A 56,253-nucleotide genomic window follows, 5' to 3' on the forward strand; every position below is an offset into this window, starting at 1 on the left:
GCTCATTGCCTCCGGGGAGATAGAGGGTGGATCCCGTGGCGTCCTTGCGGATCAGCCGTTGCCCCTGGGTGTCGTAGACGTAGCTGCTGGTCTCCCCCGGGACCGCCCGGCTCGGCGGAAGCACCGGCTCGTCGTGCGTCAGATCCGGCAGCCACCGCAGCCACTTCGGGAAGTACCAGTTGCGCTCTCCCAGCAGCGCCATGATCGCTGGGAGCAGCACCCCACGGATGATCGTGGCGTCGATCAGTACTGCCGCCGCGAGGCCGACACCCATCTGCTTCATCGACTGCATCGACAGCGTCCCGAAGATCGCGAACACCGCGACCATGATGACCGCCGCGCTCGTCACCACGCCCGCCGTCGTCACCACACCGTGCGTGATCGCCTCCTGCGTCCCGCGCCCCGCCATCTTCGCCTCGCGGATCCGCGACACCACGAACACGTGGTAGTCCATCGAGAGCCCGAACAGGATCACGAACAGGAACAGCGGCAGCCAGGCGATGATCGCGCCCACGCCCTCGGCGCCGACCAGCGATGCGCCCCAGCCGTGCTGGAAGACCGCGGTGAGGATGCCGTACGCGGCGCCCACCGACAGCAGGTTGAGCACGATCGACGTGATCGCGATCGTCAGCGAGCGGAACGAGAGCAGCATCAGGACGAACGCGAACACCACCACGAAGGCGAAGACCGGGGTCACCGCGCCCGTGAGCTGGTCGTTGAAGTCCTTCGACCCCGCGACCTGGCCGCTGATCGGAGCCTGCAGACCGTCGACCTTGCCGAGCGTGGCGGGCCTGACCTCCTTGCGGAGGATGTCCAGGCTCTTGCCCGCCTTGTCCTGGTCGGAGCCGCCCACCAGCGGTACGTAGACGAAGGCGAGGTTCTGCGCGTCGTGCATCACGACCTCGACCGGGCCGCGGGAGGCACCCGAACTCACCGCACGCTCACGGAAGTCGGCGATTGCCTGCTTCACCGGGGCCGCGTTGATGTCGTCCGCCTTGACGACGACCTCCGCCGGATCCGTACCGCCCGGGAACGCCTCGTTGACCCGCTGGTATGTCGCCACGATCGGCAGCGAGTCGCCGAACTCCTGGTCCAGCGTGAAGTTCTGGGTCTTCATGCCGAGCGCGGGCAGCGCGATCGCGACCAGCGCGCCCGCCGCCACCACCAGCGAGACTATGGGCCGCTTCAGTACGCCGCCGAGGACGCGGCTCCACACGCGGCTTCCGCCGTCCGGGCCGTTCACGCCGCGCTTCAGGCGGTTGAGGAAGGGGATGCGTCCCTTGTCGACCCGCTCGCCGAGCAGCGAGAGCACCGCCGGAAGCACCGTCACCGAGCCGACCATCGCCACGGCCACCACGATCAGCGAGGCGAGGCCCATGGACTGGAACTCACCGATCCCGGTGAAGAGCATGCCCGCCATCGCCACACACACCGTCACACCCGAGACGATGACGGCCCGTCCGCTGGTCGCGGCCGCGATCTGCATGGCCGAGTGCGCGTCGCGCCCCTTCGCCCGTTCCTCGCGCTCACGCCGCAGATAGAACAGGCAGTAGTCGACGCCGACCGCCAGACCGACCAGCAGCATCACGGAGTTTGCCGAGTCACCCATGGGCTGGAAGTGGCTGACGACGCCCATCAGACCCATCGTCGCCATGATCGCCGTGATGGCCAGAGCTACCGGCAGCAGGGCCGCCACCACCGCGCCGAAGGCGATCAGCAGAATGCCGAGCGCGACCGGTACCGCCGAGAGCTCCGCCTGCTGGAAGTCGTCACCGAAGGCCTCGTCGAAGGTCTTGTGCATACTGGCGCCGCCGATCTCCTCGATCCGCAGCTCCTTGTGGTCGTCCTGGACCTTGGCAACGGCCTTCAGAACCGGTTCGATCCGGTCGCCCGCCGTCTCGGGGTCCCCGCGCACGTCGAACTGGACGAGCGCGCTGCGACCGTCCTTGGAAATGGTCTTGGTGTCGTACGGAGACGTCACGTTGGTGACTGCACCCGTGCCGCCGACCGCCTTGACGACCACGTCGACGGCCTTGTGGAACTCCGCGTCGGTCGCCCTGGACGTTCCGTTGCGGGCCTGGACGAGCACGGACTCGCCGGCGGGTTCCTCGATGCCCGCGTCCTCCGTGATCTGCGCGGCCTGTGTGGTCTCGCCCTTCAGCTGATCGGTCTCCTTGAGCTCAACCAGACCCGCGGCCGAACCGGCCACCATGGCGAGCAGGACGAAAAGTACCCAGATCCCCACGGCGGCCCAGCGGTGCCGAGCGCTCCAGCCGCCGGCCCGCGCGGCGATTCCGCGCGGACCCCCTCCTGCGTTCCCCATGACAGCCCTGCCCCCTCAAGCGTGACGTCGGCGCGGCGCCGTCGTCTCCGCTTCGAAACTAAGGGCGGAATCAAGCCTTCTCCTCCTGCCCGCCGGTGACCCCGCACGCCGGTTCTCTCCTCCTTTCGGACCGGTCGCGTCCCCGACAAGGAGGATGGAAGCCCCTTACATGTAAAGGGGTTGGGGGTGAAGTCCCACTTGTGCGGCGCTGGCCGATTCCTTATTACGGAACCTTGTTGTCTGAGTCACAGCTGTATGAAGGTCTTGATCTGGGCGCGTCAATCGGTCAGGGTTTCGAGTCGGCCCCCGGAATTTTTCCGTCCGCGGGCCAATCCCCCCACAAAAACTGAATGACGAGGAGTCCCCTCTTCATGGCAACTCACAAGCGCGCGAGCAGGATCAAGCTCACCGCGGCCATAACTGCCGTGGCTGCCGCAGCCGGAGTGACCGTACTCGGCACGTCCTTCGCGGGAGCCGCAACTCCCGCCGAGGGCACCGTCTACGGTGCGAACGCCGAAGGCGCCGTCGCCGGCAGCTACATCGTGATGCTGGACCAGAAGGCCGACAAGCAGGACCTGGCCAAGGAGTACGGCGGCAAGCTGCAGCGCAACTACAGCTCCGCCATCAACGGCTTCTCCGCCAGCGGCCTTTCGGAGACCGAGGCCAAGCGCCTCGCCGCCGACCCGGCCGTCGCCAAGGTCGTCCAGAACAAGAAGTTCTCGATCAACGAGACCCAGGACAACCCGCCGTCCTGGGGCCTGGACCGTATCGACCAGGCCGACACCGCCGGCGACAAGAAGTACACCTACCCGGACAGCGCCGGCGAGGGTGTGACGGCGTACGTCATCGACACCGGAGTCCGCATCTCCCACAAGGACTTCGGCGGCCGCGCCGCGCACGGCTTCGACGCCGTCGACAACGACGACTCCGCCGACGACGGCAACGGCCACGGCACGCATGTCGCGGGCACCATCGCCGGCTCCACGTACGGTGTCGCCAAGAAGGCGAAGATCGTCGCCGTCCGTGTCCTCGACGACAACGGCTCCGGCACCACCGAGCAGGTCGTCGCGGGCATCGACTGGGTCACCAAGAACCACAAGGGCCCGTCCGTCGCCAACATGAGCCTCGGCGGCGGCGCCGACGAGGCGCTCGACGAGGCTGTCCGCAAGGCGATCGCCTCCGGCGTCACCTTCGCGGTCGCGGCCGGCAACGAGTCCACCGACGCGAGCCAGGGCTCCCCGGCGCGCGTCAAGGAGGCCATCACCGTGGCGTCCTCCACCGAGGACGACAAGCAGTCGGACTTCTCCAACTTCGGTGAGATCGTGGACATCTACGCCCCCGGCTCGGAGATCACCTCGGCCTGGAACGACAGCGACGAGGGCACCAAGACCATCTCCGGCACCTCCATGGCGACGCCGCACGTCGTCGGCGCCGCGGCGGTCTACCTCGGCGCCCACCAGGACGCCACGCCGGAGCAGGTGGCCAAGGCGCTGACCGACGGCGCCACGCCCGACAAGATCAGCAACCCCAGCGCGGGCACGCCCAACAAGCTGCTGAAGGTCGCCGAGTAACCGACGGACTACGTCGCTGAGCCGGCGGTCGCCGTGCCCTCCCCCACGGGGCGCGGCGGCCGCCTTAGGGTGTGTGCCCATGACCACGAGGTATGCGGCACTCCTGCGCGGGATCAATGTGGGCGGGCACAAGAAGGTCCCGATGGCCGAACTCCGTGAACTGCTCACGGAACTGGGCCACACAGACGTCACCACGTACCTGCAGAGCGGCAACGCCGTCTTCAGCAGCGCATCGGCCGACGAGAAGGCGATCGGCACGGCTCTGGAGCGCGCCATCGAAAAGCGCTTCGGCTTCGGCGTCGACTGTCTGGTGCGCAGCGCCCCGTATCTGAAGGCCGTGGCCGACGACTGTCCCTTTCCGGCCGACGAGCTGGAGGGCAAGCAGCTGCACGTCACCTACTTCTCTGAGCCGGTCGGACCCGAGCGGCTCGCCTCGATCGACACGGCGGCGTATCTGCCGGAGGAGTTCCGGCTCGGCGACCGGGCGCTGTACCTGTACGCGCCGAACGGCCTCGGCCGCTCCAAACTCGCCGAAGCGCTCGCGAAACCCAGGCTGTTCAAGGGCATCATCGCCACCAGCCGCAACTGGAACACGGTTCTCAAACTGGTGGAGCTGACCCGTGACTGACCCCACGGATGCCGTCAGCGCCGCCATGGAGGCGGAGTTCCGCCTCCTCGACCCGTCGGTCCGCCTCTCGCCGCAGCGCATGGCCGAACTGCTCCACCCGGACTACCGGGAGTTCGGCACCTCGGGCCGTATCTGGGACCGCGACTCGCTCATCGCGGCCATCGTCTCGCGGGACGCCCCCGCGCCACGGCCGATCACCACCTCACGGATACAGGGCACCCAGCTCGCCCCCGACCTGGTGCATCTGACCTTCGACACCGAGACGGGAGCGCATCGCGCGCACCGCAGCTCGCTGTGGCGGCTGACCGACGACGGCTGGCTGCTCTACTTCCACCAGGGCACGCGGTTCAGCGGCGAGGGAGGGCCGCCGGACCGGCTCCGGTGACCACGCCGAGATCAGGGCTCACTCGCCGCGCCTGTCGCATTTCTTCAAGCCCACGGGTATCCGCCACTCCTACGGTCGAGGGCATGGAGAACGAGTACACGTGCATGAAGGAATGCGCCGCCGAAGCCGCCCGTGTCGCACGCGGGGTCGCCGACGACCGGATGTCCGAGCCCTCCGGGTGCGGTGAGTGGGACGTGCGGACGCTGGTCAACCACTGGGTCCTCTACACCTCACACGGTCTGGAGCACCGTGCTACGCGCAAGCAGCTCCCGGACGAGCTCACCGGGCGGGACTTCGCATCCGACGCCGACTGGGCGGAGCAGTACGCCGCCCAGCTGGAGCGCGCGGTCGCCGCCTGGTCGGACCCCGCGGTGTGGGAGGGCGAGGTCGACCTCGGCTTCACCAAGATGCCCGCTGCCGAGATCGCCGGTCTGGTCACCAAGGAGATGGCCGTGCACGGCTGGGACGTGGCACGGTCCACCGGGCAGGAGTTCCGGATCTCCGACGCCTCGGCCCGGATGATCCTGGAGGTGGTCGACGCGCACGCCGAGGTCTACCGGCAGTACGACGGCTTCGCCGAGCCGGTGCCGGTTTCCGAGGACGCGTCCGCGTTCGAGCTGGCCCTGGCGCACAGCGGGCGCGACCCCCGGGCCTGACCGGTAAATGGCCCATGGAATACCCCGGTGATTGGACCAGAAGGCTGAGCCAATCCATCGGTAGCGTCTATGCCATGACGAGCAATGGCAACGACACGATGACCCGGGTCGACTTCTACTTCGACCCCGCCTGCCCCTTCGCCTGGATCACCTCGCGCTGGATGCTGGAGGTCGAGCGGGTGCGCCCGCTCGACCTCCGCTTTCATGTCATGAGCCTCTATCTGCACAACACCGGCAACGAACTCCCGGACTGGTACCGCGAGTTGGTCGACAAGTCGATCGGTCCGGTTCGGGTGGCCGCGGCCGCCGCGTGGGAGTACGGCGACAAGATCCTGCGCGACCTCTACACCGCCTTCGGTACCCGGATCCACGTGCAGGACAACAAGGACTTCGACCAGGTCGTCGCCGATTCCCTGGCCGAGCTGGGCCTGCCGCCGTCGCTCGCGAAGGCCGCGCACGACGATGCGTACGACGAGGCCGTGCGCCGAAGCCACGACGCGGGCAAGGACCCGGCTGCCGACGCCTACGTCGGCACGCCCACCATCCATGTCGACGGCACGGTCTGGTTCGGCCCGGTCCTGAACTCCATCCCGCGCGGCGAGGAGGCGGGCCGTCTCTTCGACAGCTTCCGGGTCATCGCGGGCTACCCGGACTTCTTCGAGCTGAAGCGCACCCGCACCGGCAGCCTGAACTTCGGCTGACCTGCCGCCACCTGGCCCTCAGGCAGTGATCGCGAGCGGCCGCTCGCTCCGCGCCTCGTCATAGCGCTCAAGGAGCAGTCGCGCCAACTCCGGCGCCGGACCGAGGACATCGGCCAGCACGTCCGCCTCCTGCGCGCCGGCGGCGATGCGGTCCGGGAGGCGGCCCGGCGCGATGACGTACGGAGCCACCGCGACCCGTCGTACGCCCTGCGCCCTGAGCTCGCGCACCGCATCCTCGGTGCGCGGAAGAGATGCGGAGGCGAACGCAGGCCGCACGGCGCACCAACCGGTGTGCCGCAGCTCCCGCGCTACATCTGCGATCACTGCGATCGCCTCCGGGTCTGTGGAGCCCGCCGAGGCCAGCACGAGGCCCGTCGAGCGCTTCTGGTCCGCGTCGAGCCCGGCCTCGTACAGCCGCCGCTCAAGAGCGGACAGCAGCAGCGGGGACGGGCCGAGCACGTCGGCCTGCTGGATGCGCAGAGCCGGCGGGGCCCCCCGCAGTACGGCCGGGATGTCGGCCTTCGCGTGGAAGGCGCGGGTCAGCAGCAGCGGGAGCGCGACCACATCCTCGACGCCTTCGGCCGCGAGCCGCTCAAGGACCTGTGGCACGGCAGGGGCGTTGAAGTCCAGGAAGCCCGTCTCCACGCGCAGCCCCGGCCGCAGCGCCCTGGCCCGCTCCACCAGGGCATGCACGGTCGCGGCGTGCCGCGGGTCGCGGCTGCCGTGGGCGATGACGAGGAGGACGGGGCTGTGCATGGGACGGCTCAGTTCTTGACGAGGAGACCGCGGCTGCGCAGCACCGACCGCTCCAGCGGGCTGAAGATCAGCAGGTCGATGGCGATACCGACGATCAGGATGAGCAGGATGGCGAGGAAGACGCCCGGCATGTCGGAGTTGTTGCGGCCGTTCTCGAGCAACTGCCCGAGTCCCAGGCCGAGATCGGGGGAGGAAGCGATGATCTCCGCAGCCATCAGCGAGCGCCAGGAGAAGGCCCAGCCCTGCTTCAGGCCGGCGAGATAGCCGGGCAGCGCGGCAGGCATCACGATGTGCCAGGTGCCCTTGAGCCCGGTCGCACCGAGGGTGCGGCCCGCCCGCAGATAGAGCGGTGACACCTGGTCGACGCCCGACACCAGGCCGTTGGCGATCGACGGCACGGCGCCGAGCAGGATCACCGCGTACATCATCGAGTTGTTGAGCCCGAGCCAGATGACGGCCGGCGGCACCCAGGCCACGGACGGCAGCGACTGCAGACCCGACAGGATCGGACCGATTGCGGCCCGGACGAACTTCACCCGGGCGACCAGCAGTCCCAGCGGCGTACCGATGGCGAGCGCCAGCAGGAAGCCGAGCAGACCGCGGGAGACGCTGGTCCAGACGACCTCGAGCAGCGTGCCCGCCAGCCACATGTCGGACACGCTGTCCCACACCGCGGACGGGGAGGGCAGGCTGCCCTCGTCGGTGACCTTGGCCGTGACCAGGGCCTGCCAGACGACGATCACCAGAGCGACGGCGGTCAGCGGCGGCAGGACCTTCTTGAGCAGCACCTCGCGTACGGGCGTGCGGCGGACCTGCACCGCGTCGAGTGCGTCCAGCCCGGCTTCGAGCCCGGCCAGATCGTCGGCCTTCGCGGCGGCCTTGGTCTCAGTGCTGGCCATGACGGCGGATCTCCCCACGCAGTTCCTCGGTGATCTCGACGGACAGCTCCGCCACGGCGGCGTCCTCGATACGGCGCGGCTGGTCGATGTTCACGGTCCACTCACGGGCGATCCGGCCCGGACGGGAGGACAGCAGCACCACACGCTCGGCCAGCCGCACCGCCTCCCGCACGTTGTGGGTGACGAAGAGGACCGAGACGTTCGTCTCGCGCCAGATCCGGGTCAGCTCGTCGTGCAGTACGTCCCGGGTGATGGCGTCGAGCGCCGCGAACGGCTCGTCCATCAGCAGCAGCTGGCTGTCCTGGGCGAGAGCCCGGGCCATCGCCACGCGCTGGCGCATACCGCCCGACAGCTCGTGCACCCGCTTGCCGTACGCGCCCTGGAGCCGTACGAGCTCAAGCAGCCGCTCCGCCTCCGAGCGCCGCTCGGTCTTGGCGACGCCGCGCAGGCGCAGCGCCAGTTCGATGTTCTTGCCCGCGGTCAGCCACGGGAACAGAGCGTGCTCCTGGAACATCAGGGCGGGCCGCCCGCCGGGGGTCGCGATGGACCCCGCGGTCGGACGGTCGAGCCCCGCCACCAGATTGAGCAGAGTCGACTTTCCGCACCCGGAGGCTCCCAGGAGGGTGACGAACTCGCCCGGAGCGACATCGAGGGTGATGTCGTCCAGGACGAGCTGCTGCCCGGAAGGTCCGGCGAAGGACTTCGAGACATGCTCGAGACGGGCGGCGTGTTCGACCGTCACGCGGTCATCGGCCTTGGCGATCGCTGTGGCCATGGTCGTCACCTCCTGGGAACTCGGTCGGATGCGGGGTTACTTGACGCCGAGCGAGGCGTCGACGGCCGCGGGCTTGCCCTCGGCCTTGAGGACCTTGTTGAGCAGCGACAGGTCGTAGATGCCGGCCAGGTCGGGCTTCTCCAGCAGGCCCGCCTTCACCGCGTGGTCCGCCTCGGTCTGGAGCGTCGCGGCCAGAGGGTCATCGGTGAACTGGATCGACTTCCACGCCGGGTCGAGCACCTCGGGCTTCAGCGCCTTGCCGGTGAGCGCCTCGAGCTTGGCGTTCGCGGACGCCTTCGCCTTGTCCGGGTTGGCGTTGATCCACGCGTTGGTCTTCACCGAACCGCGCAGCACGGCCTCGACGACGTCCGGGTGCTCCTTGAGGAACTTCTGCGACACGATGATGTTCGTGATCACGAACTTCTTGTCGGGCCACAGCGTCGACTCGTCGAGCAGCACCTTGCCGCCCTCGCTGACCAGCTTGGACGCCGTCGGCTCCGGCACCCAGGCACCGTCGATGGAGCCGGCCTTGTAGGCGTCCGGGGTCACCTTGTTCTCCGTACGGACGACGGAGACGTCGCCCTTGCCGCTCTGGGAGTCGACCTTCCAGCCCTTCTCGGCAATCCAGTTCAGGAACGCGACGTCCTGGGTGTTGCCGAGCTGCGGCGTGGCGATCTTCTTGCCCTTGACGTCGTCCAGGGTCTTGATCTTGGCCGGGTTCACCACGAGCTTCACACCGCCGGAGGCCGAACCGCCGATGATGCGCAGGCTCTTGCCCTTGGACTTGGTGTAGCCGTTGATGGACGGCGAGGGACCGATGAAGCCGATGTCGATGGAGCCCGCGTTCAGCGCCTCGATCTCGGAAGGCCCGGCGTTGAAGGTGGTCGACTTGAGCTTGGTCCCGCCCAGCTCCTTCTGGATCAGCCCCTCCTGCTCGCCGACCAGCGCGGTGGCGTGCGTGAGGTTCTGGAAGTAACCGAGCTTGACGGTGTCGGCGGAGAGCTTCTCGCCCTTGGCTGCGGGAGCGACGTTGTCGTCCTTCTTCGCCTCGGAACCGTAGCCGCAGGCGGTGAGCGCCACAGCGAGCACAGGGAGGGCGGCGGCAGCAACGAGACTGCGGCACAAGGTGGTACGGCTGGCAGGCACGGGAGGGTTTCCTCTCGGAGGCCCGGTTCTTACGTCACGTGGGACGCGGCCGGGAGTGTCGGCGTCTTCGTCGGTGCAGGCTGTGGGGGGTGCGGGCGCGCAGGCAGTGCGCGTACGTCATCGCGCACATCGCGCCACCCCGCCCGTGCCCGCGCCGAGCGTGCCGCTGCCGACGCGGCCGCCCTCCTTCGCGAACGTGGCGTAGAAGTCCGTTGTCATCAGAAGTCCCAGCCCTCGTCGTCGGTCTCGTCCTTGACCGGCTCGGGGCTGGCGAAGGACTCGCCGACCATACCCGCGGTGAGCGTGGTGCCGTCCGCGGGGTCGATCAGGATGAAGGAGCCGGTGCGGCGGGAGTCGGCGTACGAGTCGAGCGGCAGCGGCTCGGCGGTGCGGATCTTGACGCGGCCGATGTCGTTGGCGACCAGTTGCCCAGGGTGCGGGTGCAGGGACAGGTCGTCGAGGGTCAGCCGGGACGGGATGTCCTTGACGATCGCCTTGACCGTTCGGGTGCCGTGCTTGAGCAGCACCCGGTGGCCGACGGTGAGCGGCTGGTCGGCGACGTGGCAGACGGTCGCCTCGACGTCCTGGGTGGTCGCGGGCGCGTCCTTGCTCGGCACGATCAGGTCGCCGCGCGAGATGTCGATGTCGTCCTCCAGCAGGAGGGTGACGGACTGCGGGGTCCAGGCGATGTCCACAGCCTGGCCGAGCAGGTCGATCCTGGCGATCTTCGAGGTGCGGCCCGCGGGCAGCACGGTCACCTGCTCGCCGACGCGGAACGTGCCGGCCGCGATCTGGCCCGCGTAGCCCCGGTAGTCGGGGTGCTCCACGGTCTGCGGACGGATCACGTACTGCACGGGCAGCCGGGCGTGGCAGCCGGTCAGATCGTGGCTGACCGGGACCGTCTCCAGGTGCTCGAGGACGGTCGGGCCGCCGTACCAGTCCATGTTGGCGCTGGGCTCCACCACGTTGTCGCCCGCGAGCGCCGAGATCGGGATCGCGGTGATCTCGGGGACGCCGAGGGAAGCGGCATACGAGGTGAACTCCTCGGCGATCGCGGCGAAGACGGGCTCGGCGTACTCGACGAGGTCCATCTTGTTGACGGCGAGGACGACATGCGGGACGCGCAGCAGGGCGGCGACGGCGGCATGGCGGCGGGTCTGCTCGACGACACCGTTGCGGGCGTCGACCAGCACGACGGCCAGCTCGGCCGTGGACGCGCCGGTCACCATGTTCCGCGTGTACTGCACATGGCCCGGGGTGTCGGCGAGGATGAACCGCCTGCGTGCGGTGGCGAAGTAGCGGTAGGCGACGTCGATGGTGATGCCCTGCTCACGCTCGGCCCGCAGACCGTCCGTGAGCAGCGCCAGGTCCGGTGTCTCCTGGCCGCGCGAGCGGGAGGCCTGCTCGACGGCCTCCAGCTGGTCGGTCAGCACCGACTTGGAGTCGTGCAGCAGCCGCCCCACGAGGGTGGACTTGCCGTCGTCGACGGACCCGGCGGTGGCGAAACGCAGCAGGGTGGTGGCCGAGATCCCGGCGAGCTGTTCGGTCGTGGTCGTCATGGCTAGAAGTACCCTTCGCGCTTGCGGTCTTCCATCGCTGCCTCGGACATCTTGTCGTCGGCGCGGGTGGCGCCCCGCTCGGTGAGCCGGGATGCGGCGATCTCGGCGATCACGGCGTCGAGCGTGGTGGCGTCGGAGTCGACGGCGCCGGTGCAGGACATGTCGCCGACGGTGCGGTAGCGGATCAGCCGCGTCTCGACGTTCTCCGACTCCTTGGGGCCGCCCCACTCGCCGGCGGTCAGCCACATGCCGTTGCGGGCGAAGACCTCACGCTCGTGCGCGAAGTAGATGTCGGGCAGCTCGATCTTCTCGCGCTCGATGTACTGCCAGACGTCCAGTTCGGTCCAGTTGCTCAGGGGGAACACGCGGACGTGCTCGCCGGGCGCGTGGCGGCCGTTGTAGAGCTGCCACAGCTCGGGCCGCTGGCGGCGCGGGTCCCACTGCGAGAACTCGTCACGCAGCGAGAACACCCGCTCCTTGGCGCGCGCCTTCTCCTCGTCCCGGCGGCCGCCGCCGAACACCGCGTCGAAGCGATGCTCTTGGATGGCCTCGGTCAGCGGCACGGTCTGGAGCGGATTGCGCGTCCCGTCGGGACGCTCGCGCAGCTTCCCGGCGTCGATGTAGTCCTGTACGGATGCCACATGCAGCCGGAGGTTGTGCTGCGCCACCGTACGGTCGCGGTACTCCAGAACCTCGGGGAAGTTGTGCCCGGTGTCCACGTGCAGCAGCGTGAAGGGGATCGCCGCGGGGGCGAAGGCCTTCAGCGCCAGATGCAGCATGACGATGGAGTCCTTGCCGCCGGAGAAGAGGATCACCGGCCGCTCGAACTCGCCCGCAACCTCGCGGAAGATGTGCACCGCCTCGGACTCCAGCGCGTCCAGGTGCGACAAGGCGTACGGGCTGTCGGTGCCGTCGTGAACAGTGGCGGCCGTCGTCATGCCAGACCCCTCTCGGTGAGCAGCGCGTGAAGCGCCGCCGCGGACTCCTGCACGGTCTGCTGGTGCGACTCGATCCGCAGATCAGGGCTCTGCGGCTCCTCGTACGGGTCGTCCACACCGGTCAGCCCGCTGATCTCGCCCGCGGCCTGCTTGGCGTAAAGACCCTTCACATCGCGTACGGAGCAGACCTCGACCGGAGTCGCGACATGCACCTCGACGTACGGCGTGCCCTCTGTGGCGTGGCGCTTGCGCACAGCCTCGCGGCTGTCCTCGTACGGGGCGATCACCGGCACCAGCGCCTTGACGCCGTTGGACGCCAGCAGCTCGGCGACGAAGCCGATCCGCTGGACGTTGGTGTGCCGGTCCTCGCGGCTGAAGCCGAGGCCCGCGGAGAGGAACTCGCGGATCTCGTCGCCGTCGAGCACCTCGGTGCGGTGGCCGTCGGCGCGCAGCCGCTCCGCCAGCTCGAAGGCGATGGTGGTCTTGCCCGCGCTCGGCAGACCGGTGAGCCAGATGGTGGCCCCAGTCACGTGCTTGTCTCCCAGAATCGTCATCCGTGCAGCCCGCATTCGGTCTTGCCCCGCCCGGCCCAGCGGCCGGCCCGGGCGTCCTCGCCCTCCAGCACCCGGCGGGTGCAGGGTGCGCAGCCCACGGAGGCGTAACCGTCCATCAGCAGCGGGTTGGTGAGGACGCCGTGCTCGGCGACGTAGGCGTCCACGTCGTCCTGCGTCCAGCGGGCGATCGGCGAGACCTTGACCTTCTGCCGCTTCTCGTCCCAGCCGACGACCGGGGTGTTGGCCCGGGTCGGGGACTCGTCGCGGCGCAGGCCCGTCGCCCACGCCTCGTACGCGGTCAGTCGTTCTTCGAGGGGCTTGACCTTGCGCAGGGCGCAGCACAGGTCCGGGTTGCGGTCGTGGAGCTTCGGGCCGTACTCGGCGTCCTGCTCGGCCACCGACTGACGGGGCGTGAGCGTGATGACGTTGACGTCCATCACGGCCTCGACCGCGTCGCGGGTCCCGATGGTTTCGGGGAAGTGGTAGCCGGTGTCGAGGAAGACGACGTCGACGCCGGGGAGTACACGGGAGGCGAGATGGGCGACCACCGCGTCCTCCATCGACGAGGTGACGCAGAAGCGCGGACCGAAGGTGTCGGCCGCCCACTTCAGGATCTCCAGTGCGGAGGCGTCTTCGAGGTCCCGCCCGGCCTGCTCGGCGAGCTCCCGAAGATCCGTTGCCTGAGTCGTCGTCATATCTCCTGCCCTTCACCGTCGTTGCGCTGAAGCCCTCGGGTCAGCAGCCCGAGGAACTTCAACTGGAAGGCTCGGTTGCAGGCTGCGCATTCCCACGCGCCGTGACCCTGCTCGTTGGGACGCAGGTCCTCGTCGCCGCAGTAGGGGCAGTAGAAGGGTGCGGCACGCTCGCTCATGACAGTGCCTCCTCGGACGCACGCGCCGCCCAGGTGGCGAAGCGCTCGCCGTCCTCGCGCTCCGCCTGGAAGCGCTTGAGCACACGCTCGACGTAGTCGGGCAGCTCCGTGGAAGTGACCTTCAGGCCACGGACCTTGCGCCCGAAGCCCGCCTCCAGGCCCAGCGCGCCGCCCAGGTGCACCTGGAAGCCCTCGACCTGATTGCCGTCGGGGTCGAGCATGAGCTGGCCCTTGAGACCGATGTCCGCGACCTGGATACGGGCGCAGGCATTGGGGCAGCCGTTGATGTTGATGGTGATCGGCTCGTCGAACTCGGGGATGCGGCGCTCGAGTTCGTCGATGAGCGAGGCACCGCGCGCCTTGGTCTCGACGATGGCCAGCTTGCAGAACTCGATACCGGTGCAGGCCATGGTGCCGCGCCGGAAGGGGGAGGCGTTGACTTGCAGGTCCAGCGCCTCAAGGCCGGCGACGAGGGATTCGACCTGCGCTTCCTCGACGTCGAGCACGATCATCTTCTGCTCGGCGGTGGTACGCAGCCGGCCCGAGCCGTGCGCTTCCGCGACCTCGGCGATCTTCGTCAGGGTCGTACCGTCCACACGGCCGACGCGCGGGGCGAAGCCGACGTAGAAGCGGCCGTCCTTCTGCTTGTGCACACCGAGGTGGTCGCGCCAGGTTCCGGTCGGCTGCTCGGGCGCGGGGCCGTCGATCAGCTTCCGCTGCAGGTAATCGTCCTCCAGGACCTGGCGGAACTTCTCCGCGCCCCAGTCGGCGATCAGGAACTTCAGCCGGGCGCGGGTGCGCAGCCGGCGGTAGCCGTAGTCACGGAAGATGCCGATGACACCGCCGTACACGTCCGGGACCTCGTCCAGCGGGACCCAGGCACCCAGCCGGACACCGAGCTTGGGGTTGGTGGAGAGTCCTCCGCCGACCCACAGGTCGAAACCGGGACCGTGCTCGGGGTGGTTGACGCCCACAAAGGCGATGTCGTTGATCTCGTGCGCGACATCGAGCTGCGGGGAGCCGGAGATGGCGGACTTGAACTTGCGCGGCAGGTTGGAGAAGTCGGGGTTGCCGATGAAGCGGCGCTGGATCTCGTCGATGGCGGGGGAGCCGTCGATGATCTCGTTCTCGGCGATGCCCGCCACGGGCGAGCCGAGGATCACCCGGGGAGTGTCACCGCAGGCCTCGGTGGTCGACAGGCCGACCCCTTCGAGACGGCGCCAGATCTCCGGGACGTCCTCGATCCGGATCCAGTGGTACTGGACGTTCTGCCGGTCGGTGATGTCGGCGGTGCCGCGCGCGAACTCCTGCGAGATCTCGCCGATCACCCGCAGCTGCTCGGTGGTCAGCCGCCCGCCGTCGATACGGACGCGCAGCATGAAGTACTTGTCGTCCAGCTCCTCCGGCTCCAGGATCGCGGTCTTGCCGCCGTCGATCCCGGGCTTGCGCTGGGTGTAGAGCCCCCACCAGCGCATCCGTCCGCGCAGGTCGGCGCCGTCGATCGAGTCGAAGCCGCGGTGGGCGTAGATCGTCTCAATGCGTGTCCGCACATTGAGACCGTCGTCGTCCCTCTTGGTCTGCTCGTTGGCGTTCAGCGGCGTCATGTGGCCAACAGCCCACTGACCCTCACCACGGTGGCGCCCGGCCTTGCGGCGGGGCGTGGTGGGGGCGGGTTTTTCGGGGGTGGCGGCCATGGCGGTATGTCCTTCGAGACTGCAGGAGGGCGGCTCTGAGCTGCACACTCGCGCGGGGGCGCGACGATGCGCAGGGGGAGTGAAGAGTGCGGGATGCTCGGCTGTGCTGTTCTTTCAGCAGGCCGGACAGATGGCGCTGGACATGCGGCCGAGGTCGACGTGCCGCCGACTCACCAAGGCAATTCCAGTTCCAGACATGACGGAAGCGTGTCACGGCGGTCCAAGGGCAGTCCACCGTTATCCAGAATGTGGACAACACCGTCCCGCATCGCGAGACAGTGTGTTGCCCGTCACTCAGCCGTGGGCACCGGGCCAGGGGCCGGGAGCGGCCGTCTCGGTCTCCTGCTCGACCTTCGTGTCGAAGAGAGTGAAGCCCCGCCGCAGGTAATTGTCCATCGCATGCGGGCCGTCCTTGGAGCAGGTGTGCAGCCAGACACGCTTCGTCGGCGCGACGCCCGGCCGGCGCTCCGCAAGGTCCCAGGCCCTGGCCACTCCGTACGAGAGCAGATGGCCGCCGATCCGGCGTCCCCGGAAGGCCGGGATCAGCCCGAAGTAGGCGATCTCTACAGAGCCCCCCTCCTGCGCCTCCAGCTCCACATAACCGGCCGGGGTGCCCTTCTCGTACGCCACCCAGGTCTCGGTGCCCGGCCGCGCGAGCAGTTCCACCCACTGCGCGTACGTCATGCCGAGCCGGTCGTTCCAGTGGATGTCACCGCCGACGGCCGTATACAGGAAGCGGCTGAACTCGGGCGAAGGCACCTCGGCGCGGACGATCCGCAGATCTCCTTCCGGGGCGGGGGACGGCCGCAGATCCGCGGGCGAGGTCTGTTCCAGGGACCAGGTGGTCACAGTGATGCTCATGCGCGCCAGGGAATCACGCCGCCCTGAACAGGCCAAAAGCGGTGCCGGAGCGTGCCAGGACGGTCACTCCTCCCCGCGGCGTGCCCGGCGCACCGCCGGGGCCGTGGAGTACGGCAGCAGCTCGGCCGGCTCGGGCGGCCCGACCAGCTCCACCTCGACGTCCTCGGCGAAGCGGTACGGGCGGTGCGCCAGCACCTGTGCCAGATGCCGCCGCAGCCGCGACATCTCGGCCCGTACCGTCACCGTCCGCGTCGGATCCTCGAAGATGTCGTGCGCCAGCTGCGCGGCGCTGCGCCCGTCGGGGTGCAGCGCCAGTACGTACAGCAGCTCGGCATGGCGCGGGCTGAGCTCCTTGGCCCAGCTGCCCGCCTCGCCGGAGACGGTCACCGAAGGCCGCCGCGGTCTGCTGAGATCCAGTACGACCCGGGTCGGCGCCGCCGTGGACCGCTCCTCCACCCGCACCAGCCAGCCGCCGGGCAGCGGCTCGATCGTGCACATGCCCAGCGAGGGCAGCCAGACGCGGCTGCCGATGGACTTCGGCAGCGGCAGCCGCCCGGGCGGCTGCATCCCGGTGACCGCGGCGGGCCAGCCGTTCACATCGACGGCCAGCGCCCGGCCCGTCATCCGCGCGAGCAGCGGCGACGCCACGGTGCGCAGCCGGTCCAGCGTCGCGAAATGCCCGTTGCGCAGTTCGGCCTCGGCGAGCCGGGTGACCGAGGTGACCAGCGAGAGGGTCGCCGGATGCATCGTGGACAGCGGTCCGCTGACATCGACCACACCGATCAGCCTGCCGTCGCGCGGATCGGTGACCGGAGCGCCCGCGCAGGTCCAGGTGTCGTGGGAGGAGACGAAGTGCTCCGCGGAGTGCACCTGGACGGGCCGCCGGGAGACCAGGGGAGTGCCGACGCCGTTGGTGCCGACGAGGCCCTCGTTCCAGTCGGCGCCCAGGACGAAGCCGTGCGCGTCGCCCTTGCGCAGCACGGTCGACTTGCCCTCGCGCCAGAGCACCCGCCCCTCCGGGTCCGCGACGACCATGATGTGCTGCGCCGCCTCCGCGATCGAGACCAGACCGTCCCGCAGTACGGGCAGCACCTCCCGCAGCGGCGATGCCTGTCTGCGGCGTTCGATCTCCTCCAGCGGCAGGAGACCCGCTCTGCGGTCCCGGTCGGGATCGACGCCGCGGCGCAGCATCCGCTGCCACGACTCCTCGATGTCGGCCCGTGGGGCGACCCGGGAGCGGCGCCCGCTGAGCGCGGCGTCCCGTACCCCCTTCAGTAACCGGGCGGCGTCCGCGGTGTCCATGGCGGAGAGCCTGGCCAGATCGAGCGTTGTGTTCTGCACTGGGTCCTCCAGGGCGACGCCAGCGTCCGAGTGCGGGGGGCTGGCTCAATCCTGCCCCTCCCGGGGCGGCGCACGCGGCGTTACGGCGCACAAGGCTGCAACCCTTTGCAACCCTCGCGAACGGGCGTGCGCTTGTACGAAGGTGACGGTGCACCGGTTCGCCGGTGGTCGTGCGCTGCTCCGCACTGCGGGGCGCATGACGGAGCGCGGGGTGGTGCCGTGTCGGCGCAGCACCACCCCGACAGCCCTCATACAGGTCTCAGACCACGGCTCGCGCCCGCTCGACGACCGACCCCAGATCGAGTGTGTGCGGCAGCGTGCCGAAGGCAGTGCCCCAGTCCCCGCCGAGCCGTGACGCGCAGAACGCGTCCGCCACCTCCGGCGGCGCCCAGCGCACCAGCAGCGAGCCCTGAAGCACCAGCGCCATCCGCTCCACCAGTCGCCGCGCCCGTGCCTCGATGCCGTTGAGATCGGCCAGTTCGGTCAGCAGGGCCTTGATCGCCCCGTCGAGGCGGTGGTCGGCGCCCCGGGCCGTGCCGACCTCCTGCAGGAAGGCGTTCAGCGCCTGCGGCTCACGCTGGAGGGCGCGCAGGACGTCCAGCGCCTGGACGTTGCCCGAGCCCTCCCAGATCGAGTTGAGCGGCGACTCGCGCAGCAGCCGCGGCAGGCCCGACTCCTCGACATAGCCGTTGCCGCCCAGGCACTCCAGGGATTCGGCCACGGTCGGCGTACACCGCTTGGTCACCCAGTACTTGGCGGCGGGCACCGCGAGCCGCAGGAAGGCCCGCTCCTCCTCCGTATCGGCGTCGTACGCGGCGGCGAGCCGCAGCGCCAGCGTCGTTGCCGCCTCCGACTCCAGTGCCAGATCGGCCAGTACGTTGCGCATCAGCGGCTTGTCGATCAGCAGCCCGCCGAACGCGCTGCGGTACGCGCTGTGGTGGATCGCCTGAGCCACCGACTGCCGCATGAGCGCGGCCGATCCGACGACACAGTCCAGCCGGGTCGCCGCCACCATCTCGATGATGGTGCGCACCCCACGGCCCTCCTCGCCGACGCGGCGCGCCCAGGTCCCGTCGAACTCGACCTCGCTCGACGCATTGGACTTGTTGCCCAGCTTGTCCTTGAGGCGCTGGATCCGGAACACATTCCTGGTCCCGTCCTCCAGCACCCGCGGCACCAGGAAACAGGTCAAACCACCGGCCGCCTGGGCGAGTACCAGAAAACCGTCACACATCGGAGCGGAGCAGAACCACTTGTGACCGGTGAGCAGATACTCCCCGTCGCCGGCGATCGGCTCCGCCCGCGTCGTATTGGCCCGGACGTCGCTGCCGCCCTGCTTCTCCGTCATCCCCATGCCGAACAGGGATCCCGCCTTCAGCGAGGCCGGGCGCAGCCCCTCCTCGTACGCCTCGGAGGTCAGCCGCGGCTCCCACTCCGCCGCCAGCGCCGGGTCCGTCCGCAGCGCGGGCACCGAGGCATGCGTCATCGACACCGGGCAGCCGTGCCCGGCCTCCGCCTGCGTCCACACCAGGAACCCGGCCGCGCGCCGCACATGCCCGGCAGGGCGGCCCCAGGCGTTGGTCAGCCCCGACGAGACGGCCTTGCCGAGCAGCCGGTGCCAGGACGGATGGAACTCGACCTCGTCGATCCGGTTCCCGTACCGGTCGTGCGTCCGCAGTTTCGGCGGATTCTCATTGGCCTGCACCCCCCACTCCTGGGCCTGCGCGGATCCCGCGGTCCGGCCGAGGGCCGAGAGCTCCTCCCGTACACCGTCGAGGAGTTCGGGAGCGACATGCCGCTCCACGCCTTCCGTCAGGGCCGGGTCGGACGTGTAGACGTCGTACCCCACCAGGGGCGGAGGCTGGTTGGTCACTGTGTGGGTGCTAGCTGCCATGCCGATACGGTAAGGAGGTGCAGGCAGCAAATGAAACACCCGAGCGGCCATCGGGCCGACTCCACCGGGCCCGAGTCCTCTACCGCAACGTCTCGAAGCGGAAGATGGCATGGCTGCTGCTGAAAGACACGGTCAATTCGTGCATCGAGTACCGCATCCTCGGCCTCGCCGCCGAGGCGGCGTTCTTCACGCTGCTGTCCCTGCCGCCGCTGCTGCTCGGCATGATCGGTCTCCTGGGCTATGTCGACAACTGGACCAACACCACGACCGTCGCCTCGATCGAGTCGAACATCCTGGACGCCGTGGGCACGGTGCTGTCCGAGCGTGGCGTCAACGAGATCGCCAAGCCCCTGCTGGAGGACGTCACCCACGGCGGCCGGCCGGACATCATCTCCATCGGCTTCGCCATCGCCCTGTGGTCGGGATCGCGGGCGGTGAATGTCTTCATCGACACGATCACCGTGATGTACGGCCTCGACGGCCAGCGCGGCATCGTCGCGACCCGGCTGCTCGCCTTCCTGCTCTACATCGTGGCCCTGCTGATCGGCGCGGTCGTGCTGCCGCTGGCGGTCGTCGGACCGGACCGGGTGGTGGAGATCATCCCGTGGGGCACGGAAGTGGTCAGCATCCTGTACTGGCCGGTGGTCAGCCTGCTCTCGATCGCCTTCCTGACCACGCTCTATCACGTGTCCGTCCCCGTCCGTTCCCCCTGGATCGAGGACGTCCCCGGCGCGCTGGTGGCGCTCGGGATGTGGGTGCTCGGCAGCTTCCTGCTGCGCATCTACCTCACCAGCACGGTCGAGGGCCCCACGATCTACGGCTCGCTCGCCGCCCCCATTGCCGTCCTGCTGTGGATCGGCCTGACCGCCTTCGCGGTCCTGGTGGGCGCGGCGGTCAACGCCGCGATCGACCGCGTCTGGCCGTCGGTCGCCACGGCGGCCGCCCGCGCGGCCAATGAGCGCATGCGCGCGGCCAACGCGGTGGAGATCGTCGCACGGGCGAAGGCGGCGCATGTCCTGGAAGAGGACGATGAGGACTTCGACGATGACGGGTACGAGGGGGGCGGCGGGGACATGCCGTCGGAGTTCCCCGAGCGGTGGTCGCGTTTCCTGCCGCCCGACGATGTGAAGTCCCGGCTGCACACAGGGCGGGACAACGGGCGGGACAGCCGCGACAAGGAGAACAACGGCGGGTAGGTGTCCCGGGGCGAATCGGTGTCCGGCGGGCCGCCTGAGCCGTAGCCTCGACGGTGTGTACGAGGAATGGCCGTCAAGGCTCGACGGTGCCGTCGTCTGGACACGGACGCCGTCGGCCGGCGCCGTGCATCCCGTACTCCCGGACGGCTGTATGGACCTGCTCTGGGCCGCTGGCCGTCTCCTCGTCGCAGGGCCCGACACCCACGCCTTCACCCCCGATGACGAGGGGAGTGTCAGATACGCGGGGGTGCGCTTCGCGCCCGGGACCGCGCCCGCGTTTCTCGGCGTACCGGCCCATGAGCTGCGCGACCGGCGGGTCGAGCTCGCCGATCTGTGGGGCGGCGCGGAGGCCCGCCGCCTCGCCGAGCGCATCGACGATGCCGTGGACCCGGCGGCGGAGCTCGAGGCGGTGGCACTGGCGCGGGCGGTCGAGTCCGTGCCGCCCGACCCGCTGCTGAGCGAGGTCGTACGGCGCCTGGATTCTGGCGGCACCGTCGCGGGCGCGGCGGCCGCCGTGGGCCTCGGCGCACGTCAGCTGCACCGGCGCTCCCTGGACGCGTTCGGATACGGGCCCAAGACACTGGCCCGCGTACTGCGGCTGCAGCGGGCGCTCGCGCTCGTCCGGGAGGACGTGCCGTACGCCGAGGCGGCACTGCGCGCGGGCTGCGCCGACCAGGCGCATCTCGCCCGTGAGATGCGCGATCTGGCCGGGATCACCCTGGGCGCCTACGAGGCGTTGGCGAACAGCGAGACGGCGCAGCCGTCGGGGTCGAGGACGACCGCGTAACGCTGGCCCCACTCCGCGTCCCAGGGCTTCAGGTGTCCTTGGTGACCGGCCGCGGTCAGCTCGGCGTAGACCGAGTCCACCTCGGCAGGGCTGTCGCAGAGGAAGGCCAGCCCGAGACGTTCGCTGCCCTCGGGGCGCGTCCAGTCGGGTTCGAAGGAGCGGATGACGTCCTCGGTGTCCCACAGCATGCGCAGGCCGCCGCGCAGCGTCGCCTCGACGTGGGGAGCGGATTCGGCGTCGGCGGGGATGTCCAGGCCGAGCCGGCGGTAGAAGGCGAGAGAGGCGGCCATGTCGGCGACGACGAGGCCGATCGCATCGAGTCGTGGAGTCATGACCTCACCGTAGGCAGGGCTGCGGCCTGCGGTCTTGAACGAATCGGACGTCCGCGGATGCTCGGGGCCCTGTGTCCGGGCGTCACAGTTTCGTAAGGCGGGACGGGCATGGACCGCACTGCGGGCAGAGCACACTGGCCGTATGCACACCATTCTGGTCGTCGACGACGATCCGACCGTCGCCGAAGTCGTCACCGGCTATCTGGAGCGCGCGGGCTTCACCGTGGACCGGGCCGCCGACGGGCGGCAGGCGCTGCGGATCGCCGCCGACCGGCTGCCCGACCTGGTCGTCCTCGATCTGATGCTGCCGGGCATGGACGGCCTTGAGGTGTGCCGCAGGCTCCGCGCCGGGGCGTCGGCGGCAGTGCCCGTGATCATGCTGACCGCGCGCGGCGACGAGGATGACCGGATCCTCGGACTCGAAATCGGGGCGGACGACTATGTGACCAAGCCGTTCAGCCCGCGCGAGCTGGTGCTGAGGGTCGAGTCCGTACTGCGCAGGGGTGGCACTGCGGGCGATCGGCGGACCGGGCCCGAGCTGGCCGCAGCGGGCATCGTGCTGGACCCGGCGGCGCGGCGGGCCACCAAGGACGGGCTCGAACTGGGCCTGACCCTGCGGGAGTTCGATCTGCTGGCGCATCTGATGCGGCACCCGGGCGAGGCGATCGGCCGGGAGCGGCTGATGCACGACGTGTGGGGCTGGGAGTTCGGCGATCTGTCCACCGTCACGGTCCATGTACGGCGGCTGCGCGGCAAGATCGAGGACGATCCGGCCAGGCCCCGGCTGATCCAGACGGTGTGGGGCGTGGGCTACCGCTTCGACGTGCCGAAGGAAGACGTGCCGCGGGGAGACGTGCCGAAGGAACAGGACGCCCCGCTGCCGCGAGAAGAGGCCTGACCACCGTGAGCGACATGCTTCTCATCGCCCTCTTCGCCTTCCTCGGGGCCGCCGCCGTCGGCCTGCTCGGCGCGCTGGTCCTGCGCGTGCTGCGCCACCGCTCGGTCGCCGTCTCGCTCACCATCGTGGTCGCCGTCGCCGTCACCGCCATGCTCGCCGGGACGCTCGCCGTCGCCCAGGCGATGTTCCTGTCCGCGCACGACCTCACCGTCGTGACCACGGTCGTCGCGATGGCGGCGGTCGTCTCGCTCGCCACCGCGCTGCTGCTCGGCCGGTGGGTCGTCGCGCGCAGCCGCGAACTCGCCCTGGCGGCACGCTCGTTCGGCGACGGCGGCTCCTTCGCCGCCCCCGACGGCGCCTCCACCGCCGAACTCGCAGCACTCAGCCGCGAACTCGCCGCCACCAGCGACCGGCTCGCCGCATCCCGCGAGCGCGAACGCGCCCTGGAAACCTCCCGCCGGGAGCTCGTCGCCTGGATCTCGCACGATCTGCGCACCCCGCTCGCCGGGCTGCGCGCCATGTCCGAAGCCCTGGAGGACGGCGTCGTCGCCGACCCGGCCCGCTACCACCGCCAGATCCGTACCGAGGTCGACCGTCTCAACTCCATGGTCGGCGACCTCTTCGAGCTCTCCCGCATCCACGCGGGCACGCTGGCCCTCACCCCCACCCGGATGTCGGTCTACGACCTGGTGGGGGAGGCGCTCGCCGGTGCGGACCCGCTGGCCCGCGAGCACGGCGTACGCCTCGTCGGGGACATGGTCGAGCAGGTCCCGGTAGAGGTGGACGGCAAGGAGATGACCCGCGTCCTGGCGAACCTCCTGGTCAACGCCATCCGCCGGACCCCCGCCGACGGCACCGTCGCCGTCGCCGCCGAACGCCGCGAGGACTGGGTCGTCCTCTCCGTCACCGACGGCTGCGGCGGCATCCCGGAGGAGGACCTGCCCCGGGTCTTCGACACCGGCTGGCGCGGCACCCAGGCCCGTACGCCCCCGGCGGGCGCGGGTCTCGGCCTCGCCATCGTCCGCGGCATCGTCGAGGCGCACGCGGGCCGCGCCGACGTGCGCAATGTGACGGGCGGCTGCCGCTTCGAGGTGTCACTGCCCGCCGCGGCGGCACAGGGCAGCTGAAACAGCGTCAGTCCGTATGCGTGACCGCCGAGTCGGCCGGGCAGTGAACCGGCGATGGCCTTGGGGGAGGTATCGCGATCTGTAACCGGCAGAAGGCAGGGGTGCGGACGTATGGCGTCAGCAGCGAAGTGGCAATTCCAGGACGACCGCGGGAGGGTGGCCGCAGCCGCGGTGACGCCGACGAGGCCGGTGGCCTACATCCAGGCCGGAGCGACACTCTTCGACCACGGCATACGCCCGGTCGGCCTCTTCGGCTCCAACCACGACGGCGACAGCGCCGATCCGGCCAAGGCCGGGGCGCTGCCGCTCGCGGACATCGCCTATCTGGGCTCGGGAACAGCCGTCGAGGCGGACGCGGTTCTGCGTGCGGAACCCGATCTGGTGGTCGCGGTCGCCTACGGCACCGACCAGGTCTACGGCCTGGACCCGGACACGGCGAAATACATCGAGGAACGCGTGCCGGTCGTGGTCGTCGACGTGGGCCAGGGACGTTCACTGGGCGAGGTGCGTGACCGGTTCACGGCGCTCGCCCACTCGCTCGGGGCGGCGGCGGACGAATCGGGAGAAGCTGAACTGGGGCGCGCGGAGCGGCGGTTACGGACCCTCGCGGCCGGGGCCGCGCGGCTGCGCGTACTGGCCCTGTCGCCCGCCTCCCCGGACAGCGTGCATCTCGCCAGGCCACGGGCGTGGCCGGACCTGAGAGCGCTGGCCGACTGCGGCATCGGCCTGGTCGAGCCCGAGCGCGGGCCGGGCGCCAACTGGTCCACCGTCGACTGGACCGTGGCCGCCTCTACGCGGCCGGACATCGTGCTGACGGACGTACGGGCCAACGCCCTGCCCGTCGACCGGCTCGCCGGGATCGAGGAGTGGCAGTCCGCGGCGGGCGGCGCGGCGCGGCTGGTGCCGTGGAACCCTGAGATTCCGGGCAGCCACGTGGCGCACGCGCGGTTCTTCGATGCGGTTGCGGACGCGCTGGAGGCGTCTGCGGGATGACTGGCGGCAAGCCCCCAGACCCCCGGTTCGCCCTTCGGGCGTAGTCCTCAAACGCCGGACGGGCTTGATTTCCGCTGGTCGGCCTGAGAAGTCAGGCCGACCAGCGGGCCGTTCAAGCCCCGCCGGCGATTGAGGCGCGGGGTCTGGGGCGCAAGCCCCGGTCCGCTAGCTCGCGGCTGCTGCCGCCCGTGACGCCGTGCCCTTGTCCGCCGCCGCGGCGGGCGTCGGGGCGAGGAGCCGCTCGGCGAGATGGCCGAAGACCAGCCCGAAGACGGTCCAGACCGTGACCTGGATGGCGAGCGTTGCCAGCCGGAACTCCCAGACCACCGTGGCCGGGAAGTCCTTCGGTACCTCGTTGAACGAGGGCAGGAAAGCGAAGGCGAGCCCCGCGGCGACGACGAACGCGGCCGCGGCGGCGACGGTCGCGTTCCAGTTGCCCAGGCGAGGAGCCAGGCGCTTGCCGAGGATCACCGCGGCGATCGCGAGCAGAACGCTGAGCAGGATCATCAGGAAGTACACCGTCGTGCGCTTGCCGAGGGTGTCCGGGTCGCCGACGGCAGGCGGATTCGGCGGATACTTCAGATACGGCACGACGTACACGCTCAGCAGCGCGCCGAGTGCGACCAGCGCGGCCGTGGCGCGCGGGCCGAACCGGCCGATGCGCCCCAGCGCGAAACAGAACGCGAGGGCGGCGATACCGCCGATCGCGACGCCGAAGACCAGCACGCCGGTGGCGAGCCCGGCCGTGGACTGCATGGTGCGGCTGACGAGTTCCTCGCCGCCGTGCTCATGGCTGTGGCTCTCCTCGAACGCGATGGCGGCGTCGACAGGACCCTCGCCGAGCAGATAGGCGACGGCCAGCGCGAAGGCGCCCGCGATCAGGCCCGCGAGCATGCCGCGGACCAGCAGGGCTCTGACAGATATGGAGTTCATGAGTGTGTTCCCCTGGATTTCAGTGGCAGGGGAAGCCGAGCAGGTGGCGTCCGTCGTGGACCCACTCGTGCACGTTTTCACCGGAGATGAGCGAGGTGGCGCCCTGCTCGGCGCCGACGAAGTAGAGCAGGACGAGCATCAGTACGCCGAAGAAGAGCGCCCACGGAGCGATCGCCTTGAGCGAGATGGGGGTGATGGCCGGAGCGGCGGTGGCGGGCGCGGCAGAATGTGCCATGGCAGAACCTCCTGGGGGAACACGCGTCCCGATCGTGGTGCCTCAGACGAAGGTGCTGGGTCTGACTTCCCGCGCTCCCCACAGGGGAACGGGTTCACAGTGGCGCGACCGTGCCGGATTCTCACCGGACTTCCGTCACACCGTCGTCATGTCCACGCGACCGTACCGCTTGCTGGCCTGCGACGCTACGGCGCATGGGGCGTTCCGGGGCGCCCGAACACCCGTGGTGTGCTTGCGCCATGGGCTGCCGGCGGGAGAAGGGCGTACGAGATGACGGTACGGGTGATGTTGATCTCACCTGCGACGAGTGCGGCGCTACGGGAGGCCCGCTTCGACGACGACGTGCCGCTGGACGAGGCGGGAGCACGGCGTGCGCGCGCGGCCGCAGACGCGGGTGCGGCGCCGGGAGCGGACCGGGTGCTGACCGGGCCGTCCCTGCGCTGCCGGGAAACGGCCGCGGAGTTGGGGGTGGCTGCGGAGCCACTTCCGGAGCTCGGGGACTGGGACATGGGGCGATGGCGGGGGCGGCGGCTGGACGAAGTCGGCGTGAGCGAACCGGAGGCGGTGTCGGCCTGGTTGTCCGACCCGGCGGCCGTGCCGCACGGCGGCGAATCGCTGCGGGCGCTGTGCGCGCGGGTGGGGGGCTGGCTGGAGTCATTGCCGGGTGAGGCCGGGCGAGTGCTGGCGGTCGTCGAACCGGGGGTGGTCCGGGCGGCGGTCGTGCATGCGCTGGCGCTGCCGGCGGAGGTGTTCTGGAGGCTGGATGTCGCGCCGCTGACGCTGACGGAGCTGAGCGGGCGGGTGGGGCGCTGGAACCTGCGGTGCGGTCGGCCGCTGGGTCCGGGGTCGGGCTGAGGGTGCGCCTGCGGCGAGCGTAGCCCCCACCCCGTGTCGAACTGGGGGCAAGCCTCCAGACCCCCGTACGCGCTTCGCGCGTGTCCTCAAACGCCGGACGGGCTGGATGTGCGGCCCGGCCGCACATCCAGCCCTGTCGGGGTCCCCCCGGACGAAGTCTGGGGAGTTTGAGGCGCGGGGTCCGGGGCGGAGCCCCCCACGCGGCGGAGCCGCAAAATGTCACAGCGGGAAGGGGCGGGTGGGGAAAGAACCCCCCTCTCCACCCACCGCATCGTGAATGATGACCTCGGCATGCCGCAGCAGACCCACCCCCCGTCTCGCCGCGCGCCCCGCGCCCGGTGGGGCGCCCGCGGCGCGCGTGCCGCCGTGTTCGGCGTCGCGAGCGCGGCGCTCGCCGGGGCCGGTCACCACGTCGCCTCCGGCGAACCCGTCCCCTGGCTGCTGCTGCCGGCCGCCGCCTCCCTGGCCTTCCTCGGCGCCCTGCCCTGGGCCCACCGGCGGCGTTCCCTGGCCGCGGTGGCGTCCGCGACCTGCACCGCCCAGCTCGTCCTCCACCAGTTTCTGGCGCAGAGCCCCGACAGCCACGGCGCCCTGCACGGCACCGGCCACCCGATGCCCGGCGATCACGGCGTCCATCCGTCCGTGGCCGTGATGCTCGTCGCGCACACACTCGCCGCGCTCGCCGTGGCGGTGCTGATGCATCAGACGGACGACCAACTGGCCGCGATCCCACGCATATTGGGCCAGCTAGCCGCCACGGTCCGCGCCACCGTCGCGCGCTGGCTGGGCCGTTGGCGTACGCATCCCTGCCCCGGCCCGGACACCGCGGCCACCGCGGCAGGACCACGGCCGCCCCCAGGAGTGCCCGCGTACGCCGTCCTCGCGCATGTCGTCGTCCGCCGGGGGCCGCCAGGTCATGGGCAGTTGCCGACCCATACATGACCGATCGCGTGCTGCTTCACAGGAGTTGACCCCCATGACCAGAAGGACCTTCACCCTGCCCGCCGCCGCTGTCGCGGCCCTCGCCACGGTGCTCGCCGTGGCAGGACCGGCCGCGGCCCACGTCGAAGTGACCGCATCCGACCCGCGCGCCCTGGCGAAGAACGTCACCCTGACGTTCACCTCCGAGGCGGAGTCGGACACTTCGGGCATAGCCAAGCTCCAGGTCGTGCTGCCCAAGGGCATCGCGCCGGACGCTGTGAGCCTCAAGAAGGCGCCCCCCGGCTGGCAGCTGACGCCGTCCGAAGGCGGTTACACCGTCGGCGGCAAGGCGCTGGCCACCGGCACGGACGCGACGTACAGCATCACCGTCACGCAGCTGCCGGACGCCAAGTCGCTCGTCTTCAAGACCGTTGAGACGTACGGCGACGGCAAGGTGGACCGCTGGATCGAGCTTCCGGGCGGTGGCGCCGAGCCGGAGAACCCGGCCCCGGTCCTGGCCCTGAAGCCGGCGGCACCGGGCGCGACCGCGAGTACGGCCGCGCCGGCCCCGACCCCGACCCCGTCCGCGTCGCAGTCCACGACGGAGCCCAGCACGGCCACGACCGAGAAGGCGGCGGAGAAGGCCGAGAAGGACGACGACGGCGGCAACGGGACCACCATCGCGGTCGTCGTCGCCGTCGTGGTGATCGCCGCGGGCCTCGCCCTGTGGTGGTTCAAGCGCCGCCGCGGAACCGGCACCGCCTGACGCCGCAGCCGGACCGGGTGACGCCGGGCGAGCACCTCGCCCGTCCGGCGTCACGCCCCGTCCGGCGCCAGCGGCTGCTCCGTCCAGATGACCTTGCCGTCAGGGGTGTACCGCGTACCCCACCGGTCCGCGAACTGCGCCACCAGGAACAGCCCCCGGCCCCCTTCGTCCATGGTCGCCGCCTGCCGCAGATGCGGGGACGTACTGCTGTGGTCCGAGACCTCGCAGATGAGGGAGCGGTCACGGATCAGGCGTACGCGGATCGGGCCCGTTGCGTACCGGATCGCGTTGGTGACCAGCTCGCTGAGGATCAGCTCCGTCGTGAACGCCTCCTCATCCAGCTCCCACTCGGCCAGCTTGCGGGCCACCGCGGCCCGCACCCTCCGCACGGCCGCCGGATCGGGCGGCACGTCCCAGTCCGCCACCCGCCCGGAGTCCAGTACGCGGGTACGGCCCACGAGCAGTGCGATGTCGTCGCGCGGGCGTTCCGGCAGCAGAGCCTTGAGGACCGCCTCGCAGGTCTCCTCCGGGGTGCGGTCCGCGTTGTCCGCCAGCGTGTGGCGCAGCAGCGTCAGGCCCTCGTCGATGTCCCTGTCCCGGTCTTCGACCAGGCCGTCCGTGTACAGCACCAGGCGGCTGTCCTCGGGCAGTTGAAGCTCCAGCGTCTCGAAGGGCAGACCGCCGAGGCCGAGCGGCGGGCCGCCGGGCACATCGGCGAAGACCGCGGTGCCGTCCGGGTGGACGACCACCGGTTGGAGGTGGCCGGCCCGGGCCATCGCGCAGTGCCCGGTGACCGGGTCGTAGATCGCGTAGACGCATGTGGCTCCGGTGACTCCCGCGTCTGCGCCCTCCGAGCCGTCACCCGCCTCGTCCTGGTCGATCCGCGCGACGAGCTCGTCGAGATGCCACAGCAGCTCGTCGGGGGGCAGATCCAGGGTCGAGAAGTTGTGGACCGCCGTGCGCAGGCGCCCCATGGTGGCCGCGGCGTGCAGGCCGTGGCCGACGACATCGCCGACCACGAGCGCCACCCGGGCGCCCGGCAGCGGGATGATGTCGAACCAGTCGCCGCCGACTCCGCCGAGCCCGCCGAGTCCGGCCTGCGCGGGCCGGTAGCGGTAGGCGACGTCGATGGCGTTCTGCTCGGGCAGGACGCGTGGCAGCAGGCTGCGCTGCAGGGTCACCGCCATGGTGTGCTCACGGGTGTAGCGGCGGGCGTTGTCGACGCTCACCGCCGCCCGCGCGACCAGCTCCTCGGCGACGGAGAGGTCCTCCTCCTCGAACGACTCGGGCTTCTCGGAGCGCCAGAACATCGCCACGCCCAGGATGACTCCGCGGGCCCGCAGCGGCACCGCGATCATCGAGTGGATGCCGTGCTCGACCAGCTTGCGCGCCCGCTCCGGGTCCTGTTCCTGCCATCCCTCGTACGCGGACAGGTCCGCCTCCAGGACCGGCTCGCCCATGCGGATGCCGAAACCCAGCGGGGTCGACGGCACAAAACGGATCAGCCTGCCCAACGGGTAGAGCGCGGTGTCCTCGTGCAGACCGCTGAAGGCGGTACGGCGCATGTCCGTACCGGTGCCGGTGACCGGTGGTTCCTCGCCGCGCAGCACGGCCTCGACCAGATCGACGGTGGCATAGTCCGCGAACCGGGCCGCCGCGAACTCCGCCAGCTCCTCGCAGGTGCGCACCACATCCAGCGTGGTGCCGATCTCCGTGCCCGCGTCGTACAGCAGCTTCAGCCGCCCCCGTGCCACATCGGCCTTGCCCGTCAGGGCCTGGAGCTCGGTGGTGTCCCGCAGGGTCGCGACGCTGCCCGGCGGTCCGCCTGCCTGGTCGGTCGACCGCTGGTTCACGGCGAGCAGCCGGTCCCCGACCAGATGCAGTTCGTCGGTGGCCTTCCGCCCCGATGCCAGCAGCCGGGCGGTGAGCGGGTCGAGACCGAGCTCGGTGACGGGGGCGCCTTCGACATCCGGCGGGAGATCGAGCAGCCGCCGGGCCTCGTCATTGGCGAGCAGCAGCCTGCCGTCACCGCCGACGATGAGCACGCCCTCCCGTACGGCATGCAGAACCGCGTCGTGGTGCTCGTACATCCGGGTCATTTCCAGCGGACCGAGACCGTGCGTCTGGCGGCGCAGCCGCCTGCTCACCAGCGCCGTACCGCCCGTGGTGACGAGCAGCACCGCCCCGGTGGCGCCGAACAGCAGCGGGAACTGGTCCTCGACGACGCCGCTGACATGCTCGATGGTGATCCCGGCCGAGACCATCCCGACGACCTTGCCGTCACTGGCCGTGACCGGGACGACGGCCTGGACGAGAGGCCCGATGGTCCCGACGATCTTCTCGGTGGTGACCTCACCGGCGAGCGCGGGCTGCAGATTGCCGACGAACTTCTTTCCGATGCGGTCGGGCTTCGGGTGCGTGTAGCGGATTCCGTCGGTGTTCAGTACGACGATGAAGTCGACCCCGGAAAGCTTGCGGGCCGCTTCGGCGCGCGGCTGGAGCACGGCCGTCGGGTTCGGGCTCTCGAGCGCTTGCTGGATACCCGGCGCATTGGCGAAGGTCTCGGCCACGGCGACCGACCGGTTCCTCGCCTCGCGCTCGCTGTCGGTCCTTGACTGCAGGAAAAGCGCCGCTACGGCGGCCGCGACCAGCAACACCACGATCGCCACCTGCAGGAGAAAGACCTGACCTGCGACAGTTCGCATTCTCAGAACCGAGCGCGGGCGGCCGTAGTGTGCGGCCATGTCCTATTTCTACACCTCCCGCCTACGGTGAGCTATCTGCGCACCGTAGAGCTCGGAGGCCGCACGCGCGACGGGTTCGCGACAGATTCTGCGACGAAAACGACCGAGTCCCTTTCGTCGCGCGGGCGACGAAAGGGACTCGGCAGGATGTTCAGGGCCGGATGGTGACAGGCTCAGGACAGGCTCAGCACCATGGTCATGACCTCGTGCAGCACCGCTTCCGGATCGGCCACGGCCCCCTGGGACCGCCAGGCCACGAAGCCGTCCGGACGGATCAGCAGTGCGCCCTGCGACGTCGTGCTGTGCAGCTCGGCCCAGTCCGTGTCCCCCTCGGGGATCAGATCGGCGTCCGGGCCCCCGCCGATCGCGTACGCGTCCAGCCGTACGGACAGCCTCGCGGCGACCTTCCGCCCCGCCGCGCGCCACGGTGAGCCCTCGGCACTCAGCAGCACGAACGACCGCTCGTACAGGTCCAGCGTGGACTGCCGGCCACCGGGACCGCCGACCCACATGTGCGGAGACCGGGTGCCCGGGTCGCCCGTCAGCTGCATCCGCTCCGGTACGACGGGACGCTCGGGGTCGACACCGAGGACCGCGCCGCGCAGATAGCCGTAGCCCATGGCCACCCCGAGGATTCCGCCCTTCGGGCCGCCGGCCGGGGTGGGGGCGGGCGCATAGCCGGGGTGGCTGTGTTCGGCCGAGCGGGCCGAGGCGCGTTCGCTCGTGGCCCGCGCCACCGGCTGCCGCTCCGCGCCGTACGTCTCCAGCAGCCCGGGCCCCGCGGATCCTTCCAGCACCATCGCCAGCTTCCACGCCAGGTTGTGGGCGTCCTGGATACCGGTGTTGGAGCCGAACGCCCCGGTCGGGGACATCTCGTGGGCCGAGTCCCCGGCGAGGAAGACCCGCCCTGATCCGTACTGGTCGGCAACCCGTTCGGCCGCGTGCCACGGCGCCTTGCCGGTGATCTCGACGTCCAGGCCGGGCGCGCCGACCGCCCTGCGGATGTGCTCGGCGCAGCGCTCGTCGGTGAAGTCCTCGAGGGTCTCGCCCTCGTCGGGGTGCCAGGGCGCGTGGAAGACCCACTGCTCACCGTTGTCCACGGGCAGCAGGGCCCCGTCGGCTCCGGGCTTGGTCAGGTAGCAGACGATGAAGCGCCGGTCGCCCAGTACGTCGATGAGGTCCCGGGAGCGGAAGGTGATGCTCACGTTGTGGAACAGATCGCCGTTGCCGCTCTGGCCGATGTGCAGCGCCTCCCTGACCGGGCTGCGCGGCCCGTCCGCCGCCACCAGATAGTCCGCCCGAATGGTGGTGTGCTCGCCGGTCTCCCGGTTCTTCACGATCGCCGTGACACCTGACTCGTCCTGGTCGAAGGAGAGCAGCTCGGTGGAGAACCGCAGATCGGCGCCCTGCTCGCGGGAGCGCGCCATGAGCTGCGGCTCGATGTCGTTCTGGCTGCACAGACACCAGGTGGACGGGCTGAACCGGGCGAGCTTGCCACCCGGGTCGATCTCCTTGAACAGCCACTCCTGGTCGTCGCCGGTCAGCGACCCGGCCTGCAGGATCCCGTGATTGTCCGCGAGGACCGCAGCGGCCTCCCGGATCTGCTGCTCGACTCCCGCGACCCGGAACAGCTCCATCGTGCGGACGTTCATGCCGCGTCCGCGCGGATGCGTCGAGGTGCCCGAATGCTTCTCGACCAGGAGAGGTCTGATGCCGTGGCGGCCCAGAAACACCGAGGTGGACAGGCCCACCAGGGACCCGCCCACGATGAGAACCGGTACGCGTTCGACGTTTTGGCCGACGTTTTCATCCATCAGTAGCTCCTGCTCCTGCCGCCCTTTGGGATGGAACTTTCATTCCCTGTGCGGCGGCGGTTGCCCCGCCCATTCACCCGCTTGGTTCTCAGCTCTCGCGCCACTCGAAGTACCGGACCACGATCGTTTTCGGGAGCGCCCCCGACTCACGGGAGGCGGACCGTCCGTATCCGCAGGGCTGTTGACCCACGCGGTGACGCAAAGGAGTGTGAGAGATGACAACCCTGTCGGAACGGATATCTCAGTCCGCCTTCGACGGCTCCAGGCTTCGAGTCGTTCTGCTGCTTGACCTCCACGACGGCGCACAGAACCAGTTCCTCGAGGCGTACGAGCACCTGCGCAACCAGGTCGCGTCGGTCCCCGGCCACATCAGCGACCAGCTGTGCCAGTCGATCGAGAACCCCTCGCAGTGGCTCATCACCAGCGAATGGGAGAGCGCACCGCCCTTCCTGGCCTGGGTGAACAGCGAGGAGCACGTCGAGACCGTCCAGCCGCTGCACAGCTGCGTACGAGACACCCGCTCGCTGCGCTTCAGCGTCCTGCGCGAGACCGGAAAGACCGTCACCTCCGCACCCGAGGAGCTCAAGGGCCGCCTCCAGGCATCGCCCCGGCTCGGCGACGGAGTCGTACGCCACGCCCTCACCTTCACCGTGAAGCCGGGCAGCGAGAAGAAGGTCGCGAAGATCCTCTCCGGGTACACCTCACCCGCGGCCCGCGTCGACGACGGCACCCGGCTGCGCCGCACCTCGCTCTTCATGCACGGAAACCGTGTCGTACGGGCGATCGAGGTGCAGGGCGACCTCCTCGCCGCACTGCGCCATGTGGCCAAGCAGCCCGAGGTCCGGGAGGTGGAGGAGGCCATCAACCCGTATCTGGAGCAGGACCGGGACCTGAACGACCCCAACTCCGCGCGGGTGTTCTTCACCCGGGCCGCACTGCCCGCCGTCCACCATGTGGCGGCCGACGGACAGCGCTCGGCCGAGCTCACGCGGCACGCGCTGTACTACCCGGCCAAGGAGGGCTGCGGAATGGCGCTGGCCCGGCTGCTCGCCAAGCAGGACGAGGTGGCGGCCGACAGCCCCGACAGTCCCATCGCGAGCAGCACCATCTTCCAGCGCGACGACATCGTGGTCCGGCTCGTCGATGTGACCGGCAAGCTCGACGCGGACCCGGCACTCGCGCTCGGCATGAGCGGCCCGCGCAAGGCGGCCACGCTCGCCCGGCTGCTCGCCACCGGCGAGGACGGTGCGCCGGAGACCGACAAGGAAATGGCGCGCTTCCTCAAGAACGTCACCATGCAACTGATCACCGACCGCAACGCGCCGCCGGAGTCCTGACCCGTACGTCCGGCGCGTCGCGGCCCGGAGGGCCGGGCCGTCGGGGGCACCGCACCTGGAGGAACCAGACATGACCAACCACAGCCCACGCATCGTGGATCTCAGCGAGACCCAGCCCAACAGACGGCGCGGAGGCGACCTGCGCGCCATGCTCACCCCGACCGCGGTGGGCGCGACCAGCGGCTTCATGGGCCTTGCCATCGTGCAGCCCGGTGAGCGCATCGGTGAGCACTACCACCCGTACTCCGAGGAGTTCGTGTACGTGGTGAGCGGTCTCCTCGAGGTGGACCTGGACGGTGAGACGCACTCGATGCGGCCCGATCAGGGGCTCATGATCCCCCTCAACGTGCGCCACCGGTTCCGCAACGTGGGAAATGTCGAAGCCCGGATGGTCTTCCACCTCGGCCCCCTCGCCCCGCGCCCCGAGCTCGGGCACGTCGACACCGAGCCCACCGAGCACAGCGAAAGCGCCGAGCAGGGCAGGCCGCCGGAACGGACTGGGGTCGTTTCGTGAACCGGCGGGTGGCGGTGACCGGGGTCGGTATCGTCGCCCCCGGAGGAGTAGGCACCCGGCAGTTCTGGGACCTGCTCGCGAACGGCCGTACGGCGACGCGGGGCATCACGCTCTTCAACGCGGAGGGCTTCCGCTCGCGCATCGCCGCCGAGGTCGACTTCGACCCCGCGGCCCACGGTCTCGACCGGGACCAGGTGGCGCGCTCGGATCGGTACATCCAGTTCGCGCTGGTGGCCGCCCGGGAGGCGATATCCGACGCCGGGCTCGACCCGGAGAAGGAAGACCCATGGCGTGTCGGGGTCTCTCTGGGCACGGCCGTGGGCGGCACCACGCGCCTGGAGCACGACTATGTGGCGGTCAGCGAATCCGGCGCCCGCTGGGACGTTGACCACCGGCCGGCGGGACCGCATCTGCACCGCGCGTTCTCGCCGAGCACCCTCGCATCCGCGGTCGCCGAACAGGTCGGCGCCCACGGTCCGGTGCAGACCGTCTCGACGGGCTGCACCTCGGGCCTCGACGCGATCGGCTATGCCTTCGCCTCCATCCAGGAGGGCCGGGTCGATGTCTGCATAGCCGGCGCGTCGGACTCGCCCATCTCCCCGATCACGGTGGCCTGCTTCGACGCGATCAAGGCGACGTCGCCGAACAACGACGACCCGGCCCACGCCTCGCGGCCGTTCGACCTCAACCGGGACGGCTTCGTGATGGGCGAGGGCGGCGCCGTCCTCGTCCTCGAGGAACTGGAACACGCCCGGGCCCGCGGAGCGACCGTCTACTGCGAGATCGGGGGCTACGCCACCTTCGGCAACGCCTACCACATGACGGGACTGACCCCCGAGGGCCTGGAAATGGCCCGGGCCATCAACACCGCCCTCGACCACGCCAGGATCGACGGCTCGGCGATCGACTACGTCAACGCGCACGGCTCGGGCACCAAACAGAACGACCGTCACGAGACGGCCGCGGTCAAACGCTCCCTGGGCGACCACGCCTTCAAGACGCCCATGAGCTCCATCAAATCCATGGTGGGTCACTCGCTGGGCGCCATCGGCGCGATCGAACTCGTGGCCTGCGTCCTGGCCATCGCCCATCAAGTGGTGCCGCCGACCGCGAACTACGAGACCCCCGACCCCGAGTGCGACCTGGACTATGTGCCGCGCACCGCCCGCCCCCGGAAGCTGCGCAATGTGCTCTCGGTCGGCAGCGGGTTCGGCGGATTCCAGTCCGCGGTCGTCATGACCAGACCGAATGGGAGGCCGCGATGAGCCCCAGCCGGACCCGGCGGACGGTCGTCACAGGTATCGGAGCCATCGCCCCCAACGGGGCCGGCACCGAGGTCTTCTGGAAGTCGACCCTGGAGGGCCTCAGTGTGCTCGACAGGGTCACCCGAGAGGGGTGCGAGCACCTGCCGCTCCGGGTCGCGGGCGAGGTGCGCGCCTTCGACCCCGGTTCGCTGATCGAGGAGCGCTATCTCGTCCAGACGGACCGGTTCTCGCACTTCGCGATGGCCGCGGCCGATCTCGCCCTCGACGACGCACGGCTGGGCCGCGCCGACTACGAGGACTCGCCGTTCGCGGTGGGTGTGGTGACCGCCGCCGGGTCCGGCGGCGGTGAGTTCGGACAGCGCGAACTGCAGCGACTGTGGGGGCAGGGCTCCCGCTACGTCGGCCCGTACCAGTCCATCGCCTGGTTCTACGCGGCGAGCACCGGCCAGATCTCCATCCGGGCCGGATTCAAGGGCCCCTGCGGCGTCGTGGCCAGCGACGAAGCAGGCGGACTCGACGCGTTCGCGCATGCCGCGAGGGCCGTACGCAACGGAGCCGACGCCGTCGTGGTCGGCTCCGCGGAAGCGCCCCTGGCGCCGTACTCGGTCGTCTGCCAGCTCGGGTACCAGGACCTGAGCACCTGTGAGGACCCGGCGCGCGCCTACCGGCCCTTCACTCCGGACGCCTGCGGCTTCGTCCCCGCCGAGGGCGGCGCGATGCTCGTGGTCGAGGAGGAGACGGCTGCCCGCCGGCGCGGCGTCCGGCCGCGTGCTCTGGTGGCGGGCCACGCCGCGACCTTCACCGGTCCTTCCCGGTGGGAGCAGTCCCGCGAGGGGCTCGCCCATGCGATCCGCGGGGCGCTTGCGGAGGCCCACTGCGCACCCGAGGAGATCGACGTGGTCTTCGCGGACGCACTGGGCGTACCGGCGGCGGACCGTGCCGAGGCCCTGGCGATCGCCGACGCGCTGGGCGCACACGGCCGACGCGTACCGGTCACGGCGCCCAAGACGGGCATCGGGCGGGCCTACTGCGGAGGACCGGTGCTCGATACGGCCGCCGCCGTCCTGGCCATGGAACACGGCCTCCTTCCCCCCACGCCCAACGTCTTCGACGTCTGCCACGACCTCAACGTCGTGACCGGCAAGGCCCGTCCGGCACAGCTGCGGACGGCCCTGGTGCTCAGCCGCGGCCTCATGGGCTCGAACGCGGCCCTGGTGCTGCGCGGCGCCACCGACACACCCGAGTAAAGAAGGAGAGTCCCCATGTCCGACCGACTGACCATCGAAGAGCTGGCCGCCCTGATGAAGAAGGGCGCCGGTCTCACCGTGGACCCCGTCGACCTCGCGAACCGGCCCGAATCCGGCTTCGACGAGTTCGGCCTCGACTCCCTGGGCCTGCTCGGCATCGTCGGCGAGCTGGAGAACCGGCACGGCCGTCCCCTGCCCCCCGACGCGGACCGCTGCAAGACCCCGCGGGAGTTCCTCGACCTCGTCAACAACACCCTCATGACTGGAGCCTGACGTGCCCGGACACACCGAGAACGAGATCACCGTCGCCGCCCCCCTGGACCTCGTCTGGGACATGACCAACGACATCGAGAACTGGCCCAGCCTGTTCAGCGAGTACGCGTCGGTCGACGTCCTGGAGCGGGCGGGCAGCACCACGACCTTCCGTCTGACCATGCACCCCGACGACAACGGCACGGTCTGGAGCTGGGTCTCGGAGCGCACGACCGACCGCAAGGGCCGCAACGTCAACGCGCGCCGCGTCGAGACGGGGCCGTTCCAGCACATGAACATCCGCTGGGAGTACACGGAGGTCCCGGGCGGCACCCGGATGCACTGGACGCAGGACTTCGCGATGAAGCCGGACGCCCCGGTCGACGACGACTGGATGACCGACAACATCAACCGCAACTCCAAGATCCAGATGGAGCTCATCCGGGACAAGATCGAGCAGCGCGACCGCGAGAGCCGCGCCGCCGTCGCGAACTGAAGCCGGGCGACAAGGAACCCGGCCAGGAAAGGAACCCCCCGTGCACAACGCTCTGATCGTCGCCCGTATGGCGCCGGAGTCGGCTCCGGACATCGCCAAACTGTTCGCGTCCTCCGACGCCGGCGAACTGCCGCACCTCGTCGGGGTCACCCGGCGCAGCCTGTTCCAGTTCGGCGACGTGTATCTGCATCTGATCGAGTCGGACCGGCCCCCCGGCCCCGAGATCGCGAAGGTGACCGAGCACCCCGCGTTCAAGGACATCAGCGACCGGCTCCAGGCCTTCGTCAGCCCGTACGACCCGGAGACCTGGCGCAGCCCGAAGGACGCGATGGCCCGTCAGTTCTACACCTGGGAGCGTGACGCCACCGCCTGACATCCGACACGGCGAAACGCCCCGGGCCCGGCTCAGTTGGAGCCGGGCCCGAGGCGTACGCGATCAGCCGGGGACGACCGACTCGAAGGCGTGGAGATACGGGTTGACGGGACGGACTTCACCGATGAGCAGGCCCGCCCGGGTGATGCGGTCCACCAGGCTCGCCCTGGTGTGCTTGGCACCGCCGACGTTGAGCAGCAGCATCAGATCCATCGCGGTGGTGAACTTCATGGAGGGGGTGTCGTCGACGAGGTTCTCGATGACGACGACCCTGGCGCCGGGGCGGGCCGCCGCCACGACGTTCGCCAGGGTCCTGCGGGTGGACTCGTCGTCCCACTCCAGGATGTTCTTGATGATGTAGAGATCGGCCTCGACCGGGATGTCCTCACGGCAGTCGCCGGGCACGATACGGACCCGCTCGGCGAGCGAACCTCCCGTACGCAGCCGGGGATCCGCCTTCGCCACCACATCGGGCAGATCCAGCAGTGTGCCCCGCACGGCCGGGTGCTTCTCCAGCAGGCTGGCCAGTACATGCCCCTGGCCGCCGCCGATGTCCGCGACCACGTCCACGCCGGTGAGGTCGAGGAGCTCCGCGACCTCCAGCGCCGACTGCACGCTGGAGGTGGTCATGGCCCGGTTGAACACGTGCGCCGACTCGTGCGCGTCCTGGTGCAGATACTCGAAGAAGCCCTTGCCGTACAGCTCCTGGAAGACGTTCCCGCCCGAGCGCACCGCCTCGTCGAGACGCGGCCAGGCGTCCCAGGTCCACGGCTCCGTGCACCACAGGGAGATGTAGCGCAGGCTGTTCGGATCGTCCTCGCGCAGCATGCGGGACATCTCCGTATGGGCGAAGGCCCCGTCCTCGGTCTCGACGAAGACGCCGTAGCAGGACAGGGCGCGCAGCAGCCGGCGCAGCGGTTGCGGTTCGGTGTTCAGCTCGGCCGCGAGCTGCTCGGCCGTGGCGGGTTTCTCGCCGAGCGCGTCGGCTACCCCCAGCCGGGCCGCCGCGCGCACTGCGGCGGCGCAGGCCGCCCCGAAGACGAGCTCCCGCAGCCGCATGGCCGGCGGGGGTGCAGCCGGCTCGGGGCCGGCCCCGACCGTCGACGTGGGTCTCGGACTTACGGTGGTCATACCGTCTCGATTCTCCTGATGAAGGGGAACACCGGTCAGCACATTCCTGCGGGTTCGGAGGACTGGCACGCATTGCCGACGAACGTGTTGCCCTGGCCGCTGCCCCGATTGGCCAGGTCTGCGGGCTTGTTGCCCTTCACGCGGTTGTTCGTGATGACGTTGTCCGTGTTCTGGGCACCCACGAAGCTCTGGAACAGCACGATTCCGCCGGACAGTGGGGAGGCGCCGACATTGTCCGCGACGCGGTTGCCACGGATGACCGTCGCCTCGGCGCCGGTGAGGACGATTCCGGCGCCCTGGATGGCGGGCAGACGGTTGGTGGCCGGGCAGGATTTGTTGTTCTTGACGATCTTGTTAGCCCGCAGAGTCATCGCGCCGGCCGCGGGCTTCGACTCGTCGCCCACGACGAATACGCCCGCGCAGTTCGCGCTGATGGAATTGCTACGGACGGTGAGGTTCCGGACCCGTCTGACGGTGATTCCGATGCGGTTCCCGGTCAGCTGGTTGCCCGCGATCACCGTGCCCTTGGTGTCGGTGGCCCCGCCCTCACGGTCGACGGTGTTCGCGACAAAGATTCCGGCGTCGCCGTTGTCCCGGGCGATGTTGCGTGTGAACACCGCTCGGGTGGACTTCTGCTGGGCGATGCCCCAGGTCCCGTTCTTCTCGGCGATCACGTGCTGGACCGTCAGCCGGTCCGTGTCGGAGGCCCAGACGGCGTTCCTCTTGAAGCCCGTGACGGTGAGCCCGCGGATGGTCACGCGGTCGACGGTCTTCGCCGCCGTGCCCAGCACACAGATGCCGTTGCCGCCCGCCGCGCAGGCGTTGGCGGCCCGTGCGGTGGCCGGTCCCGGCATGATGACGGTCTTGCTCCCCGCCCCTCGCAGGGTCAGCTTCTCCTTGGTGACAAGGACGCTCTCGCGGTACGTGCCGGGTGAGACGAAGATGGTGTCTCCCGGCTTCGCGGCGTCCACCGCTTCCTGGATCGATTCGCCCGGATGCACCGTGTGCATGGCCGCGGCGGAGGACGGGGCGGCGGCGCCCAGTCCTGAGACCACGACGACTGCGATGCATGTGAGGCACATGAGGTGTCGTTTCGTCATGAGGCGAAGCTATGGGCGATCTTCGGGGCTCGCCACATGGAGTGAGCGTATGGACACATCCCGTACGCGAGTGGCCCAAGCGGGGCGTCCATGTAGGTGATACAGCGGGGATCCGCCGCGGTCGGCAGAGCCCAGGCCGTCTTACCGGGGAATCGCGCACCCTCTAGCGTGGGTCGCCGGGGCATCAGGAGGGGGCGGGGATGGATGACGCACGGGCCGAAGGACCGGGCGAGGGAGGGGAGTTGGCGGGGAGGACCGACCTTCCGGAGCCCAGTCTGCAGCTTGCGGCGGACGCCGGTGTCGTCCAGGCCGTGTACCTCCTGGGCCTGCGGCTTCGTCAGCAGGGCGCGCACCAGGAGGCCGACAGCCGCTTTCTGCGCACCACCCGTACGGACTCACCGGGCGAGCCGCATCTGCTGGGCATGCTCTTCTACCGGGACGGAGACCACGCCGAGGCCGAAGTGTGGTGGCAGCGGGCCGCCGAGGCCGGACACGCACGGGCCGCCTTCCTGCTCGGAAGCGTGCTGAAGGAACGCGGGGAATTCGCGACGGCGGAGATCTGGCTCCGCCGGGCCGCCGACAGTGGTGACGCCGAGGCGGCCGCCAACCTCGGCGTGGTGTTCCGCGACCAGGGCGAGCTGCGGGAGGCGGAGAGCTGGTTTCGGCGGTCCGCCGAGGCAGGCAGCAGTGTCGGCGAAGTCGTCCTGGGGCTGCTGCTCAAGCAGCGGGGGGAACTCGAAGAGGCCGAGAGTCTGTTCAGGCGCGCCGCCGAAGCGGGCAATGCCGACGCCGCGAACAATCTTGGCAACCTCCTCCACAACCGAGGGGAGGTGGGGGAGGCCGAGACCTGGTTCCGGCGGGGCGCCGAGGCCGGCAACCCCCTCGCGGCCGGCAACCTCGAAGCGCTGCGCCGTCAATACCGCTGGCGCCTGTGGTGGCACCGCCGCCGCTGGAAGAAAACAGGTTGACGCCTCGTACCGCCGCCCGGCTATCGTTTCCCTCGTTGCCGGCGGCGGTACGAAACCGCCGCGCAAGGCGCCGTATGAGAGCAGGAGGTGAGGACCGTGATGACTGTCGCTGCGCTGGGTGCTGCCCAGGTCCAGAAGATCATCATTCCCACCCCTGTGGTCTCCGGCTGACCTTCCTTCTCCTCCCGCGCCAGTGAGCGCGGTGCCGGGGCCACCCTTGCGAAGGGTTTCCCTTGTCTCTCCCGTCCTCTCAGACTTCTTCTTCTCAGGCTTCCTCGCACCCGCTGTCCGGCTACGGCTGGGACGAGGGCTGGGACGCCGAATTCGCTCCGTACGCCGAGCAGGGGCTGCTGCCCGGCCGGGTCGTACGGGTCGACCGCGGGCAGTGCGACGTCGTCACCGCCGACGGCCTTGTCCGCTCCGACACCGCGTTTGTGACCCCGCACGATCCGCTGCGGGTGATCTGCACCGGTGACTGGGCCGCTGTCGACCGGGACGGCGATCCCCGGTTCGTACGGGCGTATCTGCCGCGCCGTACCGCCTTCGTACGCTCCACCTCGTCCAACCGCTCCGAGGGGCAGATCCTCGCCGCCAACGTCGACCACGCGATCATCGCGGTCTCGCTCGCCGTCGAACTGGACCTCGGGCGGATCGAGCGCTTCCTCGCGCTCGCGTGGGAGAGCGGGGCGCAGCCACTCGTCGTGCTCACCAAGGCCGACCTCGTGCCGGACGTGACGGGGCTTTCGTATCTCGTCCAGGACGTGGAGACGACGGCGCCGGGAGTGCAGGTGCTGCCCGTCAGTTCGGCGACCGGTGAGGGTGTCGAAGTGCTCGCCGCGGTCGTGTCCGGCGGGACGAGCGTCCTGCTCGGCGTGTCCGGCGCGGGCAAGTCGACACTCGCGAACGCGCTGCTCGGCGAGGACGTCATGGATGTCCAGGCCATCCGCGACGTCGACGGCAAGGGCCGGCACACCACCACGACCCGTAACCTCCTCGCCCTGCCGGGCGGGGGCGTGCTGATCGACACCCCGGGGCTTCGGGGTGTCGGACTCTGGGACGCGGAGGTCGGCGTCGGGCAGGTCTTCGCGGAGATCGAGGACCTCGCCGAGCAGTGCCGCTTCCACGACTGCGCGCACGAGGCGGAACCGGGGTGCGCCGTGCTCGCCGCGATCGACGACGGCTCGCTGCCGGAGCGGCGGCTGGAGAGTTACCGCAAGCTGCTGCGGGAGAACAGGCGCATCGTGGCGAAGACGGACGCGAGGCTGCGGGCGGAGATCCGCCGGGACTGGAAGCAGAAGGGGGCGGAGGGGAGGGCGGCGATGGACGCGAAGCGAGGCCGCGTCCGCTGACTCGGGCTCGGCCCGGACCCCTTGCGGTGACGTCGGGGGGCGCCCCCGACCCCTGCGGTGGTCCGGGTTGCCTGCGGCGCTGTTCCCCTACCCGCCCCTTCCCGAACTGGGGGCAAGCCCCCAGGCCCCCGTCGCTGCGCGCGTCTCCTCAAACGCCGGACGGGCTGAAACTTCCGCCGGACCGGCGGAAATTCAGCCCCGCCGGCGGGGCTGGATGTGCGGCCGAGCCGCACATCCGGCCGCCGGGCGGAGCCTCAGCCTCCTACTCCAGGCCCCAGCTGTGGATCTTCTTCGGGTGGATCCGGATCAGCTCCTCGCTGAAGTGCGGCCCCAGCTCATGCGGCCCCGTCACCAACTCCGCCTCGCCCCGGATGTCCACCCCCCGCACCTTCCACGGGCGGTAGCTCACGATGTCGTCGACGACCAGCGCCACCTTCGGATTCGTCTGCAGGTTGCGCCACTTCTTCGTCGTCGCCAAGCGGTATCCACCGATGAGGATCGTTCCGTCGTCCTGCGGGAAATAACCGACCGGGTTCGCCTGCGGCTGGCCCTGCGGGTCGACGGTCGCCAGCCGTCCCAGCCGCTGGGACGAGAGATACGCGCGCTCGGCCGCGCTGAATTCGGTCATGCATGCAGCCTCACACGCGTACCTCGTCCCCCGCATCGGATACGGGACCTACTCGGGTCCTAGGACTTCCGTCCGGTTCAGGCAGGGAGCCCCCACGCCGGTGCGGGCCCGTTCGGCTTCACCGGGCGGATCCGCAGGTCAGGCCGGTCGCCCCGGGCCGTGATCAGTGCCGATTCGCCCTTGTGCAGCGGGATGTGGATCGCGCCGTCGCCCGCCGCCTCCCACCGCAGCCGCCGGCCCCGCCCGTCGCGGACCTCGATCTCGCCCTCGATGCCGTGCCGTACGACGCACGGCGCACCCGCCTCGCTGGTGAGCCGGATCCAGCGGGTCCTGTCCGCTTCCCGTACCGCACTGAGCAGAAACGCCCCCTGCGTACGGAAGTCGTGCACGACCACTTCCCGCCACGCGGCCGGGAGCGCCGGGAAGACGCGGATCAGGCCGCCCCACGACTGGCAGACCATGTCGTGCAGCGACTGCGCCGCCGAGAGCGGGGTCTCGATGACCGGGCCCGACTCCTTGTACATGGTGTTGGCCTGGATGAAGCGCGTCATCAGCTCGCCCAGGTACTTCAGGGCGTCCTCGCCCTTGCCGAGGAGCGCGGACATGGACGCCGCGCCGGTGAACGTATAGCCCTGCAGCGCCCCTTCGAAGCTGACCCAGTGGCTGAGCGACTTCTCGATGAGGGCGCGTTCCTCCGGCGTGCGGCCGGTGATCTCGTACAGCGGGTAGACCGCGAGCAGATGGGAGTAGTGGCGGTGGGACTTCGCGAAGGGGACCCCGGCGCCGACCATGTAGCCGTTCGCGTCCACCGGATACGGCACGAGCTTGGCCAGGACCTCCTGCCAGCGCGCTGCCTGAGGGTCGGAGATGCCCAGTTCGGCCGCCGCGTCGATGAGGGTGCGGCAGCCCCAGCGCAGCAGCATCAGGTCGTAATTGCAGTCCGGCGCGTCGACGCCGTACTCCGGTGAAAAGGTCGGCGGCAGATGCAGCTTCCCGTCCGGGCCGGGGGTGAGGAAGTGCAGGTAGTAGTTGACCGCCTTGCGCAGCAGCGGGAAGAGGAGATCCCTCAGCAGCGACTCGTCCATGGTGTTGCGGTAGGAGAGCCAGACGTTGTGCAGTGCCCAGGTGAGGTTGCCGACCTCGGGGGTGGGCGGGTTCTGGCCGGGGATGCCGACGCCGTAGCCATTGCCGGACGGGGTGGCGCCGCCGTTGACCAGGCGGGTGTCGGTGGTGCGGGGGATGCCCGCCGAGTCGCCCCGATAGGGGCCTGCGACCTCGGCCGTGAGCTGGTCCCGGAATTCGCCCAACGCCCGTGACACGGCGTCGAGTTCAAGATGGTTCGAGCCGTGGATGAGCCAGTACTCCAGCTGGACGTTGAGGTTCCACCAGGTGTTGGGCCAGGGCGTGGACTCCAACCAGGGGCCACAGGTCGCCATGACCGGGGCGTCCTTACGGGCCGCGGCCGCCGTCTTGTACAGCTGGATCCAGTAGAAGCGCTGCAGCCGGGCGTCGGGCAGCGACAGGAAGCTCTTGCGGTAGAAGCGTTCCCACCAGGTGCGATGGGGGAGGGCGAGTGCGTCGTACGGGACGGAGGACGCGCTGCGGACCGTACGCAGGGCACGCTCGCGGGCGGTGCTCTTCGGGAAGGAGTGGGCGACGGAGACGTACAGCGTCCGCACCGCCGCCTTTCCGGCCCGCTCCCGCCAGGCGGTGACGTGCTGGCCGCCCGAGAGCAACGGCTGTACGGCGGCGGTCAGTTCGCCGTGCTGCTCGACGGCGGCGGGCGGATTGCCGGTGTATCCGTCGGGCAGCGGCTTGAAGGCGGCGCGCGGGCTGATGGCATCGGCCGGGTGGAAGACCCAGCGGAAGTCCTGCTCGCCCTCGCTCGGGGTGATCTCCACGGCAAGCACGGATGTCGTGCTGTGGACGAAGGCGCGCAGGCGCAGGGTGCCGGCCGTGGTGGTGAGGGTGCCGGTCAGTTCGGCATCGCGCAGCCGCAGCCGCCAGTCGAGGCCGGTGATCGTGCCGACGGGCTCCAGGGTGAAGTGCCCGACGGGCAGCCGGGCGAGGCCGAAGAGCGAACCGAACTCGGGGCGGTGGTCCTGTACTTCGGAGTGTTGGACATTGAAGCGGACGGCGTTCTTGCCGCCCGGTTCGGCGTAGATGCCTGAGCCGAGGTAGCCATTGCCCAGATACGGGCCCTCGTACCAGGTCTTCGGCATCTTCTGCCAGACGAGATCGGCGTCGTCGAGGACCGCGCGCCAGCTGTCGTCGGGCGCGGCGAGCGTGATGGCCCCGGTCGCCCCGGTCGCCCCCGCGGACTCGACAGCGGCAGGTGCTGCCTGAGCGGGGACGGCGGTGGCACCTCCCACCACCAGCGCTCCGCCGATCGCCGTACCCGTGGCAAGGACGGTTCTTCTGGACGGATCCGGTGCAGTGGCCATGTCGCCTCCCGGCGGCTCGTACGCAGACATGTCAATTCATCCGAGCTATCCCTCGACGGAAGGTAGGCAAGCGATGGGAGGCAGTCAATACAGCGGGAGAGATCCGATGTGTATCTGTCCATATGGACAGCGTTCAGCGGGGACGACGTGGCGTGTCAGCCCCAGATCACCGCGCCCATCCACGCCCCCATGACCAGCAGACAGGCGAACAGCTCCACCAGCACACTCGTCCCCACGGCCCGCATCACCGCCCGGGTCGAGGCGGCCGCGGGCCCGTGCCCGCCCAGCCGCAGCCGTTCCGAGCCGTAGATCCCCCCGATGAATCCCACTATCGCGCCCACCACCGGGATGAGAAAGAAGCCGATCAGCGCCCCGACGCCCGCGGACACCACCATCCGGCGGGTGATCCCCAGCCCGCGCACCCGGCGCGGCGGCAGCTGCCACACCAGCACCTGGTCGATCAGCAGCACGACCGTCGAGCTCACCAGCACCACCCAGGCGAGTCCGGTCTTGTCGCGCAACGACCACCACAGGATCGCGGACCACACCAGCCACCGCCCCGGTACACCGGGAATGAGTACTCCGAGCAGGCCCAGCAGCATCACCAGGCCCACCAGCAGCAGCTGCCCTACGCCCATCTGCCAAGGGTGCAGGATCCCGGTCATCCCCGCAGGTCGCGAGCCACCCAGCCCTTCGCGTACGCGTGCCAGCCGAGCTGCAGCCGGGTCGTCACACCCGTCAGCTCCATCAGCCCCTTCACCCGGCGCTGCACGGTCCGCAGTCCCAGGTCCAGCTGTTTGGCGACGCTCGCGTCCGTCATCCCGGCGAGCAGCAGCGAAAGGATCTCCAGATCCGTGGCATCGGGCCCCGGCGCCGTGTCCTGCGCGATGGTGGCGCCCGCGCCGAGCCGCAGCGGCAGGGCGTCCCGCCACACCGCCTCGAACAGGCCCATCAGCGATTCGAGGAGTCCGCTCGCATGGACGACGAGGGCTGCGGGCTCGGCCCCGCGCCCGGTCAGCGGCACCATCGCGAGAGTGCGGTCCGCGACGACGAGCTTGGTCGGTACCCGGTCCACCACCCGGACCTGTTCGTCGCGGCCCAGTGCCGCGCTCAGCTCGGTGATTCCGGCGGGCATCGAGAGCACGTCGCGCTCGACCACCACGCGATACGTGACCCCGCGCGTCGCCGCCTTCTCCTCCGCCTCGTTGTCCGTGCCGGTCACCACGATCGGTTTGCCGGTGACCAGGGCGCAGACCTCTTCGGTCGCACCCAGCTGGAGCTGTACGAAACGGTGCGCGACAGCGCTCGCGCCCGTCACCACCTCGACCAGATCGTGCACGGCGGGCTCGGCCGCCTCCGCGCGGTACTCCTCCGCGAGCAGCGCCGCCGCGAGTTCGGCCTGGTCCAGTTCGTGCCGCTGCTGGGTCAGCAGCGCGCCGAGCGCCACGCCCGGCGGGGCCGCCACCCAGCGCCCCGTACGCGCCGACGACTGTGCGGCGAGGCCTTGTTGCTCCAGTCTGCGCAGCGCGCGTTCCGTGTCCGTCTCGGGCAGAGCCAGCCGGTGCGCGAGATCGGTGACCTCCGCCGCCCCGAGCGCGACGAGCGCGCGGTATGCCGACTCCTGTCTCTCGTCGAGACCAATCGCTCCCAGCATCTGACCCCACCCCTCCCCGGACGTGCACCCCTGCTGCCGCAGTGGCGGAAACAGGCCACGGCGTATTTCCGCCGCGTACATCATCCCTGTACCACCCCTCCCTCTGCCAATGTGGCGCCACCGCAGCACCAACAGCCTCCGGCAACAGGGCATTTCGCTCTGTTTTGCCGGTTTCAGCATGGGGAGAGCGATGCGCCCGATTTCGCGTACGGTCCTGGGGGCGGCGACCGCCGCCGTACTGGCCGTCACGGCGGTCGCGCCGTCGGCGGCCGCCGGGCCGCAGGACGACACGGCCGGGAAGAGACCGCTCGTCGGCAGCGAGGCCGCCGGGCAGCGTGCGGAGGGGACCGCCACGGTCACTCTTGTCACCGGTGACAAGGTGCTGGTGAGCCGTGACCGCTCGGGCGCGCCGTCCGCCACCGTGCTGCCCCGGCCCGACGGAACCACCCCGCTCGTGCAGACCCGCCAGTCGGGCCAGGATCTGTACGTCTACCCCGCCGACGCCGCCCCCGCCCTGGCAGCGGGCACCGTCGACGAGCAGCTCTTCAACGTCACGGGCCTGATCCGCCAGGGCTACGACGACGCGCACGCGGCCTCCCTCCCGCTCATCGCGGTCTACGGCAACGATGTCGCCCGCTCCGTCCCCGTCACCCCGCGCGGCGCCCAGCGCGGCCTCGTCCTCGACGCCGTCGACGGAGTGGCCCTCAAGACGGACAAGAAGCAGACGGCCGACTTCTGGGCGGATGTCACCGGCTCCCGCTCGCGCTCCGCCTCCGGTCTCAAGAAGCTCTGGCTCGACCGCAAGGTCAAGGCCACCCTCGACCGCTCCACCAAGCAGATCGGCGCCGACCTCGCCTGGGCAGCCGGATTCGACGGCAAGGGCACCAAGGTCGCCGTGCTTGACACCGGCGCGGACGCCGAACACCCCGACCTCAAGGGCCGGATAGCCGCGTCCAAGAACTTCACCGACTCCGCGACCGACGGCGACCACCAGGGCCACGGCACGCACACCATCTCCACGGTCGGCGGCTCCGGCGCGGCGAGCGGCGGCAAGAAGAAGGGCGTCGCACCCGGCGCCGAGCTGCTGAACGGCAAGGTCCTCAACGACGGCGGCTCCGGAGCCGCCTCCTGGATCATCGCCGGAATGCAGTGGGCCGTCGACAACAAGGCCGACGTTGTCTCCATGAGCCTCGGCAGCGCCGAACCGACCGACTGCACCGACCCGATGAGCGTCGCCGCGGAGGAACTCGCCCAGAACAAGGGCACGTTGTTCGTCATCGCCGCCGGCAACTCGGGACCGGCCCTGAACACCGTTTCCTCGCCCGGCTGCGCCCCCAGCGTGCTCACGGTCGGCGCCGTCGACCGCGACGACTCCACCGCGTCGTTCTCCAGCCGCGGGCCCGCGCCGTTCACGCACACGCTCAAGCCCGAGATCGCCGCCCCCGGTGTCGCCATCTCGGCCGCAGCCGCGGGCGGCCGCGGCGTCTACGCGTACCAGACGATGTCCGGTACCTCGATGGCCACCCCGCATGTCGCGGGCGCCGCCGCCATCGTCAAGCAGCGCCACCCCGACTGGACGGCCCAGCAGATCAAGGCCGCGCTGGTCTCGTCCGCGAAGGCCACTGTGCCCGGCGACGTACGCGCGACCGGCGGCGGCAGGCTCGACGTCAAGGCGGCCGTCGACACGACGGTGACCGGCGCGCCCGCCGTCCAGGGCAGCAGCTTCAACTGGCCGCAGGACAGCAGCGACCGGACCGTCGTCGAAGTCCCGTACACCAACTCCGGCGACAAGCCCGTACGGCTGGATCTCGCCGCCCAGTCCGTCACCGGCAACGACGGCTCCCGTATCCGCTCCGCCGTCGCCCGCCTCGGCGCACACTCTGTGACTGTCCCCGCAGGCGAGACCGTCACGGTCCCGATGACTCTGGACCCGTCCGTACGGATCGAACGCGGCCAGTACGGCGACATCACCGGCCGGGTCATCGCCACCGCGAGTGGTGTCAGCGTCTCCACACCCTTCTCGCTGTACGTCCAGCCCGAGACCGTCACCCTGCGCGTCAAGATGGTCGACCGCACCGGAAAGGCGGCCGACGGAGCGTCCTCGCTGGACGTCATCGGCACGGACACCGCAAGCGGCGAACGGCGCTTCAACAACGGCGCCGCCGATCAGGTCTACCGGCTGCGCCCCGGCTCGTACTTCCTCTCCTCCTTCGTGGTCTCGCCCGACCTCACCATCAGTTACCTGGGCCGACCCGAGCTGGAGCTGAAGAAGGACACGACGGTCGTCCTGGACGCCCGCAAGGCCCACCGGCTGCGCGTGCAGACCGACCGCACCAGCGAGACCCGCACCGCCACGCTCGCCTTCGCCCGCAGCTGGGACGACACCTGGGTGCACTCCGGCAGCCTCACCGGCTCCCGCCTGGTCGCCGGCTACTACGCCGATGTACAGGGTCGGGCCCAGGACGGCGAGTTCGAGTTCGGCAGCTACTGGCGTGCCTACGCCCCGCTGATCGAAAAGCTCTCCGTCGTCGGCGGAGGCGAACTGCACCCGGTGGCCGCGAGCCTCGGCTCGGTCAACCTTGACGGTACGGGCGAGGCCGGAATCGTCGACGCAGGCACCGGAACGCCCATGGAGCTCGAAGCCGCGGGCGTGAGCGGGAAGTTCGCTCTGGTCCAGGTCCCGGACACCGGGGCCAACGTCATCGCCCTGGCACGCAACGCCAAGGCAGCCGGCGCCACGGCCGTCATCGTGCACCCCCCGTCTCCCGGCCGCTGGCTGCCGTCGACCGGCTTCGGCACCGCGCCGCACCCCGTCCTCGGTCTTGAGGCGTCCGAGGCGCAGTCTCTCCTCGACCGGCTGGCCAACGGCCCGGTCACGCTGCGCTGGAAAGCCACCGCCCAGAGCCCGTACGTCTACAACCTGGCCTTCCCCGAGGACGGCCCGGTGACCTCCGACCACACCTACCGCGTCCGGGACAGCAGGCTCGGCCGCAACGAGTCCACCTACCACGCCATGGGCATCAAGGCCGACTACATGGACAACGTCGTCGCCTACCGTCCGACCGGTGCCGGCGCCCCGGTCTCCGGCTTCGACGCGGTCGGCGTCCCCGGCACGCGTACGGAGTTCTACTCGGCGGGCGACACCAGCTGGGACCACTATGTCTCCTCCAGCTTCCCCTGGGGCGAGTTCATGGTCGCCGAGCCGCGTACGTACCAGGCAGGCAAGCAGCGCGACGAGACCTGGTACGGCGGGGTGCTCGCCCCGGCCACGCCGCGCGACGCCACCGGCAAGCCCGCCCTGGCGGCCGAGCGGCAGGGCAATCTGATCGGCTTCGCCCCCGCGTTCTGGGGCGACAGCGAACACACCGCCATCGCCGGGTCGTTCGGCGACATCGGCAATATGCAGCTGAGCCGCAACGGCGAGCAGATCGGCGGCAGCCCCTACCCCTTCGGTGTCTTCGAGGTCCCGGCCGACGAGGCGACGTACGAACTCACCATGAACACCATGAAGGTCGGGCAGCCGGCGGCGGTGTGGAAGCGCTCGACCGAGATCCGGACGACGTGGAGCTTCCGGTCGAAGCTCGACGAGAGCGCCTACTCGCAGGGCATCCCGCTGCTCTTCCCCGGCTACGGCCTGCCGGAGGACGGGCTCAAGACCCTTCCCGCGCAGGACGGTCAGAAGATCGCCCTCGGCGTCACCGGGCACGCGGGCTACAAGCCCGGCGCACTGACCGCCGCCGCGCTGTCGTACTCCTACGACGGCGGCGAGACGTGGACCGAGGCGGTAACAGCCCAGCAGGGCGGCGCCTGGACCGCGACCGTGAATCACGCGGACGCGGCGGGCAGGCCCGTCACCCTGAAGGCCCAACTGACGGACGCCAACGGCAACTCCGTCACCCAGCTCGTGGCCAACGCATACGCCGTGCGCTGACCACGAAACGGTCCGCCGGACGTCCTTCCCGTGGGGGGTTGGGACGCCCGGCGGACCACCTGTCGTTTGCCTATTTTTCGGGATGCCCCGTTTTCGTACCGCCCGTGCGGTGGACAATAAGGGCATGAGTCAGCAGGGGGAGAGGCCCGCCACCGAGGACGACTGGTGGAACCGGCTGTACGACGAGTCCGCCCCGGACACCGGACCCGCGGCGACCGCGGGCGACACGCTCGACGACCGATTCGACTCCGCGGCGGACGCGGTGGCCGCGGACGACGTACCCGAGCCGCCGGGACAGAACCTGAACCCGGACCCGGGCCTGAACCCGGACCCGGGCCTGAACCCGGACCCGGGCCTGAACCCGGACCCGGGCCTGAACCCGGACCCGGGCCCGGACCAGGGGCGCCCGCGCGCCTGGTGGGAGACGTACTCCACGGACGCCTCGGCATCCGCTCCGCCCGCCGCTCCTCCGCCCGCCGCTCCTCCGCCCGCGCCTCCGAGGCAGCGCGCACCGTGGGAACCGCCGAGCGCCGCGCCGGAGCAGCCTCCCGCGTACCCGCCGCCACGGCCGCCCGAGCCGCCGCGCGCGCAACCGGTGCCTATGGAGCCCCCGCCTCCCGTCGAGCCGCCCGCCCAAGTGCCGCCCCCTCCCCAGGAGTCGGCCGACCCTCCGGCCGATCCTCCCGTCCAGCCGCCCGCCCGCCCCCAGGTCGCCTACGTCGGTGACGGCCCGCCCACCTACGGTGCCGAGCCCACCGCGCTGCCCCCGGCCCACCCCCAGGAGCTGGACGAACTCGTCGCCGACACCGTGCTCGACGGCGCCCGTTACGGCACGTACACCCTGCGCGCCGCCTCCATCCGCGGTGACTCCGCGCGCTACCGCGGCGAGCCCCGCCGCGACGCCCTGCTCACCGCCCGCTTCGGTACCGGCGAGGCGGCGCTCGTCCTGGTCGCCGTCGCCAGCGGCGCCCGCGCCGCCGAAGGCGCCCATCTCGCAGCAGCGGACGCCTGCCGCTGGATCGGCGGAGCCGTCGGCCGCAGCCACGCCCGGCTGTCCGAGGACATAAGGGCAGGTCGCCGAGGCGACCTGAAATCCGGGCTGCACCGGCTCACCGACCGCACCTTGGGCAAGCTGCGGGCCGGTGCCGCCGAGCTCGGCGTGCAGCCGGAGGAGTACACCGCCCATCTGCGCTGTCTCCTGCTCTCCGCCGATCCCGCGTGCCGCACCCGGGTGTTCTTCGGTGTCGGCAGTGGCGGTCTGTTCCGCCTCCGCGACGGCGCCTGGCAGGACATCGAGCCGCTGGTCCCCGAGCCCGCGGCCGTCACCGGAGCCCCCGTCGTCGGATTCGGGTCACCGCCCGCCGAGACCCCCGAGGGCGACCGGCTCACCATGGACCTGGGCATCGCGACGCCGCCCTCGCCGTACATCGAGGCACCGCCCCCGCCACCGGCGGAACCGTTCCGCTTCCGGGCCTCGGTGGCCCGCCCGGGTGACACCCTGCTGCTGTGCAGCACGGGTCTGGCCGAGCCGCTGCGCAGTGAGGCCGCCCTCGCCGGGGAACTGGCCGGACGCTGGGCCGCCGACGAGCCGCCGGGTCTGGCCGCGTTCCTCGCCGACACGCAGCTGCGGGTGAAGGGGTACGCCGACGACCGTACGGCTGTCGCCATCTGGGAGGCGTAACCGCTCACCCCATGGGTTGATGGATCCATGGCTAAGCAGAACGTGGCAGAACAGTTCGTGGACATCCTCGTCCGCGCGGGCGTCCAGCGGCTGTACGGAGTCGTCGGCGACAGCCTCAACCCCGTCGTCGACGCCATCCGCCGCAACTCCGCCATCGACTGGATCCAGGTCAGACACGAGGAGGTCGCCGCCTTCGCGGCCGGCGCAGAGGCCCAGATCACCGGGAAGCTGGCGGCCTGCGCCGGATCCTGCGGCCCCGGCAATCTGCATCTCATCAACGGGCTGTACGACGCGCATCGCTCCATGGCCCCCGTGCTGGCCCTCGCCTCGCACATCCCCTCCAGCGAGATCGGCCTCGGCTACTTCCAGGAGACCCATCCCGACCAGCTGTTCCGCGAGTGCAGCCACTACAGCGAGATGATCTCCAACCCGCGGCAGATGCCCCGCCTCCTCCAGACCGCGATCCAGCACGCCATCGGGCGCAGCGGCGTCAGCGTCGTATCGCTCCCCGGGGACATCGCCTCGCAGCCGGCCCCGGAGAAGTCCATCGAGCATGCCCTGGTCACCTCGCGTCCTTCCGTACGGCCCGGGGACTCGGAGATCGACAAGCTGGTCCGCATGATCGACGAGGCGGACCGGGTGACGCTCTTCTGCGGAAGCGGCACGGCGGGCGCGCACGCCGAGGTCATGGAGTTCGCCGAACGCATCAAGTCCCCCGTCGGGCATGCGCTGCGCGGCAAGGAGTGGATTCAGTACGACAACAAATTCGACGTGGGCATGAGCGGTCTGCTCGGCTACGGCGCGGCGTACGAGGCCACCCATGAGTGCGATCTGCTGATCCTGCTGGGCACGGACTTCCCGTACAACGCCTTCCTCCCCGACGACGTCAAGATCGCCCAGGTCGACGTCAGGCCCGAACACCTCGGCCGCCGCTCGAAGCTGGACCTGGCCGTCTGGGGCGACGTCCGCGAGACGCTGCGCTGTCTCACGCCGCGCGTGCGCGCCAAGACGGATCGCAGGTTCCTCGACAAGATGCTGAAGAAGCACGCCGACGCGCTCGAAGGCGTGATCAAGGCCTATACCCGCAAGGTGGAGAAGCACGTCCCGATCCACCCCGAGTACGTCGCGTCCGTACTGGACGAACTCGCCGACGACGATGCTGTGTTCACCGTGGACACGGGCATGTGCAATGTGTGGGCGGCCCGCTATCTCTCGCCCAACGGCCGCCGCCGGATCATCGGCTCCTTCAGCCATGGCTCGATGGCGAACGCCCTGCCGCAGGCGATCGGCGCGCAGTTCACCGACCGCAGGCGCCAGGTCGTCTCGATGTCCGGCGACGGCGGATTCACCATGCTGATGGGCGACTTCCTCACCCTCGTCCAGTACGACCTGCCGGTGAAGATCGTGCTGTTCAACAACTCCTCACTCGGGATGGTCGAGTTGGAGATGCTGGTCGCTGGACTTCCCTCGTACGGGACCGCCAACCGCAATCCCGACTTCGCGGCGATCGCGCGGGCGGCCGGCGCCTTTGGCGTCCGGGTGGAGAAGCCCAAGCAGCTCGCGGGCGCGCTCAAGGACGCCTTCCGGCACAAGGGCCCGGCCCTGGTGGATGTGGTCACCGACCCGAACGCGCTCTCCATCCCGCCGAGGATCAGCGCCGAGATGGTGACCGGCTTCGCGCTCTCCGCCAGCAAGATCGTGCTGGACGGGGGCGTGGGCCGGATGGTGCAGATGGCTCGCTCCAACCTCCGAAATATGCCGAGGCCCTGAGACCTGTCCGGTATTTGGTTGATGAATGGACATGAGTGGTGCTGCCCGCGCGGGGCATGCATTTCCGTGAGCGTGTTCGACAGAAGGATTCGTTCCCGGAGTAACCGGAGTAAGGGGCTGTTCCGACGTGTGGGTGGGGATGATGACTGGGCGTCAGGGAGGGGCCGGGCCGGACGCGAGCGGGCACGGCCGTGAACCTGGGGCGGAGGGAGAACCGGACAGCGGTCGGCTGCGCCGCAGGCTGGGCAGCGCTGATCTCACGGCCGTTCCTGAAGTACGACGTGCTTTACGGGAGTTGTTAGGACACTGGGGGGAGCAGGACGCGACGGACGTGGCGGAGCTGCTGGCCAGCGAGCTGGTGACCAATGCGCTCGTCCACACCGATCACGGCGCGGTCGTCACGGCGACCGTCGCGGCCTCCACACTCCGCGTGGAGGTGTTGGACTTCATGGCCGGACTGCCGGCCGCGCGTCTGCCGGGCGCGCATCTGGACACCCACGGCAGAGGTCTTGTGCTGGTGCAGAGCCTCGCTGACGCGTGGGGCGTACATACACATGGCGTGGGCAAGGTGGTCTGGTTCGAGCTGCACGGAAGGCCGGCCTGACCGTCGCAGACCGGCCTTCGCGTGGGTGAGGGCTCCCAGGCACCCCCTAGGGCGTGTTTTAGAAGTCCCGCCTGCCCCGCGACGCCCGGCACGCACACTCGCGGTGTTGTCGGAGTCGCCCAAGTACGTCCAGTACGAGGGCGATCCTCCGCCTTGCGATTGCACGCACCAGACGCCCCGGGGCCCGCCCTTCGGGCGGACGGCGCTACTTCTGAAACACGCCCTAGCCGAACTGCTGCTCCAGATCCTTGAGTTTCTGCTCCAGGGAGTCGAGACGCGGCAGCGTCTGCGTGTCGTCCTCGGCGGTGAGGTCGACCGTGCGCGGCTCAGCGCCATTGGCCGATTTCACGGCCTGG

General features: G+C 70.2%; 53 protein-coding genes (1 of these 53 only partly in view). 26 read left to right on the forward strand and 27 right to left on the reverse strand.

What is annotated here, in order from left to right:
* Positions 1-2,323 (reverse strand): MMPL family transporter (locus ABZS64_RS28160; protein ID WP_355835416.1); only part of this gene is annotated, 2,323 nt, incomplete at its 3' end.
* Between the two features lie 371 nt (positions 2,324-2,694).
* Here ABZS64_RS28160 and ABZS64_RS28165 point away from each other — a divergent pair.
* The 5 genes from ABZS64_RS28165 (at position 2,695) to ABZS64_RS28185 (ending at position 6,264) form a co-directional block, all read left to right on the forward strand.
* Positions 2,695-3,894 carry a S8 family peptidase gene (locus tag ABZS64_RS28165; protein ID WP_355835419.1) on the forward strand — a complete coding sequence of 400 codons (1,200 nt, stop codon included), beginning with the start codon at positions 2,695-2,697 and terminating at the stop codon, positions 3,892-3,894.
* A gap of 79 nt (positions 3,895-3,973) precedes the next feature.
* A complete protein-coding gene (locus ABZS64_RS28170) occupies positions 3,974-4,522 on the forward strand; it encodes a DUF1697 domain-containing protein (RefSeq protein ID WP_355835422.1) in 549 nt (182 codons plus the stop codon).
* Positions 4,515-4,907: a nuclear transport factor 2 family protein gene (locus tag ABZS64_RS28175; protein ID WP_355835425.1), complete on the forward strand. Its 393-nt coding sequence runs from the start codon at positions 4,515-4,517 to the stop codon at positions 4,905-4,907. The genes ABZS64_RS28170 and ABZS64_RS28175 overlap by 8 nt, the downstream gene beginning before the upstream one ends.
* A gap of 83 nt (positions 4,908-4,990) precedes the next feature.
* Entirely contained in the window at positions 4,991-5,563 is a 573-nt protein-coding gene (locus tag ABZS64_RS28180; protein WP_355835427.1) for a TIGR03086 family metal-binding protein, read from the forward strand.
* Positions 5,564-5,637: 74 nt separating this feature from the next.
* The gene (locus ABZS64_RS28185) at positions 5,638-6,264 is read left to right on the forward strand and encodes a DsbA family protein (protein ID WP_355835430.1); all 627 of its coding nucleotides are present in this window, start codon (positions 5,638-5,640) and stop codon (positions 6,262-6,264) included.
* Positions 6,265-6,282: 18 nt separating this feature from the next.
* Here ABZS64_RS28185 and ABZS64_RS28190 read toward each other — a convergent pair whose 3' ends face one another.
* The 14 genes from ABZS64_RS28190 to ABZS64_RS28255 form a co-directional block, all read right to left on the reverse strand.
* Positions 6,283-7,020: a sirohydrochlorin chelatase gene (locus ABZS64_RS28190; RefSeq protein WP_355835432.1), complete on the reverse strand. Its 738-nt coding sequence runs from the start codon at positions 7,018-7,020 to the stop codon at positions 6,283-6,285.
* Between the two features lie 8 nt (positions 7,021-7,028).
* Positions 7,029-7,919 (reverse strand): ABC transporter permease, encoded by an 891-nt coding sequence (locus ABZS64_RS28195; RefSeq protein WP_355835435.1) that lies wholly within the window; start codon positions 7,917-7,919, stop codon positions 7,029-7,031.
* Positions 7,906-8,694: an ABC transporter ATP-binding protein gene (locus ABZS64_RS28200; protein WP_355835438.1), complete on the reverse strand. Its 789-nt coding sequence runs from the start codon at positions 8,692-8,694 to the stop codon at positions 7,906-7,908. The genes ABZS64_RS28195 and ABZS64_RS28200 overlap by 14 nt, the downstream gene beginning before the upstream one ends.
* 36 nt (positions 8,695-8,730) lie before the next feature.
* Entirely contained in the window at positions 8,731-9,840 is a 1,110-nt protein-coding gene (locus ABZS64_RS28205; RefSeq protein WP_355835441.1) for an aliphatic sulfonate ABC transporter substrate-binding protein, read from the reverse strand.
* A 218-nt stretch (positions 9,841-10,058) separates the two neighbouring features.
* Entirely contained in the window at positions 10,059-11,399 is a 1,341-nt protein-coding gene (locus tag ABZS64_RS28210; RefSeq protein ID WP_355835443.1) for a GTP-binding protein, read from the reverse strand.
* A 2-nt stretch (positions 11,400-11,401) separates the two neighbouring features.
* Positions 11,402-12,337, reverse strand: coding sequence for a sulfate adenylyltransferase subunit CysD (cysD, locus tag ABZS64_RS28215; protein ID WP_355835446.1), 936 nt, complete (start codon positions 12,335-12,337; stop codon positions 11,402-11,404).
* Entirely contained in the window at positions 12,334-12,906 is a 573-nt protein-coding gene (gene cysC, locus ABZS64_RS28220; RefSeq protein ID WP_355835450.1) for an adenylyl-sulfate kinase, read from the reverse strand. Before cysC ends, cysD begins: the two co-directional genes overlap by 4 nt.
* Positions 12,888-13,586, reverse strand: a complete 699-nt coding sequence (locus tag ABZS64_RS28225) for a phosphoadenylyl-sulfate reductase (RefSeq protein WP_355835453.1) — start codon at positions 13,584-13,586, stop codon at positions 12,888-12,890. Before ABZS64_RS28225 ends, cysC begins: the two co-directional genes overlap by 19 nt.
* Positions 13,583-13,762, reverse strand: a complete 180-nt coding sequence (locus ABZS64_RS28230) for a hypothetical protein (RefSeq protein ID WP_355835456.1) — start codon at positions 13,760-13,762, stop codon at positions 13,583-13,585. The genes ABZS64_RS28225 and ABZS64_RS28230 overlap by 4 nt, the downstream gene beginning before the upstream one ends.
* Positions 13,759-15,456: a nitrite/sulfite reductase gene (locus tag ABZS64_RS28235; RefSeq protein WP_355835459.1), complete on the reverse strand. Its 1,698-nt coding sequence runs from the start codon at positions 15,454-15,456 to the stop codon at positions 13,759-13,761. Before ABZS64_RS28235 ends, ABZS64_RS28230 begins: the two co-directional genes overlap by 4 nt.
* Before the next feature lie 114 nt (positions 15,457-15,570).
* Positions 15,571-15,654: a putative leader peptide gene (locus ABZS64_RS28240; RefSeq protein WP_313904670.1), complete on the reverse strand. Its 84-nt coding sequence runs from the start codon at positions 15,652-15,654 to the stop codon at positions 15,571-15,573.
* A 96-nt stretch (positions 15,655-15,750) separates the two neighbouring features.
* The gene (locus ABZS64_RS28245) at positions 15,751-16,317 is read right to left on the reverse strand and encodes a GNAT family N-acetyltransferase (RefSeq protein ID WP_355835462.1); all 567 of its coding nucleotides are present in this window, start codon (positions 16,315-16,317) and stop codon (positions 15,751-15,753) included.
* Between the two features lie 63 nt (positions 16,318-16,380).
* Positions 16,381-17,619 carry a GAF domain-containing protein gene (locus ABZS64_RS28250; RefSeq protein WP_355835588.1) on the reverse strand — a complete coding sequence of 413 codons (1,239 nt, stop codon included), beginning with the start codon at positions 17,617-17,619 and terminating at the stop codon, positions 16,381-16,383.
* A 298-nt stretch (positions 17,620-17,917) separates the two neighbouring features.
* Complete coding sequence (locus ABZS64_RS28255; RefSeq protein WP_355835465.1) at positions 17,918-19,552, reverse strand: acyl-CoA dehydrogenase family protein; 1,635 nt, start codon at positions 19,550-19,552, stop codon at positions 17,918-17,920.
* Between the two features lie 17 nt (positions 19,553-19,569).
* On the opposite strand from ABZS64_RS28255, the gene ABZS64_RS28260 reads away from it, so the two are divergent.
* Positions 19,570-20,748, forward strand: coding sequence for a YihY/virulence factor BrkB family protein (locus ABZS64_RS28260; RefSeq protein WP_355835468.1), 1,179 nt, complete (start codon positions 19,570-19,572; stop codon positions 20,746-20,748).
* Between the two features lie 55 nt (positions 20,749-20,803).
* Positions 20,804-21,535 (forward strand): DUF6597 domain-containing transcriptional factor, encoded by a 732-nt coding sequence (locus ABZS64_RS28265; RefSeq protein ID WP_355835471.1) that lies wholly within the window; start codon positions 20,804-20,806, stop codon positions 21,533-21,535.
* Here the strand turns inward: ABZS64_RS28265 and ABZS64_RS28270 are convergent.
* Positions 21,475-21,867 (reverse strand): VOC family protein, encoded by a 393-nt coding sequence (locus ABZS64_RS28270; RefSeq protein WP_355835474.1) that lies wholly within the window; start codon positions 21,865-21,867, stop codon positions 21,475-21,477. The two genes, ABZS64_RS28265 and ABZS64_RS28270, sit on opposite strands and share 61 nt — an antisense overlap.
* 142 nt (positions 21,868-22,009) lie before the next feature.
* On the opposite strand from ABZS64_RS28270, the gene ABZS64_RS28275 reads away from it, so the two are divergent.
* The 3 genes from ABZS64_RS28275 to ABZS64_RS28285 all read left to right on the forward strand — a co-directional run bounded on the left by ABZS64_RS28275 (position 22,010) and on the right by ABZS64_RS28285 (position 24,885).
* Positions 22,010-22,765 carry a response regulator transcription factor gene (locus tag ABZS64_RS28275; protein WP_355835477.1) on the forward strand — a complete coding sequence of 252 codons (756 nt, stop codon included), beginning with the start codon at positions 22,010-22,012 and terminating at the stop codon, positions 22,763-22,765.
* Positions 22,766-22,770: 5 nt separating this feature from the next.
* Positions 22,771-23,892, forward strand: coding sequence for a HAMP domain-containing sensor histidine kinase (locus tag ABZS64_RS28280; protein WP_355835480.1), 1,122 nt, complete (start codon positions 22,771-22,773; stop codon positions 23,890-23,892).
* 111 nt (positions 23,893-24,003) lie between these two features.
* Positions 24,004-24,885, forward strand: a complete 882-nt coding sequence (locus ABZS64_RS28285; protein ID WP_355835483.1) for an ABC transporter substrate-binding protein — start codon at positions 24,004-24,006, stop codon at positions 24,883-24,885.
* A 165-nt stretch (positions 24,886-25,050) separates the two neighbouring features.
* Here the strand turns inward: ABZS64_RS28285 and ABZS64_RS28290 are convergent, their stop codons facing one another.
* Both ABZS64_RS28290 and ABZS64_RS28295 read right to left on the reverse strand, forming a co-directional pair.
* Positions 25,051-25,818: a CbtA family protein gene (locus ABZS64_RS28290; RefSeq protein WP_355835486.1), complete on the reverse strand. Its 768-nt coding sequence runs from the start codon at positions 25,816-25,818 to the stop codon at positions 25,051-25,053.
* A gap of 19 nt (positions 25,819-25,837) precedes the next feature.
* Positions 25,838-26,053 carry a CbtB-domain containing protein gene (locus ABZS64_RS28295; RefSeq protein WP_355835489.1) on the reverse strand — a complete coding sequence of 72 codons (216 nt, stop codon included), beginning with the start codon at positions 26,051-26,053 and terminating at the stop codon, positions 25,838-25,840.
* A 270-nt stretch (positions 26,054-26,323) separates the two neighbouring features.
* Between ABZS64_RS28295 and ABZS64_RS28300 the strand changes: the two genes are divergently transcribed.
* The 3 genes from ABZS64_RS28300 to ABZS64_RS28310 all read left to right on the forward strand — a co-directional run bounded on the left by ABZS64_RS28300 (position 26,324) and on the right by ABZS64_RS28310 (position 28,595).
* Entirely contained in the window at positions 26,324-26,908 is a 585-nt protein-coding gene (locus ABZS64_RS28300; protein ID WP_355835492.1) for a histidine phosphatase family protein, read from the forward strand.
* A gap of 273 nt (positions 26,909-27,181) precedes the next feature.
* Positions 27,182-27,850 carry a hypothetical protein gene (locus ABZS64_RS28305; protein WP_355835494.1) on the forward strand — a complete coding sequence of 223 codons (669 nt, stop codon included), beginning with the start codon at positions 27,182-27,184 and terminating at the stop codon, positions 27,848-27,850.
* A gap of 34 nt (positions 27,851-27,884) precedes the next feature.
* The gene (locus tag ABZS64_RS28310) at positions 27,885-28,595 is read left to right on the forward strand and encodes a DUF1775 domain-containing protein (RefSeq protein WP_355835497.1); all 711 of its coding nucleotides are present in this window, start codon (positions 27,885-27,887) and stop codon (positions 28,593-28,595) included.
* A gap of 50 nt (positions 28,596-28,645) precedes the next feature.
* Here the strand turns inward: ABZS64_RS28310 and ABZS64_RS28315 are convergent, their stop codons facing one another.
* Both ABZS64_RS28315 and ABZS64_RS28320 read right to left on the reverse strand, forming a co-directional pair.
* Complete coding sequence (locus tag ABZS64_RS28315) at positions 28,646-31,339, reverse strand: SpoIIE family protein phosphatase (RefSeq protein WP_355835500.1); 2,694 nt, start codon at positions 31,337-31,339, stop codon at positions 28,646-28,648.
* Positions 31,340-31,512: 173 nt separating this feature from the next.
* On the reverse strand, positions 31,513-33,153 hold the full coding sequence (locus tag ABZS64_RS28320) for an FAD-dependent monooxygenase (RefSeq protein WP_355835503.1): 1,641 nt from the start codon (positions 33,151-33,153) through the stop codon (positions 31,513-31,515).
* Between the two features lie 215 nt (positions 33,154-33,368).
* Between ABZS64_RS28320 and ABZS64_RS28325 the strand changes: the two genes are divergently transcribed.
* From ABZS64_RS28325 to ABZS64_RS28355, 7 genes are all read left to right on the forward strand, one after another.
* A complete protein-coding gene (locus tag ABZS64_RS28325; RefSeq protein WP_355835505.1) occupies positions 33,369-34,490 on the forward strand; it encodes a SchA/CurD-like domain-containing protein in 1,122 nt (373 codons plus the stop codon).
* A 70-nt stretch (positions 34,491-34,560) separates the two neighbouring features.
* Complete coding sequence (locus ABZS64_RS28330; RefSeq protein WP_355835508.1) at positions 34,561-35,004, forward strand: cupin domain-containing protein; 444 nt, start codon at positions 34,561-34,563, stop codon at positions 35,002-35,004.
* Positions 35,001-36,269 (forward strand): beta-ketoacyl-[acyl-carrier-protein] synthase family protein, encoded by a 1,269-nt coding sequence (locus ABZS64_RS28335; protein ID WP_355835511.1) that lies wholly within the window; start codon positions 35,001-35,003, stop codon positions 36,267-36,269. Before ABZS64_RS28330 ends, ABZS64_RS28335 begins: the two co-directional genes overlap by 4 nt.
* The gene (locus ABZS64_RS28340) at positions 36,266-37,516 is read left to right on the forward strand and encodes a ketosynthase chain-length factor (RefSeq protein WP_355835514.1); all 1,251 of its coding nucleotides are present in this window, start codon (positions 36,266-36,268) and stop codon (positions 37,514-37,516) included. Before ABZS64_RS28335 ends, ABZS64_RS28340 begins: the two co-directional genes overlap by 4 nt.
* Positions 37,517-37,531: 15 nt before the next feature.
* A complete protein-coding gene (locus ABZS64_RS28345) occupies positions 37,532-37,789 on the forward strand; it encodes an acyl carrier protein (protein ID WP_355835517.1) in 258 nt (85 codons plus the stop codon).
* Position 37,790: 1 nt separating this feature from the next.
* Positions 37,791-38,264, forward strand: a complete 474-nt coding sequence (locus tag ABZS64_RS28350) for an SRPBCC family protein (protein ID WP_355835520.1) — start codon at positions 37,791-37,793, stop codon at positions 38,262-38,264.
* Positions 38,265-38,304: 40 nt separating this feature from the next.
* Positions 38,305-38,637 carry a TcmI family type II polyketide cyclase gene (locus tag ABZS64_RS28355; RefSeq protein ID WP_355835522.1) on the forward strand — a complete coding sequence of 111 codons (333 nt, stop codon included), beginning with the start codon at positions 38,305-38,307 and terminating at the stop codon, positions 38,635-38,637.
* 63 nt (positions 38,638-38,700) lie between these two features.
* Here ABZS64_RS28355 and ABZS64_RS28360 read toward each other — a convergent pair whose 3' ends face one another.
* Together ABZS64_RS28360 and ABZS64_RS28365 are read right to left on the reverse strand one after the other, a co-directional pair.
* Positions 38,701-39,768, reverse strand: coding sequence for a methyltransferase (locus ABZS64_RS28360; protein WP_355835525.1), 1,068 nt, complete (start codon positions 39,766-39,768; stop codon positions 38,701-38,703).
* Between the two features lie 35 nt (positions 39,769-39,803).
* A complete protein-coding gene (locus ABZS64_RS28365) occupies positions 39,804-40,868 on the reverse strand; it encodes a right-handed parallel beta-helix repeat-containing protein (RefSeq protein WP_355835528.1) in 1,065 nt (354 codons plus the stop codon).
* A 200-nt stretch (positions 40,869-41,068) separates the two neighbouring features.
* Between ABZS64_RS28365 and ABZS64_RS28370 the strand changes: the two genes are divergently transcribed.
* Positions 41,069-41,836, forward strand: coding sequence for a tetratricopeptide repeat protein (locus tag ABZS64_RS28370; RefSeq protein ID WP_355835531.1), 768 nt, complete (start codon positions 41,069-41,071; stop codon positions 41,834-41,836).
* 233 nt (positions 41,837-42,069) lie between these two features.
* Positions 42,070-43,185, forward strand: a complete 1,116-nt coding sequence (rsgA, locus tag ABZS64_RS28375) for a ribosome small subunit-dependent GTPase A (protein ID WP_355835534.1) — start codon at positions 42,070-42,072, stop codon at positions 43,183-43,185.
* A 262-nt stretch (positions 43,186-43,447) separates the two neighbouring features.
* Here rsgA and ABZS64_RS28380 read toward each other — a convergent pair whose 3' ends face one another.
* The 4 genes from ABZS64_RS28380 to ABZS64_RS28395 form a co-directional block, all read right to left on the reverse strand.
* Positions 43,448-43,813: a PPOX class F420-dependent oxidoreductase gene (locus ABZS64_RS28380; protein WP_355835537.1), complete on the reverse strand. Its 366-nt coding sequence runs from the start codon at positions 43,811-43,813 to the stop codon at positions 43,448-43,450.
* Between the two features lie 77 nt (positions 43,814-43,890).
* Positions 43,891-46,257, reverse strand: coding sequence for a glycoside hydrolase family 95-like protein (locus ABZS64_RS28385; protein ID WP_355835539.1), 2,367 nt, complete (start codon positions 46,255-46,257; stop codon positions 43,891-43,893).
* A 155-nt stretch (positions 46,258-46,412) separates the two neighbouring features.
* Entirely contained in the window at positions 46,413-46,895 is a 483-nt protein-coding gene (locus ABZS64_RS28390) for a DUF456 domain-containing protein (protein WP_355835542.1), read from the reverse strand.
* Positions 46,896-46,918: 23 nt separating this feature from the next.
* Positions 46,919-47,911 (reverse strand): helix-turn-helix domain-containing protein, encoded by a 993-nt coding sequence (locus ABZS64_RS28395; RefSeq protein WP_355835545.1) that lies wholly within the window; start codon positions 47,909-47,911, stop codon positions 46,919-46,921.
* Positions 47,912-48,101: 190 nt separating this feature from the next.
* On the opposite strand from ABZS64_RS28395, the gene ABZS64_RS28400 reads away from it, so the two are divergent.
* From ABZS64_RS28400 to ABZS64_RS28415, 4 genes are all read left to right on the forward strand, one after another.
* The gene (locus ABZS64_RS28400; RefSeq protein WP_355835548.1) at positions 48,102-51,842 is read left to right on the forward strand and encodes a S8 family serine peptidase; all 3,741 of its coding nucleotides are present in this window, start codon (positions 48,102-48,104) and stop codon (positions 51,840-51,842) included.
* A gap of 124 nt (positions 51,843-51,966) precedes the next feature.
* Positions 51,967-53,523, forward strand: coding sequence for a protein phosphatase 2C domain-containing protein (locus tag ABZS64_RS28405; protein WP_355835551.1), 1,557 nt, complete (start codon positions 51,967-51,969; stop codon positions 53,521-53,523).
* A 27-nt stretch (positions 53,524-53,550) separates the two neighbouring features.
* A complete protein-coding gene (locus tag ABZS64_RS28410) occupies positions 53,551-55,293 on the forward strand; it encodes a pyruvate dehydrogenase (protein WP_355835553.1) in 1,743 nt (580 codons plus the stop codon).
* Positions 55,294-55,435: 142 nt separating this feature from the next.
* Entirely contained in the window at positions 55,436-55,897 is a 462-nt protein-coding gene (locus tag ABZS64_RS28415; RefSeq protein WP_355835591.1) for an ATP-binding protein, read from the forward strand.
* Between the two features lie 223 nt (positions 55,898-56,120).
* Here the strand turns inward: ABZS64_RS28415 and ABZS64_RS28420 are convergent, their stop codons facing one another.
* Positions 56,121-56,253 carry the 3' portion of a DUF2637 domain-containing protein gene (locus ABZS64_RS28420; RefSeq protein ID WP_355835556.1) on the reverse strand. The gene runs 953 nt beyond the window's last position, so the window shows 133 of its 1,086 coding nt (coding positions 954-1,086); the start codon falls outside the window, past its right edge; the stop codon is at positions 56,121-56,123.

This window comes from Streptomyces sp. NPDC005408 (genome assembly GCF_040606445.1).
Classification (GTDB): domain Bacteria; phylum Actinomycetota; class Actinomycetes; order Streptomycetales; family Streptomycetaceae; genus Streptomyces.

Bases quoted from the DNA above. Each gene is read 5' to 3' on its own strand.
- ABZS64_RS28165 (WP_355835419.1), top strand. From the start codon at position 2,695: ATGGCAACTCACAAGCGCGCGAGCAGGATCAAGCTCACCGCGGCCATA.
- ABZS64_RS28170 (WP_355835422.1), top strand. From the start codon at position 3,974: ATGACCACGAGGTATGCGGCACTCCTGCGCGGGATCAATGTGGGCGGG.
- ABZS64_RS28180 (WP_355835427.1), top strand. From the start codon at position 4,991: ATGGAGAACGAGTACACGTGCATGAAGGAATGCGCCGCCGAAGCCGCC.
- ABZS64_RS28185 (WP_355835430.1), top strand. From the start codon at position 5,638: ATGACGAGCAATGGCAACGACACGATGACCCGGGTCGACTTCTACTTC.
- ABZS64_RS28190 (WP_355835432.1), bottom strand. From the start codon at position 7,020: ATGCACAGCCCCGTCCTCCTCGTCATCGCCCACGGCAGCCGCGACCCG.
- ABZS64_RS28195 (WP_355835435.1), bottom strand. From the start codon at position 7,919: ATGGCCAGCACTGAGACCAAGGCCGCCGCGAAGGCCGACGATCTGGCC.
- ABZS64_RS28200 (WP_355835438.1), bottom strand. From the start codon at position 8,694: ATGGCCACAGCGATCGCCAAGGCCGATGACCGCGTGACGGTCGAACAC.
- ABZS64_RS28210 (WP_355835443.1), bottom strand. From the start codon at position 11,399: ATGACGACCACGACCGAACAGCTCGCCGGGATCTCGGCCACCACCCTG.
- cysD (WP_355835446.1), bottom strand. From the start codon at position 12,337: ATGACGACGGCCGCCACTGTTCACGACGGCACCGACAGCCCGTACGCC.
- cysC (WP_355835450.1), bottom strand. From the start codon at position 12,906: ATGCGGGCTGCACGGATGACGATTCTGGGAGACAAGCACGTGACTGGG.
- ABZS64_RS28225 (WP_355835453.1), bottom strand. From the start codon at position 13,586: ATGACGACGACTCAGGCAACGGATCTTCGGGAGCTCGCCGAGCAGGCC.
- ABZS64_RS28230 (WP_355835456.1), bottom strand. From the start codon at position 13,762: ATGAGCGAGCGTGCCGCACCCTTCTACTGCCCCTACTGCGGCGACGAG.
- ABZS64_RS28235 (WP_355835459.1), bottom strand. From the start codon at position 15,456: ATGGCCGCCACCCCCGAAAAACCCGCCCCCACCACGCCCCGCCGCAAG.
- ABZS64_RS28240 (WP_313904670.1), bottom strand. From the start codon at position 15,654: ATGTCTGGAACTGGAATTGCCTTGGTGAGTCGGCGGCACGTCGACCTC.
- ABZS64_RS28245 (WP_355835462.1), bottom strand. From the start codon at position 16,317: ATGAGCATCACTGTGACCACCTGGTCCCTGGAACAGACCTCGCCCGCG.
- ABZS64_RS28250 (WP_355835588.1), bottom strand. From the start codon at position 17,619: ATGGACACCGCGGACGCCGCCCGGTTACTGAAGGGGGTACGGGACGCC.
- ABZS64_RS28255 (WP_355835465.1), bottom strand. From the start codon at position 19,552: ATGGCAGCTAGCACCCACACAGTGACCAACCAGCCTCCGCCCCTGGTG.
- ABZS64_RS28270 (WP_355835474.1), bottom strand. From the start codon at position 21,867: ATGACTCCACGACTCGATGCGATCGGCCTCGTCGTCGCCGACATGGCC.
- ABZS64_RS28275 (WP_355835477.1), top strand. From the start codon at position 22,010: ATGCACACCATTCTGGTCGTCGACGACGATCCGACCGTCGCCGAAGTC.
- ABZS64_RS28285 (WP_355835483.1), top strand. From the start codon at position 24,004: ATGGCGTCAGCAGCGAAGTGGCAATTCCAGGACGACCGCGGGAGGGTG.
- ABZS64_RS28290 (WP_355835486.1), bottom strand. From the start codon at position 25,818: ATGAACTCCATATCTGTCAGAGCCCTGCTGGTCCGCGGCATGCTCGCG.
- ABZS64_RS28295 (WP_355835489.1), bottom strand. From the start codon at position 26,053: ATGGCACATTCTGCCGCGCCCGCCACCGCCGCTCCGGCCATCACCCCC.
- ABZS64_RS28300 (WP_355835492.1), top strand. From the start codon at position 26,324: ATGACGGTACGGGTGATGTTGATCTCACCTGCGACGAGTGCGGCGCTA.
- ABZS64_RS28310 (WP_355835497.1), top strand. From the start codon at position 27,885: ATGACCAGAAGGACCTTCACCCTGCCCGCCGCCGCTGTCGCGGCCCTC.
- ABZS64_RS28315 (WP_355835500.1), bottom strand. From the start codon at position 31,339: ATGGCCGCACACTACGGCCGCCCGCGCTCGGTTCTGAGAATGCGAACT.
- ABZS64_RS28320 (WP_355835503.1), bottom strand. From the start codon at position 33,153: ATGGATGAAAACGTCGGCCAAAACGTCGAACGCGTACCGGTTCTCATC.
- ABZS64_RS28325 (WP_355835505.1), top strand. From the start codon at position 33,369: ATGACAACCCTGTCGGAACGGATATCTCAGTCCGCCTTCGACGGCTCC.
- ABZS64_RS28330 (WP_355835508.1), top strand. From the start codon at position 34,561: ATGACCAACCACAGCCCACGCATCGTGGATCTCAGCGAGACCCAGCCC.
- ABZS64_RS28340 (WP_355835514.1), top strand. From the start codon at position 36,266: ATGAGCCCCAGCCGGACCCGGCGGACGGTCGTCACAGGTATCGGAGCC.
- ABZS64_RS28345 (WP_355835517.1), top strand. From the start codon at position 37,532: ATGTCCGACCGACTGACCATCGAAGAGCTGGCCGCCCTGATGAAGAAG.
- ABZS64_RS28360 (WP_355835525.1), bottom strand. From the start codon at position 39,768: ATGACCACCGTAAGTCCGAGACCCACGTCGACGGTCGGGGCCGGCCCC.
- ABZS64_RS28365 (WP_355835528.1), bottom strand. From the start codon at position 40,868: ATGACGAAACGACACCTCATGTGCCTCACATGCATCGCAGTCGTCGTG.
- ABZS64_RS28370 (WP_355835531.1), top strand. From the start codon at position 41,069: ATGGATGACGCACGGGCCGAAGGACCGGGCGAGGGAGGGGAGTTGGCG.
- ABZS64_RS28380 (WP_355835537.1), bottom strand. From the start codon at position 43,813: ATGACCGAATTCAGCGCGGCCGAGCGCGCGTATCTCTCGTCCCAGCGG.
- ABZS64_RS28385 (WP_355835539.1), bottom strand. From the start codon at position 46,257: ATGGCCACTGCACCGGATCCGTCCAGAAGAACCGTCCTTGCCACGGGT.
- ABZS64_RS28390 (WP_355835542.1), bottom strand. From the start codon at position 46,895: ATGGGCGTAGGGCAGCTGCTGCTGGTGGGCCTGGTGATGCTGCTGGGC.
- ABZS64_RS28395 (WP_355835545.1), bottom strand. From the start codon at position 47,911: ATGCTGGGAGCGATTGGTCTCGACGAGAGACAGGAGTCGGCATACCGC.
- ABZS64_RS28400 (WP_355835548.1), top strand. From the start codon at position 48,102: ATGCGCCCGATTTCGCGTACGGTCCTGGGGGCGGCGACCGCCGCCGTA.
- ABZS64_RS28405 (WP_355835551.1), top strand. From the start codon at position 51,967: ATGAGTCAGCAGGGGGAGAGGCCCGCCACCGAGGACGACTGGTGGAAC.
- ABZS64_RS28410 (WP_355835553.1), top strand. From the start codon at position 53,551: ATGGCTAAGCAGAACGTGGCAGAACAGTTCGTGGACATCCTCGTCCGC.
- ABZS64_RS28415 (WP_355835591.1), top strand. From the start codon at position 55,436: ATGACTGGGCGTCAGGGAGGGGCCGGGCCGGACGCGAGCGGGCACGGC.